The sequence below is a fragment of the Pseudoalteromonas sp. APC 3250 genome (assembly GCF_030407915.1).
GTDB classification, from domain to species: domain Bacteria; phylum Pseudomonadota; class Gammaproteobacteria; order Enterobacterales; family Alteromonadaceae; genus Pseudoalteromonas; species Pseudoalteromonas tetraodonis.
Genome location: NZ_JASDCM010000004.1, coordinates 115,344 through 173,014 on the forward strand (window position 1 = coordinate 115,344; position 57,671 = coordinate 173,014).

Genomic DNA, 57,671 nt, shown 5'->3' on the forward strand with positions numbered 1-57,671 from the left:
CAAAGAGAAGTGAATGAGGAAAGAATGAGAAAACACAGCCATAACGTGTACTGGCTCAGACTGAAAAAAATCGTTGGCTAACTTGGTTTTTGGCTATTTTTCATCATTTCTAAATAGCGCCCTTCAATGAATTTTTTTTCTTTTGTAAGGTGTTTAAGTGCGTACTGTGTTTTTTCTAGCTCTTGCTTTAGTGTGTCTAACTCCTCACTACTTTCAGGCCCGTCTGTTTGTAACTGCAATTGCTGTAGTAGTTGGTCTTGCTCTGCAATTTGCCTTTTATATTCGTTTAAAGTGTTAAGTAGTCTTGTTTGATCGGGCGTTGAGGATGTATCTGCGCTTGATGTTTTATCACTATTTTCGCTTGCGGTTTTAAGCGCTTCATAATCTGCTTGTAGCTGGTCTTTTTCTTCTTGAAGCACAGTCACTGCATCATATTGTGCATAGAGCTTTTGACGGGTCACTTTTAATTTTTCAACACTTTTATCGAGATCCCCTTTTAGTTTGCGAATTAACTGATGCGAGCGTTTTAATTTTTTATTGAGATCATCAATTAGCTGTTGTTCTTTTTCGGTAACATGATCTTTGGTTGATGAAGTAACCTCTGTTAATTGCTGTTGTAACAGCATTTGTACACTGATTAACTCAGCGATAGTTTTTCGATTATCGTTAACATAGCTCATGGCATTGTCAACAGACTCTCTGCACATAGCTAACGTCGCATCATCCATTGTGCCGTTACTTTTAACCATACTCAACGCAAAAGCCCTAAACTCTCTGAGTATCAATAAAAGAATATAAAACCACGCGGCTAAAATAAGTAGCCCAAAATTTATAGCAATATAATGATAAACCTCTGGCGGAAAAACGGCATATGGCATTATTAAATTATCTTAAATTAAGTGTTTATTTACTAGAGTTTAGCGCTGTCAAAAAAATCTGCCATAATAACAACAACATTTAAAAAAAAGTAACATGCGTGAAAATACTTATCGTGGATGACAGCCAAGCAACACTCGAAATAGTACGCCGAGGGTTGGAAAAATTTGGCTATCGAAAGTTATTAATAGAAAAAGCTAGCAATGCTAAATCTGCGTTAACGCTGATTGGTAGTTGGCACCCCGATATTGTCCTTACAGACTGGCATATGCCTGATATGTGTGGAGTTACGTTATTACGTGCAATAAAGCAAAGGCAACTTAATATAATAGTAGCAATGCTGACCACTGTTGATGAAAAGTCTCAAATTGAAGAAGCTATTAGCTTTGGTGCATCTTTTGTTTTATCAAAACCTTTCACCGACGCGCAACTACACGATAAATTATTGCCTTTAGTACAGCTTGTTGAAAATAACGAAATCATCCCTGATGAAATTGAATTAAACAGTGATTTAGCGTTACCAAAACTGTCGCAATTAGAACGTTTGTTTCATAAACATATAAGTCAGTCCTTAATCGTAAACACAATTCAACCGCAGGTATTTGATGAGTCTAAAGTCCCCTGCGTCATGGCTGTTTATGAGGATCCAAAAAGTCAAAAAGTGCGTGCCATTGCCATACTTGATATTTATGCTGCCTGCGTAATGGCAAGTGGCTATAGCAGCTTGTCGGCTGAAGATATTAGTAACTCAATATTATCGGGCGTTGTAACGAATACAGCATTAAGCGCATGTAAAAAAGCGTTAACGGAAACGGCTTTTGCCTTTTTAGACAAACGAACACGCGTTAGTTTACAAATCAAAACGGTCAAAGTGATTACCACGCCTTTTCGTAAACTCACTTTGCTGTATAAAACACCTGCTGAAAAGCGCATTGATTTTAGTTGTCAGCTTGAGGGCATGGCACAAGGTAAAATCATGTTGGTTGGCATTTAGTAAATTAAACGCACGTATTTACCATTATTAAAAAGTTTATATTTAAAAACACCCTGCTCCTACAAAAGCGCAGCGTCTCTGCACCCTCATGGTAAATCAATCACTTAAAAACCTTATTCTACAAAGAGAAGTGAATGAGCAGTAAATTAGTAACCTAAACCACCAAACAACCTTGTTTTATACCTTCCTCTGAAAGCGCAGCGTCTCTTCGCCCTCTTTGTGCATAAATCACTTAAAGACCGTATTCTACAAAGAGAAGTGAGGGCTACGAGGCGCGAGTAAAATGCTAATGTCCATAAATACGCGATATGAAATCGCTGCTACAAAAGACATTTACTGATAAAAACAATTTTTGCACCACAGAGAATTCCGAGGCGCTTTGCGCTACACAGAGGTGGATTGATATCTTTTAAGCATTTCTCTGTGAACTCTGTGTCCTCGGTGGTAAATGCTTATTTAGGCTTAACTCTGACGCGATATAAAGTCGCTGCTACGAAAGACATTTACTGCTAAAAACAGTTTTTTCACCACAGAGAATCCCGAGGCGCTTTGCGCTGCACTGAGATGGATTGATATCTTTTAAGCATTTCTCTGTGAACTCTGTGTCCTCGGTGGTAAATGCTTATTTAGGCTTAACTCTGACGCGATATAAAGTCGCTGCTACGAAAGACATTTACTGCTAAAAAGAGTTTTTTCACCACAGAGAATCCCGAGGCGCTTTGCGCTGCACAGAGATGGATTCATATCTTTTAAGTATTTCTCTGTTAACTCTGTGTTCTCGGTGGTAAATACTTATTTAGGCTTAACTCTGACGCGATATAAAATCGCTGCTACTAAAGATACTTACTGCTAAAACAAATTAGCTCCCCCCGCAACCCGAACCTCGTAGCTCTTAGCCCGTAGCTCTTAGCCCGAAGCCCGTAGCCCGTACCCTAAGTTAAATTAATCAAAAATGTTTAAACAAAAAAAGGCGTTTCCGGTTAAGGTAAGCGCCTTTTTGTTATTTTAACTGCTTCTTATTTTACGATTTTCATTTCGTCTAATAAGTTTTGTGCGTTATCTACTTTATCCATAACCCACAGCATGTAACGTGAATCCACATGGATTGAGCGATTTAGCTCTGGGTTGTAATCCCAATCACCAATAATGCTTTCGTACACACCGTCAAACAGTAAACCCACCAGCTCAGCTTTACCATTTAGTGTTGGTGAACCTGAGTTACCGCCAGTTGTGTCTACGTTTGATAAAAAGTTAACCGGTACGGTATTCATGCCACCTGTGTAATCACCATAAAGCTTCGCTTTAATTTGCTCTTGCAGCTTTTTAGGCGCATTAAATGGGTCAACATCGGTGTTTTTAGCAAGCAACCCTTCAAGTGAGGTAAACGGCGTGGCCACTAAACCATCTTGCGGAGAATACCCGCCTACCGTGCCGTAAGTTACACGTAATGTGCTGTTTGCATCGGCGTAAACCGGTTTGTTTTGCGCTTTATTAAAGGCAATAATCGCACTCATTAACTCTGGGCGAGCGGCTTGTAACTTACCTGCAAGGGCTTTTGACTTATCTTCCTCAGCTTTCATTACCGTGAATATGGCTTTTGCATACTGCATGAATGGGTCTTGGCTTTGGTTTAATTGGCTAAGCGTTTGCTCAAATAATGAATTACGTACAATTTCGTTATCAAGCGTTGATTTAGCGTACATTTCATCAAGTAATGCACTTTGTTTTGCTTTATCAAACCCATTTTCTAAAGCAAAGGCTTTATCAATTTCACTAAAACGCTCTGCTTTAGGTAATGCTGCATATTGCTCTAAAAAGTGCAGTAATATAGCTTTATCTACGTTTGCGTCAAAGCGACGAGACATACGCTCTAAACCCGATTTAATACGCGGTAAATCACGTTCTTGATAACCCGATTCACGCTCGCTATTTGGCTTTTGTTTTTCATAAGCTAAACGGTATAAACGACGTGCCGTGCTGATCATTTGTGAACGGTGAACATAGCCTACCATACGGTCGCGCTCACTGTGCTCTTGCGATTGTGCAACAAGTGCTGATAACTCATTAAGTACGTTACCGTAGCGCTGTTTACGTTCGCTATCGCTGTTTATCCAGCTTGTAAGTTCTTGTTCAAACTGCTTTTTACGCTCAAACATGGTGCCTTTTTTAAAGCTTTCGATCATCGAGCCATAGTTTTTAATGTAGTTGTTATAACCAGCTATGGTACTTTCGTAAGCAATACGCGCTTTACTGCCATCTTCTGAGTTTTCTTCAATTAATGACACGTATTTAGTATTGTGCATGCGCGCTTTAGGGTAGCTGTCGTTAAATACATAATCGACTTCTGCCGCAATACGGTAACGATTGGTTCGTCCTGGATAGCCAGTAACCATGACAAAATCACCCTCTTGCACGCCTTTAGCACTTACACTTAAGTAAGACTCAGGCACGTACGGTACGTTGTCTTCGCTGTATTCTGCTGGTTTGCCGTCTTTACCTACATAGGCGCGGTAAAAACCAAAATCGCCTGTGTGACGCGGCCACATCCAGTTATCGATATCGCCACCGTATTTACCTACGCCCATAGCAGGTGCATACGCTAAACGTACATCTTTAATTTCCAGCGATTTAATAAGGTAAAACTCTAAACCACCATGAAACGAATATACATTACAACGGTAGCTAGCATCAGCTTCACACTCTGCAACGAGGGCTTTTTGATTTTTTTCTAACGCATCGTAGCGTGCTTTTGCACTTAGCTCGTTAGTGCCGCTAATTACTTTATCAGTCACGTTGGTCACTGTTTCTGTAACGTACACACGTGAACCTGGCGCAGCAGGTAAATCTTCAGCCGGTGTTTTTGCTAAAAAGCCGTTTTCAAGTATGTTGTTTTCAGGCGTTGAATTATATTGCACTGAGCCATAAATACAGTGATGGTTAGTAACAACTAAGCCCTTTGGCGAAACAAACGAGGCTGTACATCCGCCTAAGCTAATAACCGCATTCATTGGAAATTCGGTTAATTTTGAAATTGAATCAACACTGATTTCAAGGCCTTTGGCTTTTAAAATTGATTCCAGCTCTGGTAGCTGATGAGGTTGCCACATACCTTCATCGGCATTGGCCGCAGAAGAAAGTGCCAGTGAACAGGTTGCTACCAAAGTGGCAACAAGAGGTTTTAAACGCATTATAGAATCCCTTTTATTATTGAACCTGCAGATTACTCATTAAGTATGAGTAAGGTCAACTGCGCTGAGATAAATTGTTACAATATAGCGCCCAATAAACAAAAAAGGAGCTCAGGGTTTGTACCCTAAGCTCCTTTTTAAACAATATGATATACGATGTTAGTCGTCTTTTTTCACATCATTTGGATGCGCTACACCCATCCATGCTTTAAATAATGCTTTTTGCTCATCAGTTGCATTTTTATTCGCAACCACTTTTTTAGGTTTGTCGAAGTCTTCAGACAACACAAGCTCAGTCGACATTAATGCATCACGACGAATAAAATCAACAGTAACTTTGTCGCCTGCTTTAAAGGTTTCTAGGCTGGCTGTTAAGTCTTTACCTACATGCTTTTTATTAATAGCGACGAGTTTATCGTCGGTGGTTAAGCCGCCTTGCCATGCTGCACCATCGCGGCGTACATGGGTAAGCGTAAGTAACTCGCCAGTATTTTTAGTAAATGCATCTAAGCTTGGTGTGGCCTTGGCTTTTTCTGGTAACTCTAAGCTTAAACCTACTTTTGCTAGCAGTGCATCAAAATCAAGGTTGGCTGGTGAGCTAACATTTGCCTGCCACCACGCGCTGTAATCACGCCCTGATAGTTGTTTTAAAATAGCCAGTACGTCTTGCTCAGTAAACCCTGCCGGTAATTTATGCTGTTTATAAAGCGCTTTATGTACATCTCTGTAGCTAATTTTACCTTGGCTATTTTCAAGTAGGTCGATATCTAACGCCATCGACAATAATGAACCTTCAAGGTAAATATTAGTGCTGTAGTTACGTGCGTGATCGCCGCCTTGGTTTATCCATTTATCAAAACTGGTTTCGCTGGCACTTTGTACTTCACGCCCAGGGGTAGTGAGGTGGCGGTTAATGGTTTTGCTTAATACTTTAAAAAACTCATCGTTAGTTTGAATACCCGAACGCACTAATAAATGATCTTCAAAATAGCTGGTAGAGCCCTCTGCTATCCATAGCAATTTTGAATAATTAATATTAGTGTAGTCATATGGCGCAAGCCCTTTAGGACGGTACGCTTTTACATTCCAAGTATGAATAAACTCATGAGCTGCAGTACTTATAAAACCTAAATAGTCTTCACGTTTAGCAAAGCGGTCGCGTGGGCGCTGAATAATCGTTGAGTTTAAGTGCTCAGTTGCCCCGCTTGCGCCTGATGTAGCATGTACCATAAATACATAACGTTCATAAGGGTAGCTGTCCCAAATCACATTGCCGGTAGCCACTAGCTTTTTCAAATCGGTTAGCATCAGTTCAATATCGTAATTGCCCTCACCCCATACCACCAGTTCGTACTCACGACCATCAACTTCAAAAGTGCGTAGCTCGTTAATACCGGTTTCGATTGGCGAATCAACTAATACATCGTAGTCACTGGCTTTAAAGCTGTGCTTATTTTTATAATTTTCCATGCCTGACACAGAGCGCCATGCTTTAGGGACGTTTAATTCAACTGTTACTGGCTCTTGGCGAAATGATTCGCTAAACATAAAAAAGCCTGACGCATCAATAAAGGCATGGCTGTCGTCAATATGGCGGGCGCGCTTACCTAGCTCATTGGCATACACTTGGTAATCTATATTTACTTCAGTGGGTTCATTTAAATGAACGCGCCATGTGCTGTGGTCAATCTTTTCCCACTTTAATGCATTACCTTCATCATCACTGGCTTTAAAGTAGCGAACGCCATTGGCAAGATTTAAAATTTCATAACGACCAGTGCGCCATGCTGGAAGTTTCACATCTAAGAAAGACTGCGCCGTTTTAGGAAATTCTACGTTCACATCACCTAAATGATGCTCTGGCTGAGAAATGTTTAAAGCGTAATTAACGTCGGCAAATACCGGTGCTGAACAGGCAGCTAAAATTGATAAGGCAAGTAGCTTTTTCATAAAGGCTCTTTTTTATATAACGTATTGTTGTGCCAAGGTTAACAAGACCCATTTTAAAAGTGAATTAAAAGCGATAAATACACTTATATTTAAGATCGTTCGTATTTTGTTGCTAAAAACATTAAGTTTTTGATCTCATACCTACTATTAATATGTTTTTGTTGTAAACTAAACCAATAAAGGTATTAAAATAATGGTGTGTAGGTGTCTAGGAGCTCCAATACGGTGGAACAAAAACTAAAACAAGCAATTGACAGTAGAAAAGTAATAGAAAGCGCTCGTAAACATCAAGTTGACACCCTTTCTAACTTTGCGGCTAAGTTATCTTTAAGCTGTAAAGGACTTGATATTGAGCTTGATAACCGCCTAGCAAAGTTCCGTAGCGCATTAAACAAAGGAATGGATTTTGAAGACTTCTCTCCTTTGGTAGATGATATTTTGGCCTTGCTAAAAAATCAGGAAGCGATTCAACTAGCGCATCAACGCGACCTGTTAACCAGCGTACAAAATGCAGGAAAACAGTTACAACAAACGAAAGGCCTGCCTGACGAAACCCGCAGAACGCTGCGTCATTTATTAGATAACCAACTTGACGATATACAATCGGTGCATGGGTTTATCCCAATATTAAACCAATTGATCACCTTTTATCATCAAGCTTTAATTGCTAAAAGCAATAATACCTTTGAACCACCCAATCTAAGTGTGCTCACTGAAAAGCTGTTTAAATTAGTTAGTGAGCTCGTACTAGAAGAAGAAGCCAACGAATCACTGTATTTAATAAAAAAACGCATTGCTAAAAATAAAGCCGTTGACCAGCTACTTGATGCCGCAATAGATGTGATTACTTTAATTGTTAAAAGTATTCACGTTGAACGTGAATCAGCGCAAAGCTTTTTAGCTTCATTAAACCAAACACTTGAAGAGCTGCATCGCTCATTGGTATCAACCAGTGAACACTCTGAATCAATGAATGTTGAATTTGACTCAATAAATCAACGCATTGGTGAAAAGCTAGAAAGTTTAAATACACAAACAAAAAATGCGACCTCAATCACAGCGTTAAAGCAGCTAGTTGAAAACGAGTTACGCTCACTCAGTGCAGATATTTTAGAAAAAGAGCAACTCGAACAAAAAGATCGCAGAATTTTAGTTGCCAGCTTTACGCAAATAAATGAAAGAATTAATAGCTTAGAAAACAAAGTCAGTAACTATAAAAAACGTTTAAATGAGCAACGATTTAAAAGCTTACTCGACAGCCTGACAAAACTGCCTAATCGCGCGGCATTTGATGAGCGTTACAACCACGAAATTAATTTATTTAACGAACAACCGTCAGACATAACGCTAGTTGTTATAGACGTCGACCATTTTAAATCAATCAACGATCGATTTGGCCATACCGCGGGCGATATTACTTTACAAGTTATTGCTAAAGCGCTGCAAAAGTCGATTAGGCAATCAGATTTTATTGCACGCTATGGCGGCGAAGAGTTTGTGCTATTAATGCCACGCACTTCACTTGAAAACGCGACAGCGCACCTCAATAAATTAAGACAGTCTATTAAAAAGATACCGTTTAAATTTAAAGACAAACAAATTGAAATTACTGTTTCGCTAGGCGCAACCCAATTTAAAGAGGGTGATACCCCTCTAAAAGCATTTGATAGAGCCGATCAAGCTTTATACGATGCTAAAAATTCAGGCCGGGATCGTCTGTGCATTAGTAAATAGTGTTATGCATTTCTACCTTTGAGTACAAGGCATAATTACGCAGTAAATTTACCCAAGAAGTATCAAGGAGAATGCCGATGCTAATACAGTTAAACCCAACAGGGGTATTAGATTTATTATCGCAGCTAGAAGTAGACCTACTAGAACAGTCATCAACAAGCGAACGCTACAGGTTATTCAGAAATTGTGTTTTAGCTGTGCTTAATGTAGGCAGCCATACCGATGTAAGTAACGATATATACGAAAAACATAAAGACTTTGATATTCGTTTGGTAAGCCGTGAACGCGGTATTAAAATTGAATTAGAGAACCCGCCGCAAACGGCCTTTGTTGACGGCCACATAGTCACCGGCATACATGAGCACATATTTTCGGTTATTCGCGATATCTTATTTATTTGCCAAAAGTATGAAAAAAATCTCCAAGAAACTAAAGCCATTACCCACATGGTTTTTGACATGCTTAGAAATGCCGACGCTCTTAAAGTAAATAGTGAGCCTAACATGATTGTATGCTGGGGCGGCCACTCTATTAACGAAATAGAATATAAATACACTAAACAAGTAGGTTACGAATTAGGCTTACGCGGGTTAAATATTTGTACTGGCTGTGGGCCTGGTGCAATGAAAGGCCCGATGAAAGGCGCCACTATTGGTCATGCCAAACAACGTATAACTAACAACCGTTATTTAGGTTTAACTGAGCCCAGTATTATTGCAGCTGAGCCACCTAACCCAATTGTGAATGAACTGGTTATTTTACCCGATATTGAAAAGCGACTTGAGGCCTTTGTTCGCACCGCTCATGCCATTATTATTTTTCCTGGTGGTGCAGGCACAGCTGAAGAACTATTGTATTTATTAGGTATTTTGTTGCACCCTGAAAACGAAAAGCAATGTTTACCTGTTATTCTTACCGGTCCAAAACAAAGTGAAGCTTACTTTGAGGAGCTGTGTCAATTCATCCAAATGACTTTAGGCGATGCAGCCCTAGATAAATTTGAAGTGATTATTGATGATCCTCAATTAGTAAGCCAAAAGTTAAAGTCGGCAATGAATGGTGTACGCGAATACCGTAAAAGCCAAGGAGATGCGTATTACTTTAACTGGACCTTGAAAATAGACAGTGATTTTCAGCAACCTTTTTACCCCTCTCATGAGGCTATGGCGTCGCTTGATTTACACCTTGATCAACCCAAACAACAGTTAGCGGCTAATTTACGCCGTGCGTTTTCGGGAATAGTGGCGGGAAATGTAAAAGAAGAAGGTTTAAATGCGATTAAAAAAGACGGCCCGTATGTCCTCAGTGGTGAGCCTGATTTAATGAAAGCAATGGACACACTTTTACAAGCGTTTGTAGAACAAGGTAGAATGAAGCTCCCTGGCAGTAAGTATATTCCTTGTTATACAATAAAAGCGTGAGTTTATAATTGAATCCCCATTTACTTCTTATTGATGCGCTTAATTTAATTAGGCGCATCTATGCTGTTGATGCTAACCAAACGCATCACAGCGACGAACATATGTTAAAAGCATGCTGCGCTCGAGTAGCACATGCCTGCAAAAAACTCATAACAACCACTAATGCAACCCATGCAATTGCTGTATTTGATGGCGATAAAAGTTGGCGCTATCACTTTTACAAAGATTACAAACATTCGCGCGCCCCGATGCCACAAACGTTAAAAGAAGCTTTGCCTCATTTTAAAGCGGCCATTGAAGAAACCGGCATTGTGGTATTTGAACCGACTAACGATGAAGCCGATGATATTATTGCAACGTTAGCCCAAAAAGCCGCCAACAATCAGATAAATAACACTATTGTCTCTACCGATAAAGGGTTTTTACCGCATTTGAATGAGCAAATTGAAGTGTATGATTACTTTAAAAAGCAACAGCTCACACAGCAGCATATCCAAGAACGTTTTGGCGTGGCACAACACAAACTCATAGACTTTTGGGCTCTGGCAGGAGACAAAACCAATGACATTCCAGGTGTTAAAGGCATTGGTGTTAAATCGGCGCAACAATTGGTGAATCAGTACAACACTCTCGAAGAGGCATTAAGCGATGAATCATTAAGTGCGCGCTTACAAAAAAAGCTTGCTGATGACATGTATATGTTTGTTATTTCTAAACAACTGGTGAGTTTGCGTACTGATATCCACTTAGGCTTTAGTTTAAAGCAGTTAAGGCTTAATTAGTCGCAAGTTAATGGCACTGAACGATCGCAATACGTATACTAGTAATAGTTATATTGGTCTGGGTAGGCAATGTTTAAAAAGTTTTTTAGGTATTTGATATTGGGATTAGGTTTATATGCACTGATAGCCACGTCGGTTATTATGTTTTATAAAGACGATCCACAAGCAATGATTTGGCAAGACCGCGAAGCATTCAATAAACGCTATATTGAAAAACTGCGCTTAGAAGATGCTTTTACGCTAAACGCTGTGCTTGAATATTTAGGCAGCCCAGATTTAACCTACGCGAAGCGCGATGGTGAACAGGTGTGGCAAGTTATATTTTATCGTACACAACATAAAACCTCGGATGGCATTACCACCATGGATGAATGTACCGGGTTATTATTTAAAAACGGCCAACTAATAATGTGGGGCCCAAGTGCTTATGAAAAATACCTTGAGCAAAATGATGGAACAATTTAATGGAAGCACCACTGTCGGGTAACCTAAAAAAGCTACTCGAAAGCACACAGTTGCTTTTAAGTTCACATAATAATAAAAACCAGTGGCATACTTTTTACCCGATTGTTTGTAAACTTGCAGAGCAATACGCATCGTTATATAAACAAAACCCAGCAGCGTTACAAGCTCAGCTCAATTTGTATAAAACACACTATAGCTTTGCAACCAATTTAGTGGTTAATCAATGTGTTTTAACTTGTGCATTAAGTGCTAGCCAAAATTACGATAAACACTTAACAGAGCTTTATATCAGTGCCTCATTGGTGGAACACCTTTGTGTTGCTAATCAGTTGAATAAACTAGCCCAACAGCAAACATTTACTAATACCGACACTAAAATGTGGCAGTTACGCCATAAACTCGCTGCCAAAGTGATATTGACATCACAACAACCAGCACATCAAATTGCCCATATTTTAGCTAAACTAGCCAAATACAAACACGCATTATTAAACACGCCTAAAGTCATGCTTTATGACGGAGCCAGTGTATTGGTTGCTTTGGCAAATATTTTGGCGCTTAACGTAACCTGCAACGCAAAACAGCAGCATATTAGTTTTTATAAAGCAGTAGCTGATTTGTACATAAGAACCCCCAACTCATTTGCACAGGGACTATTAAAAGACTTAGTGGCACACGTTGGACAATATGTACCAGGTAGCCAAGTGGTTTATGCTGACCAAACAATGATTTATTTGGCTACAGATTCGGCAGGCCGTCATATTATCGTTAATAATGCCAATACAAAAATGGCCTGGTATCGAATAAAAGCATCATTAGAGGATGGCTTAAAGGCATGGCCGTGTAATGACGATCGCTTGTTTTTAAAAGTTTGGGACAGTGAGTATCTGCATATTGTTCATAAGAGTGACGATACACAGTCCTCTTTGTACGAATTAGTTAAACAAATAAAAAACCAACAAGAGTACAGTTACAAAGCATTAAATACATTACTTACCCCTTATCCTAATGTTATAAAATCAGTGTGCCATGCAGTAAAACAGTATAATAAAGAGCTGCAACCGGCAAAAGATTTAAGGCATAGCTTGTCTATGGTCGGTTACGATAAGGCCCCTGCGATTATTCAAGGCATGGTTTTCGAGCAGTTAGTAAATAGTATTGCCCATCCTTTACATACATTTTTGTGTACCCGCATGGGTTGTTTAGTCAACATTGTAGAGCTGTTAGTAAAACACGATAAAAATTTGCAAAGTGAACGCATTAGTTTGAGCCTATATGCCTATTTATATTATCTATTAATTAATTACAGCCCAGAAGTTTCTAGAAAAATCACCTTAGACCAAACACCGAATAAATCCTTAGATACGCCAATATGCACATTTTTTGGCATAAACAATGTTGATACCCCTCATTTAACTAATGAGCTTAATGAATTACTTAGTAGCGACCCTTGGGCAATAGCGTTATTAAAAGCTGAAACATTGCCTAAAAAGCAGCTCGATGATAGCGCTAAGTTGTGGGCAGCTTTGAAAGTTGTAGCCCAGCGCGTACTTAAACCTAACCAGCCATTAACAGCATGGCAACAGCAGATATTAAATCAACAACTCACCCGCCATGGCTGGAAAAGTGAGGCCATTTTTTATCAATCCCTGCAGCAATTAGGTCTGCACAATAGTATTTAGCTGACTTATTATCACTATAAATTAAAGTTATACCCTGTATTTGCAGTATAAACTGGCAAAATGTTCAATAAATTGGTATAAATGCCGGCTTAAATTTAGCACCCCTGTCATATAAGTAGTCTAAACTCTGTGAGTATTTTTTATTTATGTGTGTATCCAAATCTTTAAAGGAAAAGTTCATGGCCAAACAAACCATAACAGTGATCAAAGGCGACGGCATCGGCCCAAGCATTATCGACTCAGCACTTGAAATACTAAAAGCCGCAGGATGCGATTTTGATTATGAATTTGTTGACGCTGGCCTCGCTGCGCTTGAAAAAACGGGCGAATTGCTTCCACAAGAAACAATTGACACGATTGCTAAAAATAAAATCACTTTAAAAGGTCCATTAACGACCCCTGTAGGCGAAGGCTTTACATCAATCAATGTAACACTTCGTAAGCAGTTTGGTTTATACGCTAATGTTCGTCCTGTGAAGTCGTTCGCAGGTACTAAAGCACGTTACGATGACATTGATATTATTACTGTTCGTGAAAATACCCAAGGTATGTATTCAGGTGCAGGTCAAGTAGTGAGTGCTGATGGCAACGAAGCTGAGGCAATGTCTGTGATCACGCGTGAAGGCGCTGAAAAAATCGTTACTTTTGCGTACGAGCTAGCTGTACGCGAAGGCCGCAAAAAAGTAACCGCTGTTCATAAAGCAAATATTTTAAAATCAACATCGGGTTTGTTCTTAAAAGTTGCTCGTGAAGTGGCTGAACGTTACCCTGAGATTGAATCAACTGAAATGATTGTTGATGCAACCTGTATGAAACTAGTAATGACACCGGAAGAGTTTGACGTAATTGTAACGACTAACCTATTCGGCGATATTTTATCTGATTTATGTGCTGGTTTAGTTGGTGGTTTAGGCATGGCGCCTGGTGCTAATATTGGTGAAGATGCGGCTATCTTTGAAGCTGTTCACGGTAGCGCACCTGATATTGCAGGTAAAAACCTAGCAAACCCTACGTCAGTTATTTTAGCGTCTATTCAAATGCTAGAACATTTAAATATGGGCGATACGGCAGAGCGCATTCGTAGCGCAGTGGCTGATGTAATTAAATCAGGCGACCGTACTACTCGCGATTTAGGCGGCAGCCATGGTACAACTGACTTCACTCAGTCAGTAATCGACCGTCTGTAACAGTATAATTGAATTATAAAGCCAACATCTGTTGGCTTTTTTTATGCCTGCTCAAAACCGCTTGTATCACTTTAATGTAATTAATGTGTATTTAAGCCCCCTACTCCTTAAAATTAAAAATGCATAATTTCTGCTTTTAACGTGAGAATATTTCACAACAATTAGAATTTAAGATTAAAAAAGATATAAAAATGAATTTTTAATCCAAAAACTTTAGTTTTGGGTTGACATGAGCGCGCAAAAGCCTTAAAAATAACCACATACAAAAATTGTAATTTAAACAGCATTTTATTTTAAAGAGCAAAACATCATGAACACACAATTTCGTCTTTTAGTCTTACTCGTACTGGTCTTAGTGATAAGCCCAGCGGGGATGTATTAAAAGGTGAAACATGCTTTTTAAAACCCTCGCACTACGCGGGGGTTTTTTTTTGCATAAATCAGTCAACAGAGGAATGAGGATGAGTAAACAAGAATATAATGGCTCTGAATTGGTTGTTAAGTCATTAAAAGAGTTAAACGTTAAGTATATATTCGGTTACCCCGGTGGCTCAGTATTAGACTTATATGATGCGCTATTTCAGCAAGATGATATTGAACATATTTTAGTCCGTCATGAACAGGCCGCCACACACATGGCCGATGGTTACGCAAGAGCAACCGGTGAAGTCGGTGTTGTACTTGCCACTTCTGGACCAGGGGCAACAAACTGTGTAACAGGCATAGCAACTGCGTATATGGATTCTATTCCGATGGTGGTGTTATCAGGTCAAGTGCCAACCAACTTAATTGGCGATGACGCGTTTCAAGAAACGGATATTGTTGGCTGCTCTCGTCCGATTGTAAAGCATAGCTTTAATTGTAGAAGCGCTAGTGAAATTCCCAATATTCTTGCTAAAGCCTTTTATATTGCCAGCTCAGGTCGCCCAGGCCCAGTTGTCGTTGAACTTCCTAAAGACATGCTTAACCCTGAGCTAACCTTTGCTTACAACTTTCCAGCGGCAACAGAACTCAGAACCTACAACCCTAATACCAAGGGTCACTCTAAACAAATTCGTAAGGCCGTTACTGCTATTTTAGAAGCGAAAAAGCTGATTATTTATTCTGGTGGCGGAATTGTGCTTTCAAATACATCAGAGCAACTAACCCACTTAGTCGAATCGCTTAATGCCCCTATTACCAATACCCTAATGGGACTAGGCGGTATATCAGGCATTCACCCTAACTTTATTGGTATGTTGGGTATGCACGGTACATTAGAAGCAAATAAAGCCATGGCCAATGCTGATGTTATTTTAGCCCTTGGCGCACGATTCGATGATCGGGTTACCAATAACGTACAAAAGTTTTGCCCTAATGCCACTATCGTGCATGTAGATGTCGATCCGACTTCAATTTCCAAAACCATAAAAGCACATATTCCGGTTGTTGGCTGTTTAGCCACGGTACTTGAACAGTTACAAACTGCTATAGATAAAAGCCCAATAAAAATAGACCGCAGTGCACAAGAAGATTGGTGGCGACAGGTGATCAGTTGGCGCGAACAAAAATGCTTAAACTACAATACCGATGGCGATAAAATTAAGCCTCAAGCAGTTATAGAGGCTATTTATAAAGCGACTAATGGTGATGCTTATGTCAGTTCAGATGTGGGCCAACACCAAATGTTTGCGGCGCAGTATTATCCATTTAAGCACCCTCGTCAGTGGATCAACTCAGGTGGCTTAGGCACCATGGGCTTTGGCTTACCAGCAGCTATGGGGGTTAAGCTCGCCTTTCCGGATAAAGAGTCTTTATGTGTGACTGGCGATGGCTCTATTCAAATGAACATTCAAGAGCTTTCGACCTGTTTACAATACAACTTAGCGGTAAAAGTGATCTCGTTAAATAACCGTTCACTAGGTATGGTTAGACAGTGGCAAGATATGATTTATGGCGGCAGACACTCCTCTTCCTATATGGAATCACTTCCTGACTTTGTAAAACTTGTAGAAAGCTACGGCCATGTAGGAATACGAGTCAATACACTGGATGAATTACAGCCAGCAATAGACAAAGCCATGTCGATAACCGATAGATTAGTGTTTTTAGATATTTTAGTAGATGAAAAAGAGCATGTTTACCCGATGCAAATTAAGCACGGTGGCATAGATGAAATGTGGTTAAGAAAAGGAGTAAAGGCATAATGCGTCGTATATTATCTATATTATTAGAAAATGAACCCGGTGCGTTATCACGTATAGTGGGGCTTTTTTCTCAACGAGCTTACAACATTGATAGTTTAACTGTTGGAACCACTGATGATGAATCACTCTCGCGTATTACTGTCACCACTAAAGGCGATGATAGAATTGTTGAGCAAATCACCAAACAGGTAAATAAACTGGTCGATGTACTTAAGGTGATTGATTTAACCGAAATGAGCCACATAGAGCGCGAACTGTTACTAGTAAAAGTATTTGCTCAAGATGAAGCTACGCGAGCTGCTGTAACGCGGGTTGTAGATGTATTTCAGGGCGCTATTTTAGATATGGGGCGTCAAAGTTACAGCCTACAATTGGTAAGCAGCACCGATAAAATAGAGTCGTTTTTAGATACCTTACGTCATGAAACAGACATTATAGAAGTGGTTCGCTCTGGCGCGGTCGGCATTGGTCGCGGAGATAAGGCGCTTAAAGCTAAATAAGCGTTAAATTTACGGCAAAAAAAAGGGCTTAATAGCCCTTTTATTATTTTTATAAACCTAAACCTTATAGGTTTACTTGGTCTTTAAGACCTTTACCTGGTTTAAAGCTTGGAATAGTCGCTGCTGAAATTTGGATTTCTGCACCTGTTTGTGGGTTACGACCTGTGCGAGCAGCACGTTCTTTAACTGAAAAAGTACCAAAACCAACTAATGCAACAGAGTTGCCTTCTTTTAGTGAAGAAGTTACAGCGCCTGTGAATGCATCAAGTGCACGTGTAGCGGCTGCTTTAGAGATTTCTGCGTCAGTAGAGATTTTTTCAACTAGTTGAGCTTTGTTCATTATTAGATTCCTATTCGTTATTATTTTGCCTTCGCAAATCCTATCTTTATGCATTTTCGAAGAGTTAGCAACAGCAAATTACGTTTTTTATCTAAAATACTAAAAAATTAGTAAAATTATAATAATTCACTGTAAAATACAGCGAGTTGGGTTAACAAAAACTTAATTTAAGCACAAATATAGTGCAGCTATGCACTGTGATGAGTCGCTATATTTTTTCTATTACTAAGGTCACTTCCCCGACCTCAACGCCAAACTTAACAATAGATGTGCGGTTTATCAAGCGCGTGTTGGTGACTAAATACATCCAATCATCAAAGTTAACTTCAAAAGTGCTGCCATCGTAAGGAATTTCTACATTGTAGTTCCAATGAAAAACACTGCCTTCACTTTTGCCTGTGGCCGTGCCTAAAACATCAGAAGCAGTACCGGTTAACGTGTTGTCGTCGTTTAAGGTTATTTTCCAAATACGTTTTTGGGTTTCGCCGTCATCATAAACGAAGTCTTCCTCAATAACGCCTTGGTTGCCATCCCACGTAGCGCTCAAGTCTACAACAAGCTTTCGGGTTAATTCGCCTTTAAAGTCTTGTACAACACCGTAGGCTTTTAAATCGCCGCTAAAAAAAGTCTTAAAATCGAAATTAGGTTCTGAGCCTTTGTAATGCTCTACACTCGGCGCTGAACAACTTGCAATAAAGAAGCTTACTACCAGTAGCAAAGTTACTTTGATACGTTTTAGATTAATCATATTAAATCCCTAAAAGTTGATTTCTAATCGATGGTTCTGAGGTGTTCTCACTTAGCCAAATAGCTAAGAAGTCATCTGCAAAAGTGGTGTCTTCTATGCGGCCTATTTCATTGTCATTGTGAAAGAAAATACTGTGTCCTTGCTGATCGGTCAGTAAGGTTAACGATTCACCCTTTTTAATGTCTGGCCATATGGCTAATAATTTATCTGCATAGCGAGCTGATAATTGTGATTTACCTAAATGTTGCCATTGCTCTTTAGTGGCTTTTACAATGTCTTTAGCATCAAAGTCGCGCAGGTAAGTTAAAGTAAATTTAACCGGCGTTTGCTTGGGACTATAAGATCCAGAGGGAGTAAAAAGCGTTGCATCATAAACATCCCAAAAAAGGTATTCCATACGTGCCTCGCCCACTTTGTTAAACTGGGTATCAGCATAAGCAGCATGGTTAAACAGGGCATAAATTAGTACTAAATTTAAAAGCGTTTTCATAATCAGCTCCAAGCAGTAAATACAATTGTTTTATTGCTTAATAAACGCGCCAATTTTACCGTTAATAAATAAAATAACGCTAAACGTTGCAGCCCATAAAGCACCGTATAAAGGCCAAAATTGCCATAGCGGCAAGCCGAGTTCTAACACGTCGAATCGCGCCCCCGCCCAATAACTTCCTGGTGCAAACGCTAAACATACAATAAACGCTTGCCAAGGTTTAAGGGTTGTTAAAAACGACATTGAGGTGTTAATACATAGCAATAACGCAGCCCATAAAAACACTAACCAAAGCGGAAATGGCGCTACTTTAAATTCAATCAGACCGAACTTAACCGCGATAAACTCACTTAGTAAGGCTAGTGGTAAGCACTTTAGAAGCAAAAAAGCATCCTGTTTTTTTTGCGCTGACAAATAAAACATTAATGCAATTACTACTGTTGAATAGACAATTGAATGCTGTTCAAGCAGTAGGCATAAAAACCACACTACTTGAAACAGTACAAAATTAATAAGCGAGTGCAATCTCATCATTACTACTCGTAAAACGGGGTTTGCGTGCCATTAAATGCACGGTGCTTGTTGCGCGAGTTCTAAATGCGCCCTCGCAATAAGCAAAATAAAATAGCCATAGACGATAAAATCGCTCATCAAATTTATTACTATCGAGGTTTGGCCAACTTGCAATGAAACGATCTCGCCAATCAGCAAGGGTTCTAGCGTAGTGAGCACCAATATCGCTAACTGTGTGGATATTCATATCGGTATGATTTTTTATTTGCTCACTCATTTCGTTGAGCGAAGGCAAACACCCACCAGGGAAAATATATTGCTGAATAAAGTCAGAATTTTTTAAATAATGCTGGTAACGCTGGTCGCTAATTGTAATTGCTTGAATAAGCATAGCACCGTCGTCTTTTAATAGCTGACCGCACTGAGTGAAAAAACTAGGCAAGTACTCATGACCAACCGCTTCTATCATCTCAATTGATACTAGCTTATCGTATTTACCGGTTAGTAAACGGTAATCTTGTTTGAGTAAAGATATTTTGTTTTCAAGCCCAAGCTCTTTAATTTTATTTGCAACATAATCGTGCTGTTCATCAGAGATGGTAGTGGTTGTTACATGGCAGTCGTAGTGAGTAGCCGCATATATTGCAAATGCTCCCCAACCTGTACCAATTTCAATGACGGTGTCGCCTTGTTGTAACTCGACTTGTTCACAAATACACTGAAGTTTGTATTGCTGTGCTTGCTCGAGGGTGGCGTCTTTACTGGGGTATACGGCACTTGAATAAAGCATTTCTTTGCTTAAAAAAGACTCGTATAAGTCATTGCCTAAGTCGTAGTGTGCAACAATATTCTTTTTAGAGCCCGAGTGAGAGTTTTTATTTTTAATGTGGTTTATACGATGAGCAATGTTACTAAAAAAAGCGAATTTCTTTTCAAATGCGTCTAGTTGGTCTTGGTTAATTGCAAAAATTTCTATCAACCGAGTTAAGTTATCACACTGCCACTGCCCTAATATGTAAGATTCTCCCGCGCCAATACTTCCCGAGAGCGCAAATGCTTTATACATAGCAGTATCATTAACGGTTACCGTTACTTTAAGCTCTGATGACATATCGCCAAATACAGACTGCTGATTATTGTCTACAAGCACTATTTGGCCTGTTTCAATAGACGAGAACGCTTTGAATACTAACTTCTTGTATAAGTTAGTAAACCAACTTGTGCGTTCTTGAACGCGTAAGCTCGATACCTTTTCCATACACTTACCTATATTATTGTTATTACTTGTTAAACAACATAAATTAATAAAAAATTATGATCTACCTGAATGACCTAAAAATGGGACTTTTTTTACAAACAGTTTAAATGCCTGATAGTAAATACCTTTGAAAATAGACCATGTCATTGCTGGAAAACGCTTAAGCAATTTACTCATTTGTGCTGTGCAAAGTGTTTGACGCTGTAACCTTAGTGATGCGTCAAAAAGTAATTCGTCATCACGCTTATTTTCTATACGTATCAGTATATTGTCTTGCTTTTGTCGAACAGTCCAATGGTAGTTCATATCTAAGTTCATGAAAGGTGATACGGAAAAAACTTTCTTAAAGTTCACTTTTTTTTGTAGTGGAACCAAGTAGTAATGTCGTTCATTCCATGGGGTATTACTCACCTCAGCGACCATGTAGCTAAATTGATTATCATAATGGCCAAAAAAATAAAAATTAACGGGGCTAAAGTAAATACCCAAGCAGCGTAACTGCCCTAACATATAAACATGACTGAACTTTTCTGTAACCCCTAGCGCAGCTAACTGAGCGTGAGCACGCTCTACAATGGGGTTATTGTCAGTATTCGGCAATCCTTTCAAATAATCAGACTGTTTAAATTTTAAAGCCTTAAATCCTGTGGTACCAAGTTGTTTATGTACCCCGTTAAGTGCTTCGATGTTATTTAAGTCAACCCACATCATATAAAGCGGGTAATTAAACGCGTGGTGTTTAACAGCAAAACGGCGATGTTTAACATCGCCTAAATACACTGCATTAGTCAAACTCTACTCCAAGTTGCTTGGCCACATCAACGGCGCTGCGCACACCATCCTCATGAAAACCGTTGTACCAATACGCTCCGCAAAAGTACGTGTTATTTTGTCCATCAACGGTATGTTTTTGCTGTTGGGCGGCAATAGACTCTTGGTTAAATACAGGATGATGATAGGTAAATTCACGTAAAATTTTACTCTGATTAATACCTTCTAAGTGGTTCAAGGTAACGCAGAACTGTGTATCTGATTTGATCCCTTGAAGTATATTCATTTGATACGTAACCACCGCCGCTTTATCGGTATTATTATTGAGCAAATAATTCCAACTTGCCCATGCGGCTTTTCTATCCGGTAATAATGATTCATCAGTGTGAAGTACTACTGAATTTTCTGTGTACGGGATAGCACCCAAAACAGTGGTTTCTTGCTCACAAGGATCGCCAAGCAAAGCTAAAGCTTGATCAGAGTGACAGGCAAAAATGACTTTATCAAACTGTGCTTGCTGATCATCTGCAAAGGTAATTGTTACGCCTTCTGCGTTTCTAGTGACAGACTTAATGTGACTGTTAAGTTTTATATTGTCGGCAAAACCGGCAATTAAAGGCTTAATGTATTCTCGCGAGCCACCGGGAATAACGTACCATTGAGGTCTATTGGCAATGTCTAGCAAACCATGGTTGAAGAAAAACTTTACAAAAAACTCAACCCCTACATTTTCCATTTCTTTAATGCTAGTAGACCAAATGGCAGCACCCATAGGTAAAATGTAGTGGTATTTAAAGAAATCATTAAAACGATGTTGTTGTAATAATTGACCTAGTGATTGCTCTGTGTAGTGACCTTTTGCGTGCAAAGCCTTACATAACTTATTAAAACGCACGATGTCATACAATAAACGCCAAAATTTAGGTCTAACTATATTTCTGCGCTGAGCAAATAAACTACTAAATGTATGCCCATTGTATTCAAAGCCGGTTGCTTCGTTATGCACACTAAAACTCATTTGTGTCGGTTTACGTTTTACACCAATGCGTTCAAGCAACTTTTCAAAATAAGGGTACGTTCTATTATTAAATACAATAAACCCCGTATCTACCGCGTAATTAATACCGCTGTGCTCTACATCTACAGTTGCGGTGTGACCACCAATATAATCATTTTTTTCAAATAATGTGACATCGTAATGCTTGTGCAGTAAATGCCCGCAGGTTAAACCTGATACGCCAGTCCCAATTATTGCTATTTTTTTCAACGGGTTAATCCTTTTGCAATTTTAAGCCAAAGCGAAAGTGGCAATATTCGCAATGCTTTAAGTATAAGTATAAAACGATAGGGGAAATGAACTTCTTTGCGGCGTTTAGCGACGCCTTTTATTATATAGTCAGCCGCTTTTTCGGCTGTAACAGCCATCGGCATAGGGAAATCATTTTTATCAGTTAAAGGGGTTTTTACAAAACCAGGGTGTACTAATGTCACATCAACATCGGTTAAATCTATCGCTAGGCTCTTAGCTAAATAACTAACGCCTGCCTTTGATGCACCGTAGGCTTCTGAACGTGGTAATGGTAAATAAGTAACACTTGAACTAACCATTACTAATTGCCCGCCAGAGACTATTTTTGGTAAAAGCGCCTCTAAGCAGTAACCCATTGATAACAAGTTAACGTTAATAACGCGCTCAAATAAGGCGCTATCAAAATTACGTGCATCGTCAACATACTCGCAGTTGCCAGCATTAAGAATTACGCGGTCAAATTGTGGGTAGCCGAGAGTGGCAGCTTTTATATCTTGCAAATTGGTTGCATCAAACTGGCAGGTTTCTATGTTGTTATGTTTGGCAAGTTCAGCGAGCTTTTGCGTATTTCGTCCACACGCAATGACTGTATCACCCTGCTCAGCATACTTAATAGCAAGTTTCTCACCAATACCCGACGTTGCACCTGTAATAAGGGTAATCATAGTTAACCAGCCCTTTTATCAATAAAATTAATGATATTACCTAGTAATGGGATATGCTTGTATAACAGCTCACCAGCATTAAAGTAATCTCGATGTTTTACAATCTTGTCGCCTTCAAATACCAACTTGCTGTGCCCTTGCACTGTGATGGTTTTACCGGCATTCAGTTTTGGGTGAGAGTAATACATTGTCCAATACACAAATGCGTTATTATCGTTGGTAAATGAATCGGTTATGTCAAATCGACAATCCTTAACATTACTGTATAAACCACAAAAATAACGCCTTAAATCTTCTAGACCATTAATTTCGTGCAGCGGATCTATAAATTGTATATTTTTTGCATAAATTTCGGTTAATAACTCAAGGTTATTTTTATCAAGCTTTTGATATATTTCTACAAATTTATCGACTGATAATTGGTTATCCATATCACACCTTAAATGCATCTAAAGCCCTAGCTCGTGCTGCTTTATGATCAACAATTGCCGGCCAGTAACAGTGTTCACTTTGCCCCGTTGCTGCTAAATAGGTATGAGGAAAATGAATGTGTTTATCTGGGACTTTTTCTAATTCAGGCAGATATTTACGAATAAATTGACCACTTGGATCAAAGCGTTCACTTTGAGTAATAGGGTTAAACACTCTAAAATAAGGCTGTGCATCACAGCCTGTACTTGCCGCCCATTGCCAGCCGCCATTATTCGAGGCTAAATCACCATCAATAAGGTGCTGCATAAAAAACTGCTCGCCCTTACGCCAGTCGATTAAAAGATGTTTAGTTAAGAAACTTGCCACTACCATTCGCAAACGGTTGTGCATCCAACCAGTTTGCAATAGCTGTTGCATGGCAGCATCAACAAGTGGATAGCCAGTGCGGCCTTCACACCAAAGCTTAAACTCAGCCTCATTATCACGCCAAACAACACTATCGTACTTTTCGTTGAAATTAGCACCGCGCGATAATTTAGGAAATTCGGCAATGAGGTGTTTATAAAATTCACGCCAAATCAGCTCGTTCACCCACGTAAAGGTTTTACTTTTTGAGGTAGTCAAAATATCTGGATACTGCTGTTGTATGTTGACCATTAACTGCTTACTGCTAACAACCCCTAATGCTAAATATGGGCTTAAACCCGATGTTCCTTTTACACTAGGTATATCGCGTACATCATCATAACTTGCTAATTTATCATGGATAAAATTATCGACCACACTCGCTAAGGTGTCGTCATCAACCGGCCATTTCTTTGAACTGTCATCACTGCTGAGTAATTCACACGATTCAATATCAATAGGGTTTGAAGATAATGGCCACGACACCAAGCTAAAGTGAGTATCTTGATACTGTTTTAACCACGCCCGCTTAAAAGGCGTAAACACTTTATACATTTCATTGTTTTGAGTGCGTACACTGCCAACAGGTGCAATGATGTCACCTTCGTATAAAGTAAATGTTATTTGCTGTTGATCGCATTGCGCTTGAATCGCTTTATCTCTATTAAACTCATTAAGCTCATATTCTTTATTGGCTATTATGTGTTTAATCTCATACTGCTGACAAAAATCGAGAAGCTTAGTTTGGCAGTCTGTGAAATAAGGAGCCTCTATCACGTGTAAATTAATGCCATACTCAGCTAATTTTTCACGTATGTAACTGACTCTGCGTTTTAGTAAATCAATTTGAATTGGGGCAGTGTTATGCTGTGCCCATTGTTTTTCGCACACAAAAAAAATGGTGTGTTTAGCACCATTATTTAACGCTTCAATAAGCGCTTCGTTTGAAAAAAGGCGCAAATCACGCCTAAACCAAAATAGTGTATTCATTACAAACCGTAACGTAACTTTAATTCATTAGGATAAGGGTTAAAGTATATTTGCTTGCTTAAATATTCATTAGGATGAACCTTTAAATGATGCTTAAGTAAGGTTAGTGGTACATAAAGCGGTACCAACCCTTGGCGATATTCGTCTATTGCATCTCGCATTTCTTCTTTTTCGATTTTCGATAAATCTCTTTTGAAGTAACCTTGCAAGTGCATTAAAGTATTTGAATTGTTTTTTCTTGACGCAGGACGTTTCAACGCGGTCATTAAACCGAGAATATACTCATCGGCTAATGCGTTTATATCATCACCTAAATAAGTACCAAGCAAGTGGCCTAAGTCACGGTAAGCTTGATAGTTATGAGCCATCAACAAGTATTTGTATTGCGCGTGAAACTGAGTTAACCGATGAACTGTAATGGGTTCTTTCACCAACTGCTGCCAGTTATATAATGTATAAACACGCATAACAAAATTTTCGCGTAAATGAACGTCGTTCAAGCGACCGTTTTCTTCACAGGGCAGTAATGGGTTGTGTTTCATGATTTGTTCTGCAAAAAAACCAATCCCTTCAGAGGTGTTACCGGTTCCTGCTTCATTGTAAATTTTAACGCGCTCCATGCCGCAACTCGGGCTTTTAGCACAAAAAACAAACCCACTTAAATGACCAGCTTGCTCTGTGGCTATTTTTTTGCCGTATTCTGTTAGCTGAGGGCCAACATCACCTGTACCATCTGGACGACACACTTTAATAGTATCAGCAGTTCTTACTTGACGAATTGTCGGGCGCGGTATAGGTAAGCCAACCGCAACCTCAGGACAATACATTTTATATTCAACATGTTTTGCCAGCTCTTCCATACAAAAGTTAGATTTTTTGTGGCCGCTGTCAAATCTTACCTTTTCGCCTGCTAAGCAGGCGCTAATACCTATTTTTATTGTATCTGTTTGCATAGATTCTCTTAATAAATCAAGCTGCCAATTGGATTAAGCAACTTGCTAAGTCCTTTATTGAAATGTAGCGCACTACTGACTACAGTAAAGCACAAACATCCCTCTTTTGTTAAAGGAGTATGTTGATGACGGCCATCTTGCCAAATAAAATCACCTGGTACATAACTGCCTTCTTCATCTGTAAATTCGCCATCAAGAAGTAGCGTAACTTCAAAACCTGTATGTGTATGCTCAGGAATTTCACCGCCTGCGTCTATGTGCAATAAACTCGAGCGCAAATGCCCATCGTCAAGCGCTATACGTGAACGAGCAAGCTTACCTACTTGTGTAAATTTGCTATGAGAAATACGTGTTAATGCTCTTGGTAAGCTGTAATTATAGTCATTCACTTCAATAGTGACAGGTTCAACGGCATAAACTTCATCAATCGAATCGTCTGACGTGATTAATTCAAGCAACCCTGAGTCCGCTATATCGTCGCTTTGCTCATCGTTATTAACATTCATGTTGTCACTAAACACTACTTTTGCATTACTTGCCTCGTGTTTTTCAACCTCAGCTTGGCATATTGGGCACATATCTACATGAATAGATACGGCTAAGCTTAGTGATGCGGGAAGTGTTGCTGCACAGTATTGTGTCAGTAGTGTTTCACTCGGGTGATGTTTAATCATGCTGATCTCCCATTTCATTACGTAATTTCTGCAAGGCTAAACGTAATCGTGATTTTACCGTGCCTACTGGAATGTTTAATTGTTGAGCAAGCTGCTCTTGCGACATATCTTGAAAGTAAACACCGCGTACCACTTCTCTTTGTGCTTGTGGCAGTTTATCTAAGTAGCGCTTAATTTGTTTATCTTCAAGGTGGTCACTGTATTCGTGATGTGTATCTTCTGATTCATTCAATAACGGCCAGATGTCTTCACTGATATTTTCTTCTTTGTTGCTTTTCATTTTTCGAAGCATATCAAAGGACGCATTACGCATTACCGTATAAACCCACGTAGTGGCTGCGCCTTTGTCGCTGTTGTACAAATGCGCTTTTCGCCACACTGAAGTGAGCGTTTCTTGCACCAGCTCCATTGCTTGGGCCTCTACACCAAACTGCTTAATGCCAAAGCGTTTGATCTTTGGTGCAAAATATTCAAACAAGTACGCGAAAGATTTTTTATCGCGAAATTGGGCTACATTAACTAATGCTTCCCTGAGTTCCGTACTTGGCGTTTCTGGCATGGCAGTATACTTACCTGTGTTAGGTTCACAACGTAATGTTTGTTGTTGACTTACCATAGTAAAATGTCCCGTTATAGCTTTTGTAAGTACCATTACGAGCTAAGAATGTAAGCGGATCAAAATTATTTTAGGCAAATTCGTTATTAATCACAGTATGGAGGAAATTCAGCAAGTTATCAAAATTAGTTTCAAATGCAAGTTGTTGTTTTTTCTCAATAGAAATAGGGAGAAGCTCAAGCCATCTGGCAACAACCCAAGTAAGTTGATTAAACTGGGTATGTTTATAAAGAGACTGTAGCTGTGGGTTATTAGAGAATACTTCTTCTAGTGCCACTTGAAGTAGTTGATGTTCACCAATGTCATGATTACTGCTATTGTACCAATAAGGTGTATTGCACGCAGAGACCTCGCCATGGCGTAACTCCTGTACGTCTTGGTACACGTTATCTAGTTGCACACTTTTTGATGCAAAAACATCAATCAACAGCATACCGCTTTCGTCTTGGTCGAAATCAATAATATCCATTAAACACCCTTGGGCGCTTATATTAAATGGTGTGTCGTGTTCGAAGGTGCAAAGTACAAAACCGCTGTTTGTTTTTAATGCGTTTTTAACCATCGTCAAATAACGAGGCTCAAATATACGTAATCGCGTATAGCCTTCAGGTAATATAAAAATCGGTAATGGGAAAATCGCACGTTTCATAAAGTCTACTTCTTTCAAACACTCTGCCTTTATTTACGTGCGCTCTATTGAAGTCGATCAGCTTTAGTTACATCGATTGTTTTACCGTGTAAGTGCATTCGCTAATTAAACCTCGTTCCCACATTTTTTATCATGTAAGCGATGTAATATACACTCAGTACACTTGCCACTGGCGCCAACATCAGGGCTAACAATTCGAACTCGCTGTTCATCACTTATTCCCTATTTTTATTGCTTTTGTTGTGTTTTTACTACAAGTTGCTTTTCATCAATGCCACTATTATCAACAACTGGGTTGGTTTGTAGTAAACCATCTAAAATAGCTTGGGCATCAAAAGAAACGGCTTCTTTTACTGACTGTTCAAGTTCATGGGTTGCTTGTGATACATAAGTTGTCACCGTTTTAGTCAACATATCTGTAATATCTAAATCGACCTCTGTTGCATGTACTTGAGATGAACCTAATAAAAGTAAACTAGCCAGTGTCATGTTAATTGAAGTTTTCATAATGTTATTCCTTGTTTGTTTATTGGTTAATACACCTAGATACAATCAAGGGCTGTGCCATAAAGAAAAAAATCAATAAACCTTTGTTTTATAAAGATATAAAATAAAAATGTTAAGATTTGCAAAATATGTGTTAGTTAATTTAACTAACAATTTAAAAAATATAACCAAATAGTAGTGTATTTTTTAACATGCCGTAATCCATAAACTGGCAGCACCATGTCAATCAATTCTCAATTGATAATTTCAGCGCACACTTGTACACTAAACACCAAATTATAAGTGGTAAGATCTGTTATGTCTGTTGAAGCGCCCTATTCTAAAAAAGAAGAGCTATTAAATGTTGTTAGCCATGCTTTAGGTATTTTATTTGCTACGTTTGTAATTTGGGATTTATTTAATCAAGCTAACTCTGTAAAAGGTTACGCCAGCACAGTCGTTTATGGCAGCAGCTTATTTATTTTATTTTTGTCCTCTACACTTTATCACGCCAGTGTTCGCCCTAAATTAAGAGCGTTTTATAAAAAATGTGACCACTGTGCTATTTACATGCTTATTGCTGGCACATATACCCCTTTTTTATTACTCTCTTTATCTGGGATTTGGTCTTGGGCTACCTTGGTATTTATTTGGACAGTAGCTTTAGCCGGTGTTGCTTATAAACTGCTTGTTAAAAATGGCAATAAAAAAGTGTCACTCGCTACCTATTTATTAATGGGCTGGTTTGCACTGGCAATTATATACCCACTTTACTCAAACTTACCTATCAACGCACTATACTGGCTACTTACTGGCGGTTTATTTTATAGCGTGGGTACATTGTTTTACAGCGCTAAAAACACTCAATATAGCCACGCTATTTGGCATCTTTTTGTCATTGGCGGTTGTGTAAGTCATTATATTGCCATTACTCACTATGTGTATTAACTAAATACACATAGTGCCTTCCTAGCTAATCTCACAATGTAGCCTATTATTTTACTCAAGCTTTAGTAAATCACGGTGGTTATTTTAAAGTATAATTAAATCTCCCTAATGCTTTAGATGACTGTTTGCTATACTGTTTCAGGAACTTAAAACGCCATTGTTCTAAATGGACGCGGCTTAAACAACGCTAGGTGTTATTTACATTGTCACCATCTAATACTCGACCACAGATACTGAGCTTGTTTATAAAAGCAAGACTGGTGTTGATCACATTGTTAATCTCAACGCTTGCATCTGTGTATTCAATTTATCTACTCGATCAATACATTTATCAGCAAAAGCAAAACTCTATCAGAAAGGTGGCGGGTAGCTACGTTAACCATATTAGAAATAATCTTAACCAAGCACTTTCTGCAGCCTATCCTATTGCGGCATTAATTCGTACTCAAAATGGCGAGACTAAAGGCTTTGAAGAACTCGCTTCTGAAATGTTAAGTCTTTATCCTGGTCTTGACGCCTTACAACTTCATAAAAACAGTATTCTTACACACGTTGTTCCACTTAAGGGCAATGAAAGTGCTATCGGTAATAATGTTTTAGAGAACCCACTGCGAACGCAAGAGGCATTTTTAGCCAAAAAAACAGGTAAATTAACCCTTGCTGGCCCTTTTGAATTATTTCAAGGTGGTATGGGTACAGCGGCTAGGCTGCCTGTGTATCTAGATACCTCACAGGGAAACCAGTTTTGGGGATTTGCCACTGCGCTTATTCGTTTTCCTGATATTCTTCAAAGCGTTAATTTAGCTCAACTGCCACAGGCAGGCATTGGTTATGAGCTTTCAAAAGTCATGCCCGATACAAATGATGTGCAAATCATTGCTACCTCAGACAACCAAATAACAAAAAACACGGTCGACTTTAACATACAAGTGCCAAACGGCGTTTGGGTATTTAAAGCCTACCCTATCAGGGGCTGGCAAGACAATAGTATGCTGTTACTTGGTATTGCTATTGCGGTTGTGTTTACTTTTTTAACTACACTTTCATCTTATCTGATAACCCGATTAAGAGCGAGCCACCTAAAATTAGAAAAAAAAGTAGAGCAACGTACTCATGCATTACAAAATAACATTAAAGCACTAACTGATACCGAAAGACGACTTCTTTTAAGCCAAAAAGTGGGGGGAATTGCGACTTGGGAATGGGACATAAAAACCAATATAATCCGCTTTTCTGAACATGGCATAAGACTAATTACCGGCAATGTTAAACAATTAGAAATGACTAAAAATGAATACCTAGCCAGTATTCACCCAGATGATCGTACCAATATAGTAAGCGATATAAATCAATGTATTGACGCTGCGAAAGAATATAATGTTGATCATCGTATTATTACTAAACGGGGTAACGTTCGTTGGTTTAATACTAAAGGGACTCTTGTTAGAGACAACTCTGGTAGCGCAATTACCATGCTGGGTGTCTCGGTTGATATTACCGAACGTAAATTAATTGAAGAAAAACTGCATTTATCCTCTCGGGTTTTTAGAGATACCCACGAAGGGATAATTATTACAAATGCGGATAAAGTTATTGTTGATGTCAATCCTGCCTTTTGTCATATAACCGGTTATAGCCATGATGAAGTTATAGGTCGCAATCCATCATTTTTAAATTCGGGCAAACAAACTGAGTCATTTTATAAAAACATATGGAAACAGCTCAGCTTATATGGTCATTGGCAAGGTGAAGTATGGAACTGCAAAAAAGACGGTGAACTGTATGCTGAACTACTCAATATTTCAGTTTTAAAAGACGACAACAACGTTACTTTTTACTTAGGAATTTTTACCGATATCACCCAAGCTAAACGCCAACAAGAGCAACTTAGTCGTATTGCACATTATGATTTATTAACTAACTTGCCAAACCGCGTATTGCTTGCCGATAGACTCAGTCAAACCATGTTGCAATGCCGTCGCCTTAACAATTCTCTGGCTGTGGTGTTTCTTGATTTAGATGGATTTAAGCATGTTAATGACTCTCATGGCCATGATATTGGCGATAAATTATTAATTGCACTTTCTATTCGTTTAAAAGATGCACTTCGTGAAGGTGATAGCTTGGCCCGTATTGGTGGCGATGAATTCGTTGCTGTATTGACTAATTTAGGATCAGTTGCCGATTGCGTGCCCGTACTTGAGAGGCTTCTGGCCGCAGCAGCTAAACCTGTCACTGTTAACGATATTGTTTTGAATGTCTCTGCCAGTATTGGCGTAACAATATACCCAGAAGATAATTTAGATGCTGAACAACTGATGCGCCATGCCGATCAAGCCATGTATATTGCCAAACAAATGGGCAAAAATCGTTATCATTTATTCGATACGAGTCAAGGAGATACAGTTAAATTACAGCAAACCGGCATTACACTTATCCGTGAAGCCTTAGCCAATAATTGGTTTGTACTTTATTATCAACCAAAAGTAGATATGCGAACGGGCAGTATGATTGGTGTTGAGGCATTAATACGCTTGCAACATCCAGAGCGCGGCCTGCTTAGCCCTATTGAATTTTTACCGGTAATTGAAAACAATGCGCTAATGATAGACGTTGGCGAATGGGTTATTAACGCTGCATTATCTCAAATTAACCAATGGCAAATTTTAACACCTAGTTTAAACATAAAAGTGAGCGTTAATGTTGCCGCAGTTCAATTACAGCAGCCTGAATTTACAGCGCGGCTAACTGAATTACTATTGGCTCATACACAGGTCGATGCTAGAAACCTAGAGCTAGAAGTACTTGAAACCAGTGCACTTAAAGATGTGGCCCACGTATCTAAAACCATGCAAGATTGTAAAGCTTTGGGCGTTGAGTTTTCACTAGATGACTTTGGTACGGGTTACTCATCACTCACATACTTAAGGCGTTTACCTGCAAGCTTAATAAAAATAGATCAAAGCTTTGTTAGAGATATGCTTGAAGACTCGAACGATTTAGCAATTGTAAAAGGCGTTATTGCACTGGCTAATTCGTTTAAACGAAGCGTTATAGCTGAAGGCGTAGAAACCCCTGAGCATGCAGCAACACTAATGCTACTTGGCTGTTATCTAGCACAAGGCTATGGTATTGCTAAGCCAATGAAAGCCGAAGATATTCCTATTTGGCTAGACGAATGGACCGCAGATGAAATTTGGGCTTTAACTGACTTACATAAAATGGATAATTAGTTTATTGCCAGCGGTGTTTTGCCATATTAATTCGTTGATTGTTAAAAGTAACACCCTCAGAAAGTAGCTTTTCTCGTTGTGTTTGATACTGCGCACTGCCCTGTGCAAACGCTATTTTACCTTGGCTGTTAACCACTCTATGCCAAGGGATCGTCGAATCTTTTGGCATCTCTTTTAATAATCGGCCAACTAGCCTTGCATTATTAGGATACCCTGCAAGCGCCGCTACTTGGCCATAACTGGCAACACACCCTGAGGGTATACTCGCAATAATAGTATAAATAACCGTTTCTTTATTAACGTCCATTATTGTTTAAGTACTCCTGACTGAGTAATTCAAATTGCTGCCAAATTTTACGGGCAACAGGACCATGGTGCATAGCATGTTGACGAAAAGCACGAATTTGCGCGCTAAACTGATGCTCTCTGTTTGTTACTATTATTTGCTGTAATGAGCCCGCGGCAATTTCTTTTTTACAGTGGCCTAAGCTCATCATTGCCCATCCTGCACCTGACAATAAAAACGACTTTAGGGTAGATATGTCATCTATTTTCATCACCGCAGCCCCTTTAGAATAAGACAGCCTGTCGCTGTCTATGCTCAAGCCACTTTCAAACATCGCTAAACACGGGTAAAGTTGTAACTCATCGTAGGTAAGCTGCTTAGGTAAAATCCCTTTTGCGCCAACAATACCTATATCTAGCTTGCCTATCGGTAAGCTTTCTAAATCGCCGGTGGCATGAAATAAATCAAACCATGGGCCAATCCCAAGCTCGGCTTGGCCGGTATTCACTTGCTCTAAAGATACAAACCGTTTACCACTGGTTAAACGAAATTCTGTACTAGAAAAATGCTTAAAAGTATTACTTATGATCTCGTTATAACTTTGCACATGACAAATTTGCTCATAGCAAACTCTATATTGCGCTTCATTCCCCAGCGCCAGCTCGGTTGCAAGCTGTGTAAGCTGCTCATTCGCGTTTAAAAGCTGTTTAGCTTCACGATGAAAAATACGTCCTTTTTCGGTAAGTTGTAATCGGTATTTAGAACGGTCGAGTAGATCAAAACCTAATTTCGCCTCTAAGTTTTTAATCGCCAGTGTCAATGCAGGCTGAGTTTTATGTAGCTTTAATGCAGCGCCACTTAAGCTCGCACTTTGCACAATAGCATCTAAAATTTGTAATTGATTAAGTTTCATCGTCAGCCCAGCACATTATAAGTAAAACTTATTGAGTTTCTAAAATTTAATGAATTTTATTTTATATGTTTGCAGCGTATGCTGCACTGACTTATTTAGCCTTTTTTTATCATGGAGATATCATGCCACTGTTTCGCTTATGTTTACTATCTGCGACATTACTAAGTTTAATAGGCTGCTCGGAGCCCGAGAAAATAGTTAAAGAAGAGCCGATTCGCCCTGTTAAATTATTTAGTATTGGTCATGATTCGCAAACAAACATACGCAGTTTTCCTGCGGAAGTCGTTGCAAACCAGGGCTCGTACCTGGCTTTTAGGGTCAATGGTGAGTTGGTTGAATTTCCTGTATTAGCCGGTGAGCAGGTAAAAAAAGGGCAACTATTGGCGAAATTAGACCCTGAAGATTTTCAATTACAATATAATGAGCGCAAAGCGCGCTATGAACTGGCTAAGTCGCAGCTAAAACGTATTAAACAACTATTTGATAAAAATATCACCAGTCAATCCGAGCTTGATCAAGCGGTTGCCAATGAACAAGTCGCTGAGTCAGCGTTTAAAATTGCAGAAACAAATTTAGAGTACAGTGAACTTCGTGCTCCTTTTGCTGGCATAGTAGCCAAAGTGTTTGTAAAAAACTTTGAAAGTATTCAAGCAAAACAAAATGTTTTGCGCTTAGAAACCCGCGATTTTATGGATGTAGCAATACAGGTTCCTGAAAAAATCGTGGCGCGTATTCAAAAAGATACCCAATATCAGCCTATGGTTGAATTTGATGGCTATCACGACAAGCAATACAAACTAACGCTTAAAGAATGGGATACCCAAGCCGATCCTGCAACACTCACCTATAAAGTGGTGTTTTCATTACCGGTGCCAGAAGATTTTAACTTACTTGCGGGTATGTCGGGACAAGTGATGATAGATTTGAGCAAAGTTACACGCTCACAAACCCCCTACACTATTTTACCTATTGAGTCGGTCTTTTCAGATCCTAATAAAAGCCTAAGCGATAATGCCTATGTGTGGGTTTTTAATCAGCAAACTGGCACTGTGCATAAACAAGCAGTACAAGTGGGTCAATTGCATCACGACACTATTGAAGTTCTTAGCGGCGTAAAAGAAGGCCAACAAATTGTCTCTGCTGGTGTTCACTCTTTACAAGAGGGCATGTCTGTTCGTCCTTGGAATAAAGAGCGAGGCTTATAATTATGGGCTTTGCGCAACTATCTATTGAGAAAAAAGTCATTAGCTGGATGTTTACGCTGTTGCTGTTAATTGGCGGCAGTGTATCTTATTTTGATTTAGGCCAGCTGGAAGACCCTGAATTCACTTTAAAAAAAGCCATGGTGATCACTTTATACCCGGGCGCCTCTCCACAGCAAGTCGAAGAAGAAGTCACATTTCCGATTGAAAATGCCATTCAACAGCTCCCCTATGTTGATTATGTCACCTCTATTTCATCCAATGGTAAATCACAAATTACCGTAGAAATGAAAAGCACCTATCGTAAACAAGAGCTTAGACAAATATGGGATGAAATGCGTCGTAAAATAAACGACCTTAGCCCGTCGCTGCCAAGTGGTGTTTACCCCAGTAATGTGATTGATGATTTTGCCGATGTTTACGGCGTTATGTTTGCCGTCACGGGCGATGGCTACTCGTATGATGAATTAAAAGACTATGTTGATTATTTAAAACGAGAACTTGTTTTAGTCAAAGGAGTGAGTAAAGTTACAATTGCGGGACAACAGCAGCCACAAGTAATGGTTGAGGTATCGACGCAAAAGCTTGCCCAACTTGGTATTGCGCCTAGTCATATTTATGATTTACTGCAATCACAAAACACCGTATCTAACGCTGGACGTATTCGCGTGGGTGATGAGTCTATTCGCTTGCACCCTACTGGTGAATTTAAAGATGTAAAAGAACTTGAAACCTTATTAATTTCAAAATCAGGTGCCAGCGAACTCATTTATCTAGGCGATGTTGCAAAGGTTTACCGTGAATATGCTGAAGTACCGACCAATGTGATTCATTACAATCAACAACAGGCTCTGCTTATTGGTGTGTCGTTTATGTCTGGGGTTAATGTTGTTGATGTGGGTAAACACATAGATGAGCACTTAGCATCTCTTGAGTATCAACGCCCGCATGGTATTGATATTAGCTCAGTGTATAACCAACCTAAAGAAGTAGAGCAGTCGGTAGATGGCTTTATTGTTAGTTTAATAGAGGCCATTGCAATAGTTATTGTAGTACTACTTATTTTTATGGGCTTTAAAAGTGGGGTTTTAATCGGCGGTATATTATTACTGACCGTATTAGGCACCTTTATATTTATGAAGCTGTTTGCGATTGACTTACAACGTATATCATTAGGTGCGCTAATTATTGCACTAGGTATGCTGGTCGATAACGCCATTGTTGTGACCGAAGGTATTCTCATCAACCTCAAGCGCGGACAAACAAAGCTTAAAGCGGCAGTTAATATTGTCGATCAAACTAAGTGGCCACTACTTGGCGCAACAGTTATTGCCATAACCGCTTTCGCACCGATTGGTTTAAGCTCAGATGCCAGTGGTGAATTTGCTGGTAGCTTATTTTGGGTGCTGTTTATTTCTTTGCTCTTGAGCTGGATCACCGCAATTACGCTCACGCCATTTTTTGCCCACTTGATGTTTAAAGAAACCGAATTTAAACACGAACATAATCAAGAGCATGAAGACCCTTACCAAGGCATCATATTCAATGGTTATAAAGCGATATTAAATTTAGCTATGCGCTTTAGAAAAACAACCTTAGTCCTTATGGTTGCTCTTTTATGCAGCGCTGTAGTGGGGTTTGGTGCAGTAAAGCAATCATTTTTTCCAGCCTCGAATACCCCGATGTTTTATGTCGATTACTGGCAAGATCAAGGCGCTGATATTCGCGCAACCCTTGAGGGCATTAAGCAGCTAGAAGCTTATTTACAAAAGAATGAACTGGTCACAGAAATCACCAGTACGGTTGGCCAAGGTGCGCCGCGTTTTATGCTGACTTACGCGCCTGAAAAATCCTACCCTGCTTATGGGCAGTTAATTATTCGTGTCACCAATCGTGAAGCCGTCGCAAAAGTCATGCAAAAAGTGCGCGATTACGCAAAGCAACATCCACTGTCAGCAAAGTTAAAAGTAAAACCAATGGAGATTGGCCCCTCAACTGATGCCAAAATAGAAGCGCGGTTCTCAGGCCCCGATCCGGTTGTTTTAAGACAGCTTTCATCACAGGCTAAAGAGATTATCGCCAAAGACGACGGTGCCTTTAACATTCGAGATGATTGGCGTGCACGCACTAAAATGATTCGTCCGCAATTTAATGAACAAAAAGCGCGCCGTTTAGGGATCACCAAATTTGATCTTGACCAAGTTCTGTTAACGAGCCTGTCGGGTAAGCAAGTGGGTGTGTATCGTGATGGTACGCAATTATTGCCTATTATTGCCCGTTCACCGGCAAGCGAGCGTTTAAATGTAGACAGTGTTCACGATTTACAAATTTATAGCCCTGTTTTACGCGTGTTTGTGCCGGTTACCCAAGTGGTTGATGAATTTATTGTTGAGTGGGAAGACAGCTTAATTATGCGTCGCGATCGTAAACGAACCATTACTGTGATGGCAGATCATGATGTTTTGGGTGATGAAACGCCTGCAAAATTATTTGCTCGGGTTCGCGCTGAGGTTGAAGCAATTGATTTACCCCGTGGCTATGAAATGCAATGGGGCGGCGAGTTCGAATCATCAAGCAAAGCGAAAAAGGCTATTTTTGGCTCGTTACCACTGGGCTATTTAGCAATGTTTGCAGTAACAGTATTACTGTTTAACTCAGTGAAAAAACCTTTGGTTATTTGGGCAACTGTACCGCTGGCTATTATTGGTGTTAGTGCAGGCTTATTAGTGATGAATGCGCCGTTTAGCTTTATGGCGCTACTAGGATTATTAAGCTTAAGCGGCATGCTAATTAAAAACGGCATTGTACTGGTTGATCAAATAAACTTAGAACTGAGTGAAGGTAAATCGCCATATCAAGCAGTGTTTGACTCAGGCGTCAGCCGTGTGCGCCCTGTAGCCATGGCGGCTATCACAACAATACTTGGCATGATCCCGTTATTATTCGACGTATTTTTTCAGTCGATGGCGGTCACCATTATGTTTGGCTTAGGGTTTGCCACCATACTGACGCTAATTGTAGTACCGGTTTTATACACTGTGGTATTTAGGATTGATTACCCCAAACAGTAGGCTAACAAAAACGCAGCTAAGGCTGCGTTTTTATTTGCTTTTTTACACAAGCTTAATTACTTTTTTAAGCTTAACGTGCCACTGCTGCGGGTTTTGTTTCCTGTGGCAGTATTTGCTTTGTGAGTATTTGATTTACCCACATAAGTAGTAGAGCGTTTTTGGTAAGGGGTATTTCGACTATTTTTTTTAGCTTGCTTTTGTTGCTCGTCATTATTTTCACGACGTAGTTTCCCGCCCTGAAAATCACGCTTATGGGCAGATTTAGCGCCACTATTTTTAGCTTGTTCAGTGTAATTGCGCTGTTCAGTATCATCATAAAGTGAGTGTTCTTGCGTTTTACCTGAATCAGCAATTGAGTCGTTAATGACCGCCATTTCAGCGTCGCTTAAATGTCGCCACTGCCCTACTTTTAAGCCTTTGAGGGTTACGTTCATAATGCGCACACGTTTTAGTGTAACTACTTCGTAGCCTAAGTATTCACACATACGGCGAATTTGACGGTTTAAGCCTTGGGTTAAAATAATGCTAAATTGCTGCGCACCGGTCTGAGTAACTTTACACTTTTTAGTCACGGTATCTAAAATAGGAATACCGTTCGCCATTTTATTTACAAACTGACGATTAAGTGGTTTGTCTACAGTTACCACATATTCTTTTTCGTGGTTATTGCCAGCTCGCAAAATTTTATTAACGATATCGCCTTCATTGGTTAAAAAAATCAGCCCTTCTGAGGGTCTGTCTAAACGACCAATCGGAAATATACGTTCAGGATAATTAACAGCTTTAACTATATTACTTTGAATTTTACGCTCTGTGGTACAGGTAATGCCCACAGGCTTATTATAAGCAATATACACACGTTTAGGTGGTGCTTTTAATGGTTTACCATCAACCAAAACTACATCTGATTGGGCAACTTTAACACCCATTTCTGGTAATTCGCCATTAACGGTAACACGACCTTGCTCAATATATTTATCGGCTTCGCGGCGAGAGCAAAACCCGGTTTCACTAATAAATTTATTTAAACGCTTCAAGTCTGTCATCAGGCAAATCTTCTTAAATATAAAGGCGCATAGTTTAAACTACTCAAGCTATTTTTTCGCGGTTAATTTTCGCTAATTTACGCCATAGGTATTCAAGCGGGCCTTGCTTAAAATAACGGCAATAAATAGCTGTAAATATAAGCTGTACAATCACTAAGCTAATGGCGAGCAGCCAATAATCGAGTCGGTTAAAGTTGAGCGTCCACTGCGGAAAAAACACTTTAAACAATAATAATTGCATAATGGTTTGGCTTATGTATAAAGTAAACGCTAAACGTCCAACTTGTTGGATAAGCCCCCCTATGTGGGCGCTGTTGTCACAAAGTTTAACGATTAAATGAATATAAAGCAGTGCAACACATAAGGCAGCAAGTTCATTAACAGGCTCTTGTAAGGCATAACCAATACCTTGATTGTATGGCACTAACATTAACCTTAAGCTAATAAATAACGCACTTAATAGAATAAGCTTAATAAGCAGCGCCTTACTAAGCCCTTTACTAAACACACCGTATTTGTAAGCCAAAATACCAATTAGCATAAACCCAGCACTAGCCCACAATAATAAAATTGGCACAGCCAGCAACATATAGGCGCTCATTGCTATATTTTGGCCAAAGTGAGCACCGATACTTTGGTAGTAACTAGTGTATATTTCGTAGTACTCGGGGGAATCTCTGTATAATGGCGCCTCATTAAGTCCTAACATAAATATGGCAATGGTCATTAAAGAAATAAAAGTAAAAAGCGCCGCTTTGTTTTTAAGCTCTTCATTCGTGTAATCTAAATAGCGCAATATAAATAAACCTGACACCCCATATAAAAACAAAATGTCGCCCGCCCACAATAAAAAACCATGTATTAAGCCAAACACAATTAGCCAATGTAATCGTTTTTTTAGTGGCTCAGTGCATTGGTATCGCTGATACTGAATATAAAGACCCGCACCAAACAGTAAAGTGAATAAAGTGCGAAACCGTCCTTCAACAAATATAAGGCTTAGTATGTTTAGAAACTGATCGCTAGGTGGTGGTGTTGTGAGTGGCGTATAATTAAGCTCGAAAATAGCGAAGGAAAAACAGTTAATAAATACCAGACCAAGTACGGCTATGCCCCTTATAAAGTCCATATTATAATTGCGCAAAGCATGAATTCCCTAAATATTATCTTTATAGCTATCGGCCCATTGTACCGCTTGTTTGTATAATTTTGGTAAAAAAGCACTGTCTAAATTAATCAGTAATACTGCATTCTCAAGCGCCCACCAGCTTCCTGTTTCGTAGGCTTTTACTGTTTCAAGGATATAATATAAGTTATTTTTTTCACCAGTTAACGCTGCTTTTATATCTTCCGGGAATGGAAGTTTATCAACCAGCAAGTCCATTGGCTTGTCTAAAATAGCATCGAGCAGTGAAAAAAGCCCCGTTAAGAATGCTTCACCTTGAACCTGCTTAGCAACTTTAGCGGCTATTAATTCACAAAACCGTGCGCGAATAACGCACATCTGCATGAGCTCTATAGGTTTAGAGCGTGCTGTATGGGCAGTGACAATTAAACTAACAAACTTTTTTAAACGTGCTTGGCCGAGGTAAACTAACGCTTGTTTTAACGACGAAATTTGGCTTTGTAGCGGAAACACACCGCTATTTAATAAACGCAGTAACTTGTAGGCCAATGCCGCATCAAGCTCAAATAAACCGGTGATCACTTTAACATCAGGATCTGGCTTCATTACTTCTGAGTAAATGGCGATCACTAGGCCGTAATTATAGTGAATATCTTTTTGTTCTATCATCACTGGGCGCGCAAAATAATAACCTTGAAAATAATCAAAGCCCATTTTACGGGCCAATTTATATTCTTCATCGGTTTCTATTTTTTCGGCTAGTAGTTTAATATTTTTGTACTTTTTAAGCTTATTAACCACCAGCGGAATTTCAGCAAGTGGAGTAAGGCGAATATCAAATTTAATTAAGTTGACCAGCTTTAAAAAGCGCTCCCACTGCGGCGTATAAACAAAATCATCAAGGGCTAATTTGTAGTTACTGTGAAATAGCTTGCGACATAGCTCGTAGGTATCGTCGGTGGGCTCTATGGTTTCAAGTAATTCAATGACAACATCTTTACAAGGTAAAAAATCACACAAATCAAGTTTTAACGACTCAGGGCCAATATTGATCAATGCTTTTTTACCCGAGGTAATGTGACGAGTACCTAGGTTAAGCTGGTTTTCCATGATAAGCCTCGCCGTTGCTTGACCATCAGATACACCAGGAAAGCAATTTTCAGGACTATCGCGAAATAGCAGTTCATAAGCAACTACATTTTGATTTCGATTTAGTATTGCTTGCCTTGCCACAAATACAGACACATTACCTACTTTATATTATTTCCACCAGACTAAGTAATTAAAGCGTAAATAAGAACGGATGTCACTGAACTTTATAAAATTTTTTAATATAAGTATGTTATATAATCAGTTACCACACTATCCCAACTAAATCGTGCATCAGCAGCTCGCCTTTTTATTGCTTGCCATTGCTTAGGGTTTGTTTGATATAGGCTAAGTGCCTCAGTTAAACTCTGCAAGAGTGCATCAGCTTGTGTACTTAGCGTATCGCCGTTAAAACAAAATCCACTGACATTATGCTCTACGGTATCTTTTAAACCTCCGACACTGTGCACTAAGCAAGGTTGGCCGGCTCGCATTGCGAGCATCTGGCTAATCCCACAGGGCTCAAAAGAACTCGGCATTAAAAATAAATCACCTAATTGATACATTAAATCGCCAACATCTTGCCCATAGCCTTTTAAAAACAAAAAGTTGTTATTACGTGCCATGGCGCAGGTAAAAAGGTGTTCAAGTTTACTATCGCCTGAGCCCAGCACAAGTAAACGCCCCTTAAATTGATTAATGATCTGACACACTGAATCAATAGTCAGGTCTTTGCTTTGTTGCTGGCAAAGTAACAATACTTTTTGCTCAGTGAGCCGCCCTACACTTGTTACAAGTGGCCCTTGCTTATCACACGCCATAAATTGTAAAACACGCTGATGGGCGATGTAGTGGCTGCTGTGTAATTGCGCGCTTTTTGCCATCCAACTAAACAAAGTCGATTCTATTTGCTCTAATAGCTGACTATAGGTTGCTTCATGTTCGTCTTGAATTGCGTAATCACAGCCGTTGAGTATGCCAATTAATTTGCCTTGCTCAGCCGCTTGTTGTAAATCTCGTTCAAGTCCTTCGCCACCAAAGAATCCGTGGGCGTCATTACTTGCTATTTGCACTTCTTGGCTATAACTCGGTGAAACCACATGTACTTTGTCGGCTAAATTAATGGCACTGCGCATAGGGTTAAAGCAATGCGGATAACGAGGGTCACATAATCGTTGCCCGTCGTAACTTAACGAGGGAAACCATGCTTCTAAGCTTGAATCATCCCCTTTAAAAGGACGAATTCCCTGCAAAGCTAAATTGTGCACCGTATATACCAAGCGCAGCTTAGCAAGCTTGCCATAACGAGGATTAAATTTAAGTAACACGGCCACACAGGCACTGTGCCAATCATGCAAATGTAAAGTGTTGGGTTGTGTTAATACGCCCTGTATCAGGGCTTCACAAATAGCGGCATTAAACAGTGCAAACTTGGTTGCATCGGTAGCAAATGGTCTATTATCGTTGTCGTTACAATACACACTCAATGATTGACTAAAAAGAGGATGACTTATAACTATTTGCCTCACCCCTTTTTGATTCTGTGTAATTTCAAACAAAGATAAAACGTGTGTCTCTGACTTAAATGCCACACTCACTTCACCAATAAAACAGCGCTCACCTAGTTCAAAACCATAATCAGGAATAACCACATCTACCGTCAGCCCCTGCGCCACTAACGCCTTTGGTACATCACGAATAACATCAGCAACACCACCAACTTTGGCATTAGGTAACGCATCATTCTCTGCAGCAACCATTAATACATGCATTAATTTACTCTTATAGTTTGCTGCAAGGCTTTCGCCTTGCTCTTTTAATTATTATTTATTAACGATGTGACTTATTGTCTAACTTCATCAGCATATCGCGGGTGACCAATACAATCCCTTTTTTTGATACCCGAAATCCATTGGCTTCATCGGTTTTACGATCAAAACCAATCTCTAATCCAGGTGGGATCTCACAGCTTCTATCTATAATTGCTCGCTTAATTTTACACCCTCGATTTACAATAGCACCGGGTAAAATGACCGACTCCTCAATGGTACAATATGAACGAATATGTACATTAGAAAATAATAATGATTTTCTCACTAAAGAGCCGGAAACAATACACCCACCCGACACCGTTGAGTCAACCGCCATCCCTCGGCGATCATCATCATCAAAAATAAATTTGGCAGGAGGAAGTTGCTCTTGGTAAGTCCAAATTGGCCAAGTAGGATCGTACAAATCCAGTTGAGGCTCTGGCATAACCAGTTCCATATTTGCTTCCCAAAACGAATCTAGAGTTCCCACATCGCGCCAATAGGGTTGTCCTACCTGTGCGGGATCTCTAAACGGGTAGGCAAACACATTATGCTCTTCAATAATAGCCGGAATTATATCATGGCCAAAATCACGCCCTGAGCCCTCTGTTTGCGCATCTTTTTGTAGCTGCTCAAATAAAAACTCAGTATTAAATACATAATTTCCCATTGATGCTAAACAGGTGCCTGGTTTACCAGGCACTGAGCTGGGCTCGGCAGGTTTTTCGTCAAACCGACGTACACGACTTTCTTCATCAACCGTCATCACACCAAAGGTACCCGAAGCTTCTTCAACCGGTACTTCTAAACAGCATACCGTCATGTCGGCGCCATTTTCTACATGCTTTGCCAACAGCCCGCCATAATCCATACGATACACATGGTCGCCAGATAAAATCATCACATATTTAGGTAACTCATGGCGAATAATATCCATATTTTGAAATACCGCATCGGCAGTACCGCAATACCATTCATCACCATGGCGCTGTGACGCAGGTAATATTTCAACTGACTCACCTAATTCCTTTTTAAAATGCCCCCACGCTCGATTTACATGGCGAATCAGTGAGTGTGATTTATATTGCGTTGCAATTCCGACACGTCTTACACCTGAGTTAATGCAATTTGATAGTGGAAAATCAATAATACGATGTTTACCACCAAAATAAACGGCGGGTTTAGCACGCCAGTCGGTTAGCTCATGCAAGCGAGAACCGCGGCCTCCGGCAAGAATTAAAGCGTAGGTTTCTCTTGTTAAATTACTTATATAACGATTTGCATAACTGGGCATATTACTCTCTCCGTTTAGTGTCAGCTGTTAGTATCAGTGTTTGTTTTTACTGTTTGGTGTGTGGTATCTAGTGGAGTTAAATGCCATATATCATCACAATATTGACTAATTGTTCTGTCACTAGAAAATGAGCCACTGGCGGCAGTATTTAAAATACTCATTTGAGTCCAGTAGGTTTGATCTGCATAGGCTTTATCAACATCACGTTGCGCAGCTATATAGCTGGCAAAGTCATGGGCGGTTAACCAAGGATCGTTGTTACTTTTAATGCCATTAATCACATCGTCAAATAAGCCAGGTTCAAATAGATTGAAATGGCCACTTTCGAGTAAGTGCATCACACTATTCAAATCAGGGTTATTCGCAATTATTTCACTGGGGTTATAATGTGCTTTTATGTCGTCAATGTGCTCAGCTTGTGCGCCAAATAAGAAAAAATTCTCAGCCCCAACAGCGTCACGTATTTCGATATTAGCGCCATCTAGGGTGCCTATTGTTAGCGCGCCATTCATCATAAACTTCATGTTGCCGGTACCTGAGGCCTCTTTGCCCGCGGTTGATACTTGCTCCGATAAGTCCGTTGCAGGGCAAATGGTTTCCATGGCGGTGACATTATAATTAGGTAAAAACGCGACTCTTAGAAAAGCAGATACCTGTGGGTCTTTATTGATCACCTCAGCAACATTATTAATGAGTTTAATGATTTTTTTAGCCATCATGTAACCCGGTGCTGCTTTACCACCTAATAAAACGCAACGAGGCACCATGCCTTGTGTGTCGCCACGGCGTATGCGGTCATATAAATGAATAACGTGTAAAATGTTAAGTAACTGGCGCTTATATTCGTGAATACGTTTTACCTGCACATCAAATAGCATGTTAATATCAAACTCTACGCCACATCTTTGTTTTACTAAATCAACTAAGCGTTGTTTGTTTTGCTGTTTTGCTTGCTGCCACTTTATATGAAACTGCGGGTCATCGTAGTAACGACGTAATTGGCCAATTTGTGCAAAATCACCTATCCAGTCTTTGCCTATTTTTTCGCTAATGATCTGGCTTAAACTCGGATTGCAGTATGCAAGCCAGCGCCGTGGAGTAACACCATTGGTTTTGTTGTTAAATTTATCAGGCCATAACGCGTAAAAATCTTTAAACAAACCCGCGGTTAATAACTGCGTATGTAGCGCTGCCACACCATTGACAGAGTAACTGCCGACAATGGCTAAAAAGGCCATACGTATTTGCGGCTCGCCCCCTTCTTCAATTAATGATAAATCCCGTTGTTTTTGCACATCACCTGGCCAATGCATGGCCACCTCGGCTAAAAAGCGGGCATTAATTTCATAAATAATCTCTAAAATACGCGGTAATAATTTAGCAAATAACGATACCGACCACTTCTCTAATGCCTCTGGTAGTAAGGTATGATTTGTGTAAGCCATGGTTTTGGTGGTGATATTCCATGCCTGATCCCAATCCAGTTCATGGTCATCAACTAAAATTCGCATCAGCTCGGCAACCGCAATACTTGGGTGGGTATCGTTAAGCTGAAACACATGATGCTGAGCAAATTCAGTAAAATCATTACCGTATTGTTCAATCCATTGTGTAAGTACATCTTGAATACTTGCCGATGATAAAAAGTATTGTTGACGTAATCTCAGCTCTTTACCATTTTCACTGCTGTCGTTAGGGTACAACACCATGGTTATTTGCTCAGCGAGATTTTTTTGTGCTACTGCTTCAGAATAACTTCCGGCATTAAATTCTGTTAAATTAAATTCGTCCGTTGCTTCAGACTTCCAAAGTCTAAGGGTATTAACAATATTATTTTTATAGCCCGGAATAGGTACATCATAAGGCACTGCTAATACATCTTGAGAACTGATCCATTGGCGATGCTCACGGCCAAATTTATCGGTGTAGCTTTGTACATAACCAGAAAACTTAACTCGTTTAGCTTGCTCCGGTGCGCTCAATTCCCAAGGATGACCTTCTCGTAACCAGTTATCTGGTTGCTCAACCTGATTACCTTCTTTTATTGACTGATTAAACATACCATATTCATAACGAATACCGTAACCGACCACTGGCAGCGCTAAACTGGCACAGCTATCTAAAAAACAAGCCGCTAGTCGCCCTAAGCCGCCATTGCCTAAACCGGCATCATGCTCAGCTTGTTCCACACTTTCAAGCTCAGTACAGTAAGCTTGCAGTGCCTTTGTAACTTGTGATTCTAAATCTAGATTTAATACTGCATTACCCAGCGCTCTGCCCATTAAAAACTCTAACGATAAATAGGCTGTTTTACGGCGTTTTTGTTGTTTTATTTGTTGATTGGTTTCCCTGCAGCGTGCCACTAATCGGTCTCTGATCGTCAGTGCTAATGCATGATACAAATACAGCTGTGACTCGCCCACCACATCACGCCCTAAGGTGTAATAAAAGTGCCGTGTTAAATCATCACTTAAAGTACTTTCGTCTATCACTGGGCCTGCTTGCCAGCCTTTTACTACACACACTTGCTCGTCTTGCTTAGTCATAATCATCGCCTTCTAAATTGGCACTAAAAACCCAACTACTTTGTGCTGAAATATTTACGGTTGCATCTTCTTGAATAACAGATGATGCGTTATTTACACTTGATAATACTAACGTCCATGGCGCGATAATGGGCGATTGTGGTAATTGGCAGACCACAGGCTGTTTACTAGCATTAAGAATAATTAATAACGCATGCTTATTTTGCTTATCAAGTAAGCTATACATTAAAAATTGCCGTGTATCTTCATGCCAATGTGTTTCATCCATTTTTTTACCTTGCTCGGTAAACCACTTAACGGTGAAGCGCTCATCAATATCATCCAAAAACACACTGTGTTTAAATGCACTGTGACCACGCCTGATTTTTAGCGCATCATCAATAAACTGAATCAATGAATGATTCAGTTGTGAGTCTTTCCAGGCAAGCCAGCTGGTGCGATTATTTTGACAGTAAGCGTTATTATTACCGCCTTGCGAGTGCGCCATCTCACTGCCAGCGGCTATCATTGGCACGCCTTTGGAGAGTAATAAGGTGAGTAGAAAGTTTTTTTGTTGTTGTAAGCGCAAACTCATTACTTCTGGGTCGCTGGTAAATCCCTCAACCCCGCAGTTAAACGAATAATTAGCGCTATGGCCATCTTGGTTGTTTTCACCATTGGCCTGGTTATGTTTTTGCTCATAACTGACTAAGTCGGCTAACGTAAACCCATCGTGGCTGGTAATAAAGTTAATGCTATTTAGCGGGCCTCGGTTACTGTGTTCAAAAATATCAAACGAGCCATGTAAACGCTTTGCGACATCACTAATAATGCCTTTTTCACTTTGCCAAAAGCGTTTAATCACATCACGATATTGATCGTTCCACTCTCGCCAAGGTGAAGGAAATGCACCAAGCTGATAACCACCAGGGCCTATATCCCACGGCTCACTGATCAGTTTAACTTTATTTAACACAGGATCTTGGGCAATTGCTTGTAAAAAGGTGTGAGACGCACTAAAGCCCGTATTTGAACGCGCTAAAATGGTGGCTAAATCAAACCGAAAGCCATCAACGCCCATAACTTCAACCCAGTAACGTAAGCTGTCGAGTACCAATTGTAAGGTTTTAGGGTGATCGATATTTAACGTATTGCCACACCCTGTATCATTAATATAAACATTGGGTTGCCCCTCAATGGTGCGATAATATGTTAGGTTGTCGAGCCCTCGCAGAGATAAAATAGGGCCATCATTTCCTCCCTCTGCGGTGTGGTTGTATACCACATCCAAAATAACTTCAATATTGGCGCGATGTAACTCACTCACCATTTGTTTAAATTCGTTTATATCGTCATTAACCAAATAGTCTTTATGAGGAGTAAAAAAATTAAGACTATTATAGCCCCAGTAATTTTGCAGTCCTTTAGCGGTTAAAAACTGTTCGCTTATAAAAGCATGCACAGGCAAAAGCTCAATAGCCGTTACCCCTAAACTTTTTAAATGCTCAATAAAACTAGGATGACTCAAACCTAAAAATGTCCCTTTTAGCGCTTTAGGGATATCAGGATGGCGACAGGTAGCACCTTTAACATGGCACTCATAAATAACGGTATTGGCCCAACTATGCTGTGGCTTATTATTTGAATAAGCAACCGGCGCAGTCACTTTTGATTTAGGCATATCTATCGCATTATTAACCACGCTTTTAGTGCCAATGGGCATTTGCCCGTAATGACGTTCGCTCCAAGTAAATTCGTTAAACAAGTCTTTTGCATACGGATCAATCAGTAATTTATGCTCATTAAACAACATGCCTTTTTCTGGGCTGTATTCGCCATCAACCCTAAAGCCATACAATGCGCCTGTGCTTAATGGGGCTATGTGAATGCTCCATACGCCGCCTTCATTAATATTCATGGCTATTTTTAATATTTCTGTATGACCACTTTTATCAAATAAGCACACAAAAGCTTGGCTTGCATTAGGGGCATACAAGGCAAAGTTAACGCCTTGGTTTTGTACACTCGAACCCAGTGGCAAAGGCGCACCCTGAGTAACCTCAAAGCAATTACTCATCATTCACCTTTTCTAAGTAAAGTGTAGTTAAGCCGCCAATATTAACTGTAATACTGTGATCAAACCCATGACTTGGCTGAACGACTGAATGGATAAACTGGTTTTTATCCTCTGTGACACGATAACCTGAGCCAAAAAAGCAGACCTCATCGGTATTTAATACCACTTTATATGTGCCCTTCGCTGGCACACCTAAGGTGTAGTGTTGATAAGCCGTTGGTGTAAAGTTAGCGACAATAACCATAAAGTGGTCAGCATTTTTAGCATAACGAATAAAACTAAACATACTCTGCTGGCTGTTATTATTATCTATCCATGAAAAGCCCGTTGCACAGCTATCGAGCTCATATAAAGATGGATGCGCTTGATACACTTGATTAAGACGTTTAACCGTATGCTGAATCCCTTGATGGCTTTGATGCTCAAGCAAGTGCCAGTCTAGTGAATGGTCATGATCCCACTCTTTACGCTGTGCTATTTCGGCGCCCATAAACAGTAATTTTTTGCCTGGATGTGCCCACATAAACGCATAATAAGCACGTAAGTTTGCAAACTGCTGCCAATCATCACCGGGCATTTTGTTTAGTAGTGATCCCTTGCCATGCACCACTTCATCATGACTGAGCGGTAAAATATAATTTTCACTAAATGCATACACCATAGAAAATGTCATTTTATGATGGTGATATTTTCTAAATAACGGATCTTGCTGCATATAATCTAAGCTGTCATTCATCCAGCCCATATTCCATTTATAACCAAAACCTAAGCCATTGTGTTCAACACTTTGCGTGACCCCAGGCCAAGCCGTTGACTCTTCGGCAACCATCATAATGCCGGGGTTATTTTTATAACTGCGTAAGTTCACTTGTTTTAGGCACTCTATTGCCCCTAAGTTTTCTCGACCGCCATAACAATTAGCTACCCACTGTCCTTCTTTACGACTGTAATCAAGGTAAAGCATTGACGCCACCGCATCTACACGCAGTCCGTCTATGCCAAATTGGCTAAGCCAATACATCGCATTAGAAATTAAAAAGCTTTTTACTTCAGGGCGGTCATAATTATAAATATAGGTGTTCCAATCAGGATGAAACCCTTGGCGCATATCAGCGTGTTCGTATAAATGGGTGCCATCAAAGCAATGTAAGCCATGTGGGTCACTTGGAAAGTGCCCAGGAACCCAATCAAGTAATATGCCTATGTTAGCTTTATGACATTGCTCAACTAAGTATTTAAAGCTGTTGTAATCACCAAAGCGGCTCGTAGGTGCAAACAGCCCTACTGGCTGATAACCCCAAGAGCCATCAAACGGGTATTCACTGATCGGCATAAGTTGTAAATGCGTGAACCCCATTTCAATCACGTAGCCTACAAGCTTATCTGCAAGCTCGGTGTAGCTTAAGTAACGGTTATGCTCAGCGCGTTGCCAAGAGCCTAAGTGCACTTCATAAATACTGATAGCCGCATCAATATGATTACGCTTTTGGCGATTTATAATCGCTTGTTCACTTAGTAAAATAGGCGCTGGTTTGTACTGTAATATACTGGCAGTGCCCGGTGCTTGCTGCATTTTAAATGCAAAAGGATCGGCTTTATCTAAAACCTCGCCACTGAGCGTAGTAATAGCAAATTTATAGCACATGTCTGCACTTAAACCCGGGATAAATAATTCCCATACCCCACTTGCCGGATGAAATCGCATAAAATGGCGATTCGCTTGCCAAAAATTAAACTCACCAATAACCGATACACTGGCGGCATTAGGCGCCCACACACAAAAACGAACACCATCTACCCCTTGTTGTGTAGTAAATTGCGCACCTAGGTGAGTATAAGCATGCTCAAGGCTACCTTCGTTAAACAAGTACATAGCCTGTTCATCCAATGTACTGCTGAAGCTGTATTCATCATAAAATGTAACATCGCTATTTTCATAACTAACCTGGCATTGGTAAACACTGCTAGGCATGCTTGATAACTCAGCGATAAATAAATCACTGTGTTTATAGCGTAACGCGCTAATAACTTGACCATCAATTAACAGTTCGACGCGTAATGCCGCTGGCAAATACACGCGTATTTCAGTGCCACTTTGGGTGTTGTGCGCGCCTAAAAAACTAAACGGGTCTTTAAATCGCCCTGCAGTTAATGCGTTTACCTGTGCGTCATAATCAACTAATTGCGTTGATACCCTATTTTTAGTACTGCCCATTTACGCATTCCTTATTGAATGTATTGCAGCCAAAAGAGCAGCATTATCTTTAAAAATATCGTCGCATGTATGTGTGAGTACCCGTCGCCAATTAGGATACTCTTTATCGGTGCCAGGAATATTGACTGGGTAGTGTTGCTTGTCTAAATCATCAAGCTGTAATGCAAATAAACGAGACGGCGATTTAGCTAAACATACAGCCAAAGCGCTATAAACGTCAAAAGCATCCGTGTTAAGTGAAAAGGAAGTGTTTTGTGGATTTAAAAAGCGTAATAACCGGTGTTGCTCTTGCTCTCGCTGCTGAACTAACTGCTGATACTCATCAGTATCAATCAGCCCATACTGCTGTTTAATTTTTAAATCGCTATGCTGCCACCAGCCCACAAATGGCGGTACATCATGATTGGCTATCATTAGCAGGCATTGATCGCTAAGATCATCGCTATTTACAAATTCATCATTTTGTTGTTTTTCAAAATAAAATAAGCTGTTTGAGAAAATGCCACTATCAACCAGTGCCTCTTTTACCTCCGGTGGTACAACCCCTAAATCTTCGCCTATTACTATGGCCTGATTAAGATGAGATTCAATTTTTAAAATTGCTAATAAATGCTCAAATGGGTAGTACACATAACAGCCATCTTGGGTATTATTGTTTATGAAACACCACCACAAACGCCTAATCGCCATTACATGGTCGATTCGTAACCCGCCTACAGCATCCATATTGGCGCGTATAAGTGAGCGATAAAACTGATAGTTATTGTCAGCAAGGCGCTGCGGGTTTATTGCTGGCAGCCCCCAATTTTGGCCGTTAGGTGCCCAAGGATCTGGTGGTGCACCAAGGGTTGCATCTTGACTAAATAATCCCTGCTGATATTTAAATTCAGTGCCCTCATTAGCACAGCCCACCGCTAAATCATTAATTAAACCAATCGCCATCCCTTGGTCAATACAATGCTGTTGGCATTGCGTAAGTTGGCTGTGTGCTTGCCATTGGAGGTAATATTCAAATGTGGGTTCTGTGGTTTCTAACAGAGCCAGTACATCACTGTACTGTTTACAAAACGCACTAAATTCGTTTTGCCGTGCTTGACTGCCCTGTTGTTGAAAATGCTTAAAAAGCAGCTTAAAAGCAGCATATTTACACTCAGTAACCGTTTTATAATCAATAAAGGCTACACCTTGGTCGCTGTATTTACTTGAGGTATTAGCAGATAACAACTTAGTTAAATCCGGATTGTTAAAGCTGTCTGGCGATAAATTAATTGCGATATATAGCGGATTGAGTAAGGCACGATTGTTTGGGTTGTAGGGGCTGGCGCACTCAGGGTTATCTGCAAACAATAAGTGCAATGGGTTAAGTAAAATATAGTCCATATTTTGCTTTGCACATAAGGTTGCCAACTCAAGTAAATCACTAAAATCGCCAATCCCGAGTCCGGCTTTATTTTTTAATGTATATAACTGAATTGATAAGCCAAAGCGTTTTTTATCCGCTATTTGGTAGGCTTGCTCAGGGGTCGACCAAATTTGTGTTTTAGCAGATTGCTCACCCATCGTTAATAACGCATCATAATAGCCGGTTGGTAAATGCGTCAGTGGTAGCGCTATTTCTATATAACGACACCCATTTACAAAGTACTCACCTAATGCTGCATACTGAGCAATGTGTTCAAATTGCAGCTTTATATTTAATGCTGCCACAGTTAATGTAATTTTGTGATGCGTATCAGCTTCATTAACACGCACCTTTAGCACATTACTAGCCTGATCTATTATGCTAACAGCAGGTGCGAGTGTTAACCATGTAGCCGCATCCAATTGATAATTTAACTGGGTTATTTGCGCCGTATCACGTGTGTCAACGCCACAGCAGTGCAAAGCAGATTTACGGGTGTCTTCGCTAAATATAACGTGTTCACCCGTATACTTAGTGTATTCGTAACCAATACCATGCAAATAAAACAATTGCGATAGTGCGTCCATTCAGCGACCTTAATTAATGCGTTGTGTATTTACTATACTATTTTCTGTACCAAAATTATTAGCAATATACCCATCAGCCTGATGATCGTTATCCCACTGTTTACCATTTATTAAATAGCGAAAATGAAACTCTTTATCAACGGGAAGACGTTGCTTGCATTTAAATACGCCAAGCTTTTTGTTGTGCTTCATTGGCACCGGCTGCCAATCATTAAATTCTCCAAGTAAACAGACATCATCTGCATCTGGGTGAGAAAATTCAAAGGTTACTTCTGCTTCATTTTTTGTTTTAAAAAAGCGTTTATTCAACATAATAGGCTCCAACTAAACCAAAAAGGGTTATTCATCTTTGCCACAGGCCAAACAGCTTAAAAAGGCGATGTGGAATCCATTCATTCACATAAAAACAGCTTTAAAGTTAATCAAAACTTTATTTACGCATTATTACAGTGCGTTATTTATTTTACCGCACTGGTTTGGTGCAATTTTAACCATTAAAACTGATTTTTAAGTAAGCACTGCAACTGAGCAACTTTTAAACCAACTACACCATAACAACTAATTAATTTGCTTTTGTCCTTATACACATACTTATTAATTTTTATAACTACATTAAAACTATAAAAACCTTTAGCTTAACAACATCATCAGCGATAATAACTATCTACTCAGCCAACCCGATGAACACTTAAATACAATGTTGAAAAAAAGCATCCTTATTACTTCTGTTATCGTCTTTAGCATCATTACGGCTGTTGTAGGCAGTTCAATTTATACACTATATAGTAAAAAGGTAGTCTCTGTAGACCCAAAACTAAAAGAAATTTCAGGCATTGAGTTTGATAAACATAAACGGCTTTGGGCTATTAACGATAGTGGCGACGAGCCTAAGCTTTATAGGCTCAATGACGATGGTTCAATTGCAAAAGAAGTACTCGTCACGAATGCAAAAAATATAGACTGGGAAGATATGACGCAAAATAAGTTTGGTCATTTCTTTTTAGGCGACTTTGGTAATAATAAAAATGATCGTAAATGGCTAACAATTTATAAAATAGAAAACCCCATAGATATAAAAACCAATACAACAGAAGCTGAAATTATAAAGTTTACCTACCCAGAATTAGATGGCAGCCCAATACAACCTGATCAACGTAATTATGACTTAGAAGCGTTTGTGGCTTTTGGTCGACATTTATACTTGTTTACTAAAAATCGCACAGAGCCATTCGATGGAATTACTAACGTTTACAAAGTAGGCGACCATGCAGCGAATTTTGATGCCCAGCTGATAGATTCATTTAAAACGTGCACCACCATGGAAAAGCTTTGCTGGATCACATCCGCAGCACTTAGCCCAGATAGAAAAAAGCTCGCATTATTAGATTCAACCAGTATTTGGCTGTTTGAAAACTTTAAAGGCGATAAGTTTTTCTCTGGCGATGTATTTAAAATTGACTTAGGTATTGTAACCCAAAAAGAGGCAATCACCTTTTATGATGACAATACCATCGCCTTTACCGATGAGGAGTTTAAAGGCATTGGCGGCAATGTTTATTTTATAAAGCTCGACCAAGTAACCAAAGTGAAAGTGCAGCGAAGCCATCCTCAGCCGCAGTAGTTTAAAATAAATCTATTTCTGAGGAATTAACTTGTACACTTATTAAGTTCTCGGCAAGTAAATCTTCATAGATACAAAATTTATCTCGGCCATTATTTTTTGCATAATAAAGCGCTTTATCTGCGCTTTCTAACACTGCAATTGGAAAATCATAAGGACTAATACGCGCTAAACCAGCACTGATCGTCATATTTTCAACAAAAGGAAACGATGTATCTCTAATGAGCTGTATAAATTCAGCCATTTTATTACTGATTGAGTCAGCATCTGTGGGCTCAAAAACAATCACGAATTCTTCCCCACCAAAACGAAAAATTAAATCTGTTGAGCGAAAAAAGTGACGCATTTTTTGCGCTAATACGAGTAACACTTCATCTCCACAGATATGACCGTATTGATCATTTATATTTTTAAAATGATCAATATCTAAAATAGCCAGCCAAGATGTTGATGTCTGCTTTTGTTGCCTTTTATCCTTATCTCGGGATGAGCCGTGCATTTTTAATACTTGTTTTTCAATTAGCTGTTTTATTTTTTTCTCAAAGGTCTGTCTATTTAACAGGCCCGTTAATTTGTCTCTTTCGTTTTCATGGAGTATCACTAAATAGTTTTCAAATATGCGGCAAAAAGCATTTAGCATCACTTGAGCCGAACTATCTAAACTTTTTGAAACCACAGAAATGGCAGCAACTGTTTTTTCTTGGCGGGTAATGGGGAGCCAACGGCGTTCAATTCCATCGGCAGACTGAACAGTAATAATACAGGCAGAACGTAAACACGATAGAAGTTCATCCTCAGGCTGTGCAACAATTTGTCGTTGTACCCACTCGAATTGCTTTTCACCCGTCACTTTTAAGCAAAGACTTTGCTCAATAGTCAGTTGGCCTTGAACTTCTATATCTTTATAAACTGAGACTTCTTTACAGCCTATAAATTCTTGGATGGTCGATATCAAACTATATTCAAGAGAATCTACATCTCTATTTTTTGTTATTTTGATGACTGAATTCAGTAAATTTTCTTGCATTGTACTCCCTAAAGCAAACTGGGCGTTTGAGCATTAATAAAATTTAGCATAGACCACGCAGTGGAATATGCTAAATAAAAATTAAAGCATCAATGCTCATCCAGTTTAGGAGCCGCATATTTAATAGATTAAGAACTGTAAGCGCTATTTTAGCTATTGGTCATGCAATTAATAAACTTCTCAGAGAGCTGTGTTATTGCCACTTTATCAGTGTACATAGGCTCGTTATTTTTTATTATAAACTCAGCACATTGTGCTTGAGATTGTTTGAATTTTTGCTTACATGAGTTTACCGATTCGCCAATTACTTCTTGGTAGATGCTTTCATCACACAAGCTATCGGCAAATTGACTCGCCCCGGTAATAATTTCATTAATGCTGACAGGAGAGGATTCTAATTTGAAGAATATATCGCTGTAAGTTTCAACCGTTATGCTCTGTGCAGGGTCAAATAAAGTCGCTTTTGCACTTAAATATGAGCCACCTATTAATAATGCCACAGCAGCCATTGTTGTGTATTTCATAACATTTCCTTGTAAAGTCTTAGCCCAGTGGTGCCAAAAACGTCCTATTTCACTCACACCTTATTAGCCAATGCTAATAAGATTAATAACTGTATTGATGAGATTTTTTAAGTACTGGAAGATTGCAACAAATGCAGGGCAATAAGCCTATCGATTTGGTTAAAAACATTCCTTGTTCCTAATATCAAGTAGACTACAGTCAAGTTAGCTTAAATGCAAATAATTAATGCTCACTTAATGTACTAAACAAATCGAATTAACGCTTAAATTTAGTCTCTAAAATAACCGATGAACGGGTACGCTCTACCCCATCTAAGTTACCAATATCATCCAGCAAGTGGCTTAACTGCTCAAGGTTCTGTGCTTCTACAATAGCAATTAAATCAAACTCTCCACTGATTGCATACAACTGAGAAATCGCATCAATTTGCTTTAATTCAATATTAGTTTTTGTTGTTAGCTTCTGTTTTACTTTTATTGAAACATGCGCAGAGACCAAGCTATTTAAAAAGTCATCTCCAAAGTCAACGCTATAACCCTTAATGATCCCACTTTGCTCTAATTTTAGCATTCGGCTTTGCACCGTTGAACGAGATAAACTCAAATGCCTTGCAAGATCAGAAATGCTAGCGCGGGCGTTCGTTTTTAATACTGAGAGTAGTTTTTCATCTTGGGGAGTTATCATAATGCTAATTAAATTCGTTAATTTGACTATTATTCTAATCATTTTTCACAAAATAGCACTGCAAATTTCATTCATAACCTTTGATAATGACATTTTTAATAAGTAAAACACATTGTATTGCTGAATCATCCTGACCTTATCGTTATTTTTTCAGCAACGTATTTTTTTATGTGAATAATTTAGGTGTAAAAATGCAAGTAACCAGAGATTTATTTAACGACGTAATGGTCCCTAATTACAACCCTTCAGCTGTTGTTCCTGTTCGCGGTGAAGGCTCACGTGTGTGGGATCAGAACAATAACGAATTTATCGATTTTGCCGGTGGTATTGCAGTTAATTGTTTAGGGCATTGCCATCCTGCATTAGTCGGTGCACTTAAAGAGCAAGGCGAAAAAATTTGGCACTTATCAAATGTAATGACCAATGAGCCAGCTCTTCGTCTAGCTAAAAAAATGGTTGATGCCACGTTTGCTGAAAAAGTTTACTTTGCAAACTCAGGGGCTGAAGCAAACGAAGCAGCATTAAAATTAGCCCGTCGCTTTGCACTGGATAAATTTGGTGCTGAAAAAACTAAAATTATTGCTTTCAATAAAGGTTTTCATGGTCGTACATTTTTCACTGTAACAGTGGGTGGCCAAGCTGCTTATTCTGACGGTTTTGGTCCAAAACCTGCTGATATTGTGCATTGTGACTACAATGATATTGCCGCTTTTGAAGCCTTAATT

48 protein-coding genes (1 of these 48 only partly in view) are annotated in these 57,671 nt (G+C 39.5%); 15 read left to right on the top strand and 33 right to left on the bottom strand.

What is annotated here, in order from left to right; genetic code table 11:
• Window positions 1-77: 77 nt before the first annotated feature.
• Window positions 78-878 carry a hypothetical protein gene (locus tag QL986_RS06035; protein ID WP_013463275.1) on the bottom strand — a complete coding sequence of 267 codons (801 nt, stop codon included), beginning with the start codon at window positions 876-878 and terminating at the stop codon, window positions 78-80.
• A 98-nt stretch (window positions 879-976) separates the two neighbouring features.
• Between QL986_RS06035 and QL986_RS06040 the strand changes: the two genes are divergently transcribed.
• Window positions 977-1,870: a response regulator gene (locus QL986_RS06040; protein WP_013463274.1), complete on the top strand. Its 894-nt coding sequence runs from the start codon at window positions 977-979 to the stop codon at window positions 1,868-1,870.
• 1,016 nt (window positions 1,871-2,886) lie between these two features.
• Here the strand turns inward: QL986_RS06040 and QL986_RS06045 are convergent.
• Window positions 2,887-5,058: a S46 family peptidase gene (locus tag QL986_RS06045; protein WP_016899731.1), complete on the bottom strand. Its 2,172-nt coding sequence runs from the start codon at window positions 5,056-5,058 to the stop codon at window positions 2,887-2,889.
• A 159-nt stretch (window positions 5,059-5,217) separates the two neighbouring features.
• A complete protein-coding gene (locus QL986_RS06050) occupies window positions 5,218-7,008 on the bottom strand; it encodes a M61 family peptidase (protein ID WP_290191323.1) in 1,791 nt (596 codons plus the stop codon).
• A 225-nt stretch (window positions 7,009-7,233) separates the two neighbouring features.
• Between QL986_RS06050 and QL986_RS06055 the strand changes: the two genes are divergently transcribed.
• The 8 genes from QL986_RS06055 (at window position 7,234) to ilvN (ending at window position 16,965) form a co-directional block, all read left to right on the top strand.
• The gene (locus QL986_RS06055) at window positions 7,234-8,742 is read left to right on the top strand and encodes a GGDEF domain-containing protein (RefSeq protein WP_013463272.1); all 1,509 of its coding nucleotides are present in this window, start codon (window positions 7,234-7,236) and stop codon (window positions 8,740-8,742) included.
• A 77-nt stretch (window positions 8,743-8,819) separates the two neighbouring features.
• Window positions 8,820-10,163: a nucleotide 5'-monophosphate nucleosidase PpnN gene (ppnN, locus tag QL986_RS06060; RefSeq protein ID WP_013463271.1), complete on the top strand. Its 1,344-nt coding sequence runs from the start codon at window positions 8,820-8,822 to the stop codon at window positions 10,161-10,163.
• Window positions 10,164-10,171: 8 nt separating this feature from the next.
• Window positions 10,172-10,945, top strand: a complete 774-nt coding sequence (gene xni, locus QL986_RS06065; RefSeq protein WP_138686695.1) for a flap endonuclease Xni — start codon at window positions 10,172-10,174, stop codon at window positions 10,943-10,945.
• A gap of 69 nt (window positions 10,946-11,014) precedes the next feature.
• Window positions 11,015-11,410: a DUF3192 domain-containing protein gene (locus QL986_RS06070; protein ID WP_024600863.1), complete on the top strand. Its 396-nt coding sequence runs from the start codon at window positions 11,015-11,017 to the stop codon at window positions 11,408-11,410.
• Entirely contained in the window at window positions 11,410-13,092 is a 1,683-nt protein-coding gene (locus QL986_RS06075) for a hypothetical protein (RefSeq protein ID WP_138686694.1), read from the top strand. The genes QL986_RS06070 and QL986_RS06075 overlap by 1 nt, the downstream gene beginning before the upstream one ends.
• Before the next feature lie 179 nt (window positions 13,093-13,271).
• Window positions 13,272-14,279: an isocitrate dehydrogenase gene (locus QL986_RS06080; protein ID WP_013463267.1), complete on the top strand. Its 1,008-nt coding sequence runs from the start codon at window positions 13,272-13,274 to the stop codon at window positions 14,277-14,279.
• 461 nt (window positions 14,280-14,740) lie between these two features.
• On the top strand, window positions 14,741-16,465 hold the full coding sequence (locus QL986_RS06085; protein ID WP_024600865.1) for an acetolactate synthase 3 large subunit: 1,725 nt from the start codon (window positions 14,741-14,743) through the stop codon (window positions 16,463-16,465).
• A complete protein-coding gene (ilvN, locus tag QL986_RS06090) occupies window positions 16,465-16,965 on the top strand; it encodes an acetolactate synthase small subunit (RefSeq protein WP_013463265.1) in 501 nt (166 codons plus the stop codon). Before QL986_RS06085 ends, ilvN begins: the two co-directional genes overlap by 1 nt.
• Before the next feature lie 64 nt (window positions 16,966-17,029).
• Here the strand turns inward: ilvN and QL986_RS06095 are convergent, their stop codons facing one another.
• The 15 genes from QL986_RS06095 to QL986_RS06165 form a co-directional block, all read right to left on the bottom strand.
• A complete protein-coding gene (locus QL986_RS06095; protein ID WP_008112559.1) occupies window positions 17,030-17,305 on the bottom strand; it encodes an HU family DNA-binding protein in 276 nt (91 codons plus the stop codon).
• Window positions 17,306-17,513: 208 nt separating this feature from the next.
• On the bottom strand, window positions 17,514-18,053 hold the full coding sequence (locus tag QL986_RS06100) for a DUF3833 domain-containing protein (protein WP_013463264.1): 540 nt from the start codon (window positions 18,051-18,053) through the stop codon (window positions 17,514-17,516).
• A gap of 1 nt (window position 18,054) precedes the next feature.
• Complete coding sequence (locus QL986_RS06105; RefSeq protein ID WP_013463263.1) at window positions 18,055-18,543, bottom strand: chalcone isomerase family protein; 489 nt, start codon at window positions 18,541-18,543, stop codon at window positions 18,055-18,057.
• 30 nt (window positions 18,544-18,573) lie between these two features.
• Entirely contained in the window at window positions 18,574-19,074 is a 501-nt protein-coding gene (locus QL986_RS06110; protein WP_028834799.1) for a DUF2878 domain-containing protein, read from the bottom strand.
• A complete protein-coding gene (locus QL986_RS06115) occupies window positions 19,052-20,314 on the bottom strand; it encodes a cyclopropane-fatty-acyl-phospholipid synthase family protein (RefSeq protein ID WP_290191324.1) in 1,263 nt (420 codons plus the stop codon). The genes QL986_RS06110 and QL986_RS06115 overlap by 23 nt, the downstream gene beginning before the upstream one ends.
• Window positions 20,315-20,368: 54 nt before the next feature.
• Window positions 20,369-21,106, bottom strand: coding sequence for a DUF1365 domain-containing protein (locus QL986_RS06120; RefSeq protein ID WP_290191325.1), 738 nt, complete (start codon window positions 21,104-21,106; stop codon window positions 20,369-20,371).
• The gene (locus QL986_RS06125) at window positions 21,099-22,352 is read right to left on the bottom strand and encodes an FAD-dependent oxidoreductase (RefSeq protein WP_024600869.1); all 1,254 of its coding nucleotides are present in this window, start codon (window positions 22,350-22,352) and stop codon (window positions 21,099-21,101) included. Before QL986_RS06125 ends, QL986_RS06120 begins: the two co-directional genes overlap by 8 nt.
• The gene (locus QL986_RS06130) at window positions 22,349-23,059 is read right to left on the bottom strand and encodes an SDR family NAD(P)-dependent oxidoreductase (protein WP_024600870.1); all 711 of its coding nucleotides are present in this window, start codon (window positions 23,057-23,059) and stop codon (window positions 22,349-22,351) included. Before QL986_RS06130 ends, QL986_RS06125 begins: the two co-directional genes overlap by 4 nt.
• A gap of 2 nt (window positions 23,060-23,061) precedes the next feature.
• Window positions 23,062-23,490 (bottom strand): nuclear transport factor 2 family protein, encoded by a 429-nt coding sequence (locus QL986_RS06135; protein WP_013463257.1) that lies wholly within the window; start codon window positions 23,488-23,490, stop codon window positions 23,062-23,064.
• Window position 23,491: 1 nt separating this feature from the next.
• Window positions 23,492-24,886, bottom strand: a complete 1,395-nt coding sequence (gene phrB, locus QL986_RS06140) for a deoxyribodipyrimidine photo-lyase (RefSeq protein WP_036954823.1) — start codon at window positions 24,884-24,886, stop codon at window positions 23,492-23,494.
• Complete coding sequence (locus QL986_RS06145) at window positions 24,886-25,839, bottom strand: DUF523 and DUF1722 domain-containing protein (protein ID WP_013463255.1); 954 nt, start codon at window positions 25,837-25,839, stop codon at window positions 24,886-24,888. Before QL986_RS06145 ends, phrB begins: the two co-directional genes overlap by 1 nt.
• 8 nt (window positions 25,840-25,847) lie before the next feature.
• On the bottom strand, window positions 25,848-26,513 hold the full coding sequence (locus QL986_RS06150; RefSeq protein ID WP_290191326.1) for a ChrR family anti-sigma-E factor: 666 nt from the start codon (window positions 26,511-26,513) through the stop codon (window positions 25,848-25,850).
• On the bottom strand, window positions 26,506-27,129 hold the full coding sequence (locus QL986_RS06155) for a sigma-70 family RNA polymerase sigma factor (protein WP_290191327.1): 624 nt from the start codon (window positions 27,127-27,129) through the stop codon (window positions 26,506-26,508). Before QL986_RS06155 ends, QL986_RS06150 begins: the two co-directional genes overlap by 8 nt.
• A 70-nt stretch (window positions 27,130-27,199) precedes the next feature.
• Window positions 27,200-27,778, bottom strand: coding sequence for an LON peptidase substrate-binding domain-containing protein (locus QL986_RS06160; protein WP_198147832.1), 579 nt, complete (start codon window positions 27,776-27,778; stop codon window positions 27,200-27,202).
• Window positions 27,779-28,006: 228 nt separating this feature from the next.
• The gene (locus QL986_RS06165; RefSeq protein ID WP_013463251.1) at window positions 28,007-28,285 is read right to left on the bottom strand and encodes a hypothetical protein; all 279 of its coding nucleotides are present in this window, start codon (window positions 28,283-28,285) and stop codon (window positions 28,007-28,009) included.
• Window positions 28,286-28,582: 297 nt separating this feature from the next.
• Between QL986_RS06165 and QL986_RS06170 the strand changes: the two genes are divergently transcribed.
• Entirely contained in the window at window positions 28,583-29,212 is a 630-nt protein-coding gene (locus QL986_RS06170; protein WP_024600874.1) for a hemolysin III family protein, read from the top strand.
• A 203-nt stretch (window positions 29,213-29,415) separates the two neighbouring features.
• Window positions 29,416-32,445 (top strand): EAL domain-containing protein, encoded by a 3,030-nt coding sequence (locus QL986_RS06175; protein WP_290191328.1) that lies wholly within the window; start codon window positions 29,416-29,418, stop codon window positions 32,443-32,445.
• A 1-nt stretch (window position 32,446) separates the two neighbouring features.
• Here QL986_RS06175 and QL986_RS06180 read toward each other — a convergent pair whose 3' ends face one another.
• Both QL986_RS06180 and QL986_RS06185 read right to left on the bottom strand, forming a co-directional pair.
• Complete coding sequence (locus QL986_RS06180) at window positions 32,447-32,752, bottom strand: MGMT family protein (RefSeq protein WP_076921812.1); 306 nt, start codon at window positions 32,750-32,752, stop codon at window positions 32,447-32,449.
• Window positions 32,742-33,644 (bottom strand): LysR family transcriptional regulator, encoded by a 903-nt coding sequence (locus tag QL986_RS06185; RefSeq protein ID WP_290191329.1) that lies wholly within the window; start codon window positions 33,642-33,644, stop codon window positions 32,742-32,744. The genes QL986_RS06180 and QL986_RS06185 overlap by 11 nt, the downstream gene beginning before the upstream one ends.
• Window positions 33,645-33,766: 122 nt before the next feature.
• Between QL986_RS06185 and QL986_RS06190 the strand changes: the two genes are divergently transcribed.
• Both QL986_RS06190 and QL986_RS06195 read left to right on the top strand, forming a co-directional pair.
• Window positions 33,767-34,849 carry an efflux RND transporter periplasmic adaptor subunit gene (locus QL986_RS06190; protein ID WP_013463246.1) on the top strand — a complete coding sequence of 361 codons (1,083 nt, stop codon included), beginning with the start codon at window positions 33,767-33,769 and terminating at the stop codon, window positions 34,847-34,849.
• A gap of 2 nt (window positions 34,850-34,851) precedes the next feature.
• Entirely contained in the window at window positions 34,852-37,917 is a 3,066-nt protein-coding gene (locus QL986_RS06195; RefSeq protein WP_013463245.1) for an efflux RND transporter permease subunit, read from the top strand.
• Window positions 37,918-37,973: 56 nt separating this feature from the next.
• Here the strand turns inward: QL986_RS06195 and rluF are convergent, their stop codons facing one another.
• The 10 genes from rluF to QL986_RS06245 all read right to left on the bottom strand — a co-directional run bounded on the left by rluF (window position 37,974) and on the right by QL986_RS06245 (window position 53,401).
• On the bottom strand, window positions 37,974-38,963 hold the full coding sequence (gene rluF, locus QL986_RS06200; RefSeq protein WP_290191330.1) for a 23S rRNA pseudouridine(2604) synthase RluF: 990 nt from the start codon (window positions 38,961-38,963) through the stop codon (window positions 37,974-37,976).
• A 43-nt stretch (window positions 38,964-39,006) separates the two neighbouring features.
• Entirely contained in the window at window positions 39,007-40,092 is a 1,086-nt protein-coding gene (locus tag QL986_RS06205; RefSeq protein WP_290191370.1) for a DUF418 domain-containing protein, read from the bottom strand.
• A gap of 27 nt (window positions 40,093-40,119) precedes the next feature.
• Complete coding sequence (locus QL986_RS06210) at window positions 40,120-41,334, bottom strand: HDOD domain-containing protein (protein ID WP_024600880.1); 1,215 nt, start codon at window positions 41,332-41,334, stop codon at window positions 40,120-40,122.
• Window positions 41,335-41,417: 83 nt separating this feature from the next.
• Window positions 41,418-42,950: a glycogen/starch synthase gene (locus QL986_RS06215; protein WP_024600881.1), complete on the bottom strand. Its 1,533-nt coding sequence runs from the start codon at window positions 42,948-42,950 to the stop codon at window positions 41,418-41,420.
• 58 nt (window positions 42,951-43,008) lie between these two features.
• On the bottom strand, window positions 43,009-44,283 hold the full coding sequence (gene glgC / locus QL986_RS06220) for a glucose-1-phosphate adenylyltransferase (RefSeq protein WP_290191331.1): 1,275 nt from the start codon (window positions 44,281-44,283) through the stop codon (window positions 43,009-43,011).
• A 20-nt stretch (window positions 44,284-44,303) separates the two neighbouring features.
• Window positions 44,304-46,829: a glycogen/starch/alpha-glucan phosphorylase gene (locus tag QL986_RS06225; RefSeq protein WP_024600882.1), complete on the bottom strand. Its 2,526-nt coding sequence runs from the start codon at window positions 46,827-46,829 to the stop codon at window positions 44,304-44,306.
• Entirely contained in the window at window positions 46,822-48,885 is a 2,064-nt protein-coding gene (glgX, locus tag QL986_RS06230; RefSeq protein ID WP_290191371.1) for a glycogen debranching protein GlgX, read from the bottom strand. The genes QL986_RS06225 and glgX overlap by 8 nt, the downstream gene beginning before the upstream one ends.
• On the bottom strand, window positions 48,878-51,100 hold the full coding sequence (glgB, locus tag QL986_RS06235; protein ID WP_290191332.1) for a 1,4-alpha-glucan branching protein GlgB: 2,223 nt from the start codon (window positions 51,098-51,100) through the stop codon (window positions 48,878-48,880). Before glgB ends, glgX begins: the two co-directional genes overlap by 8 nt.
• A complete protein-coding gene (gene malQ / locus QL986_RS06240; RefSeq protein WP_290191333.1) occupies window positions 51,101-53,089 on the bottom strand; it encodes a 4-alpha-glucanotransferase in 1,989 nt (662 codons plus the stop codon).
• 9 nt (window positions 53,090-53,098) lie between these two features.
• A complete protein-coding gene (locus QL986_RS06245; protein ID WP_013463235.1) occupies window positions 53,099-53,401 on the bottom strand; it encodes an isoamylase early set domain-containing protein in 303 nt (100 codons plus the stop codon).
• Between the two features lie 385 nt (window positions 53,402-53,786).
• On the opposite strand from QL986_RS06245, the gene QL986_RS06250 reads away from it, so the two are divergent.
• Window positions 53,787-54,710, top strand: a complete 924-nt coding sequence (locus QL986_RS06250; protein ID WP_058155990.1) for a hypothetical protein — start codon at window positions 53,787-53,789, stop codon at window positions 54,708-54,710.
• Window position 54,711: 1 nt separating this feature from the next.
• Here the strand turns inward: QL986_RS06250 and QL986_RS06255 are convergent, their stop codons facing one another.
• From QL986_RS06255 to QL986_RS06265, 3 genes are all read right to left on the bottom strand, one after another.
• Window positions 54,712-55,737: a GGDEF domain-containing protein gene (locus tag QL986_RS06255; RefSeq protein ID WP_036954845.1), complete on the bottom strand. Its 1,026-nt coding sequence runs from the start codon at window positions 55,735-55,737 to the stop codon at window positions 54,712-54,714.
• A 149-nt stretch (window positions 55,738-55,886) separates the two neighbouring features.
• Window positions 55,887-56,261: a hypothetical protein gene (locus QL986_RS06260; protein WP_008112502.1), complete on the bottom strand. Its 375-nt coding sequence runs from the start codon at window positions 56,259-56,261 to the stop codon at window positions 55,887-55,889.
• A gap of 256 nt (window positions 56,262-56,517) precedes the next feature.
• Window positions 56,518-56,946 (bottom strand): Lrp/AsnC family transcriptional regulator, encoded by a 429-nt coding sequence (locus tag QL986_RS06265; RefSeq protein WP_013463231.1) that lies wholly within the window; start codon window positions 56,944-56,946, stop codon window positions 56,518-56,520.
• Window positions 56,947-57,137: 191 nt separating this feature from the next.
• On the opposite strand from QL986_RS06265, the gene QL986_RS06270 reads away from it, so the two are divergent.
• Window positions 57,138-57,671, top strand: partial view of an aspartate aminotransferase family protein gene (locus QL986_RS06270; protein ID WP_033104201.1) — the start only. The gene runs 672 nt beyond the window's last position; the window shows 534 of its 1,206 coding nt (coding positions 1-534); its start codon is at window positions 57,138-57,140; the stop codon falls past the right edge of the window.

Coding starts and splice junctions, on each gene's coding strand:
- QL986_RS06085 (WP_024600865.1), top strand. CDS start 14,741: ATGAGTAAACAAGAATATAATGGCTCTGAATTGGTTGTTAAGTCATTA.
- QL986_RS06150 (WP_290191326.1), bottom strand. CDS start 26,513: ATGATTAAACATCACCCGAGTGAAACACTACTGACACAATACTGTGCA.
- QL986_RS06255 (WP_036954845.1), bottom strand. CDS start 55,737: ATGCAAGAAAATTTACTGAATTCAGTCATCAAAATAACAAAAAATAGA.
- QL986_RS06215 (WP_024600881.1), bottom strand. CDS start 42,950: ATGCATGTATTAATGGTTGCTGCAGAGAATGATGCGTTACCTAATGCC.
- phrB (WP_036954823.1), bottom strand. CDS start 24,886: ATGAATACACTATTTTGGTTTAGGCGTGATTTGCGCCTTTTTTCAAAC.
- glgX (WP_290191371.1), bottom strand. CDS start 48,885: ATGAGTAATTGCTTTGAGGTTACTCAGGGTGCGCCTTTGCCACTGGGT.
- QL986_RS06205 (WP_290191370.1), bottom strand. CDS start 40,092: ATGGACTTTATAAGGGGCATAGCCGTACTTGGTCTGGTATTTATTAAC.
- QL986_RS06050 (WP_290191323.1), bottom strand. CDS start 7,008: ATGAAAAAGCTACTTGCCTTATCAATTTTAGCTGCCTGTTCAGCACCG.
- QL986_RS06190 (WP_013463246.1), top strand. CDS start 33,767: ATGCCACTGTTTCGCTTATGTTTACTATCTGCGACATTACTAAGTTTA.
- QL986_RS06135 (WP_013463257.1), bottom strand. CDS start 23,490: ATGGATAACCAATTATCAGTCGATAAATTTGTAGAAATATATCAAAAG.
- QL986_RS06035 (WP_013463275.1), bottom strand. CDS start 878: ATGCCATATGCCGTTTTTCCGCCAGAGGTTTATCATTATATTGCTATA.
- malQ (WP_290191333.1), bottom strand. CDS start 53,089: ATGGACGCACTATCGCAATTGTTTTATTTGCATGGTATTGGTTACGAA.
- QL986_RS06250 (WP_058155990.1), top strand. CDS start 53,787: ATGTTGAAAAAAAGCATCCTTATTACTTCTGTTATCGTCTTTAGCATC.
- QL986_RS06075 (WP_138686694.1), top strand. CDS start 11,410: ATGGAAGCACCACTGTCGGGTAACCTAAAAAAGCTACTCGAAAGCACA.
- QL986_RS06265 (WP_013463231.1), bottom strand. CDS start 56,946: ATGATAACTCCCCAAGATGAAAAACTACTCTCAGTATTAAAAACGAAC.
- QL986_RS06070 (WP_024600863.1), top strand. CDS start 11,015: ATGTTTAAAAAGTTTTTTAGGTATTTGATATTGGGATTAGGTTTATAT.
- QL986_RS06110 (WP_028834799.1), bottom strand. CDS start 19,074: ATGAGATTGCACTCGCTTATTAATTTTGTACTGTTTCAAGTAGTGTGG.
- QL986_RS06100 (WP_013463264.1), bottom strand. CDS start 18,053: ATGATTAATCTAAAACGTATCAAAGTAACTTTGCTACTGGTAGTAAGC.
- QL986_RS06170 (WP_024600874.1), top strand. CDS start 28,583: ATGTCTGTTGAAGCGCCCTATTCTAAAAAAGAAGAGCTATTAAATGTT.
- QL986_RS06145 (WP_013463255.1), bottom strand. CDS start 25,839: ATGCAAACAGATACAATAAAAATAGGTATTAGCGCCTGCTTAGCAGGC.
- glgC (WP_290191331.1), bottom strand. CDS start 44,283: ATGCCCAGTTATGCAAATCGTTATATAAGTAATTTAACAAGAGAAACC.
- QL986_RS06165 (WP_013463251.1), bottom strand. CDS start 28,285: ATGAAAACTTCAATTAACATGACACTGGCTAGTTTACTTTTATTAGGT.
- QL986_RS06095 (WP_008112559.1), bottom strand. CDS start 17,305: ATGAACAAAGCTCAACTAGTTGAAAAAATCTCTACTGACGCAGAAATC.
- QL986_RS06180 (WP_076921812.1), bottom strand. CDS start 32,752: ATGGACGTTAATAAAGAAACGGTTATTTATACTATTATTGCGAGTATA.
- ilvN (WP_013463265.1), top strand. CDS start 16,465: ATGCGTCGTATATTATCTATATTATTAGAAAATGAACCCGGTGCGTTA.
- QL986_RS06115 (WP_290191324.1), bottom strand. CDS start 20,314: ATGGAAAAGGTATCGAGCTTACGCGTTCAAGAACGCACAAGTTGGTTT.
- QL986_RS06245 (WP_013463235.1), bottom strand. CDS start 53,401: ATGTTGAATAAACGCTTTTTTAAAACAAAAAATGAAGCAGAAGTAACC.
- QL986_RS06195 (WP_013463245.1), top strand. CDS start 34,852: ATGGGCTTTGCGCAACTATCTATTGAGAAAAAAGTCATTAGCTGGATG.
- QL986_RS06225 (WP_024600882.1), bottom strand. CDS start 46,829: ATGACTAAGCAAGACGAGCAAGTGTGTGTAGTAAAAGGCTGGCAAGCA.
- QL986_RS06155 (WP_290191327.1), bottom strand. CDS start 27,129: ATGGTAAGTCAACAACAAACATTACGTTGTGAACCTAACACAGGTAAG.
- glgB (WP_290191332.1), bottom strand. CDS start 51,100: ATGGGCAGTACTAAAAATAGGGTATCAACGCAATTAGTTGATTATGAC.
- QL986_RS06260 (WP_008112502.1), bottom strand. CDS start 56,261: ATGAAATACACAACAATGGCTGCTGTGGCATTATTAATAGGTGGCTCA.
- QL986_RS06105 (WP_013463263.1), bottom strand. CDS start 18,543: ATGAAAACGCTTTTAAATTTAGTACTAATTTATGCCCTGTTTAACCAT.
- QL986_RS06160 (WP_198147832.1), bottom strand. CDS start 27,778: ATGAAACGTGCGATTTTCCCATTACCGATTTTTATATTACCTGAAGGC.
- ppnN (WP_013463271.1), top strand. CDS start 8,820: ATGCTAATACAGTTAAACCCAACAGGGGTATTAGATTTATTATCGCAG.
- QL986_RS06080 (WP_013463267.1), top strand. CDS start 13,272: ATGGCCAAACAAACCATAACAGTGATCAAAGGCGACGGCATCGGCCCA.
- rluF (WP_290191330.1), bottom strand. CDS start 38,963: ATGACAGACTTGAAGCGTTTAAATAAATTTATTAGTGAAACCGGGTTT.
- QL986_RS06130 (WP_024600870.1), bottom strand. CDS start 23,059: ATGATTACCCTTATTACAGGTGCAACGTCGGGTATTGGTGAGAAACTT.
- QL986_RS06045 (WP_016899731.1), bottom strand. CDS start 5,058: ATGCGTTTAAAACCTCTTGTTGCCACTTTGGTAGCAACCTGTTCACTG.
- QL986_RS06185 (WP_290191329.1), bottom strand. CDS start 33,644: ATGAAACTTAATCAATTACAAATTTTAGATGCTATTGTGCAAAGTGCG.